The 57,281-nt window shown below is 70.7% G+C and carries 52 protein-coding genes and 1 pseudogene (2 of these 53 running past the window's edge); 28 read left to right on the plus strand and 25 right to left on the minus strand.

Going from position 1 to position 57,281, the window contains the following annotated elements; translation table 11 throughout:
• A protein-coding gene (locus AS97_RS15890) for a phosphoribosyltransferase (RefSeq protein ID WP_247204808.1) crosses the window boundary here: on the minus strand, positions 1-1,369 show its 5' portion. It extends 1,292 nt beyond the left edge of the window; only the first 1,369 of its 2,661 coding nucleotides appear in the window; its start codon is at positions 1,367-1,369; the stop codon falls past the left edge of the window.
• Positions 1,370-1,662: 293 nt separating this feature from the next.
• Positions 1,663-2,850 (minus strand): HpcH/HpaI aldolase/citrate lyase family protein, encoded by a 1,188-nt coding sequence (locus tag AS97_RS15895; RefSeq protein ID WP_059146700.1) that lies wholly within the window; start codon positions 2,848-2,850, stop codon positions 1,663-1,665.
• A gap of 234 nt (positions 2,851-3,084) precedes the next feature.
• Here AS97_RS15895 and AS97_RS15900 point away from each other — a divergent pair, with 234 nt between their 5' ends.
• Positions 3,085-4,281 (plus strand): TerD family protein, encoded by a 1,197-nt coding sequence (locus tag AS97_RS15900; protein WP_210565147.1) that lies wholly within the window; start codon positions 3,085-3,087, stop codon positions 4,279-4,281.
• A gap of 43 nt (positions 4,282-4,324) precedes the next feature.
• On the opposite strand, the gene AS97_RS15905 is transcribed toward AS97_RS15900, so the two are convergent.
• The 6 genes from AS97_RS15905 to AS97_RS15930 form a co-directional block, all read right to left on the minus strand.
• The gene (locus AS97_RS15905; protein WP_059146721.1) at positions 4,325-5,053 is read right to left on the minus strand and encodes a Tellurium resistance; all 729 of its coding nucleotides are present in this window, start codon (positions 5,051-5,053) and stop codon (positions 4,325-4,327) included.
• 207 nt (positions 5,054-5,260) lie between these two features.
• Positions 5,261-6,457 carry a DUF475 domain-containing protein gene (locus AS97_RS15910; protein WP_210565148.1) on the minus strand — a complete coding sequence of 399 codons (1,197 nt, stop codon included), beginning with the start codon at positions 6,455-6,457 and terminating at the stop codon, positions 5,261-5,263.
• A 52-nt stretch (positions 6,458-6,509) separates the two neighbouring features.
• Entirely contained in the window at positions 6,510-7,085 is a 576-nt protein-coding gene (locus AS97_RS15915) for a TerD family protein (RefSeq protein ID WP_059146703.1), read from the minus strand.
• 182 nt (positions 7,086-7,267) lie between these two features.
• On the minus strand, positions 7,268-7,843 hold the full coding sequence (locus tag AS97_RS15920) for a TerD family protein (protein WP_009718272.1): 576 nt from the start codon (positions 7,841-7,843) through the stop codon (positions 7,268-7,270).
• 100 nt (positions 7,844-7,943) lie between these two features.
• A complete protein-coding gene (locus AS97_RS15925; RefSeq protein WP_059146704.1) occupies positions 7,944-8,402 on the minus strand; it encodes a peroxiredoxin in 459 nt (152 codons plus the stop codon).
• 128 nt (positions 8,403-8,530) lie between these two features.
• Positions 8,531-8,971: a DUF3052 domain-containing protein gene (locus AS97_RS15930; RefSeq protein WP_014060347.1), complete on the minus strand. Its 441-nt coding sequence runs from the start codon at positions 8,969-8,971 to the stop codon at positions 8,531-8,533.
• A gap of 472 nt (positions 8,972-9,443) precedes the next feature.
• On the opposite strand from AS97_RS15930, the gene aceE reads away from it, so the two are divergent.
• Positions 9,444-12,173, plus strand: coding sequence for a pyruvate dehydrogenase (acetyl-transferring), homodimeric type (gene aceE, locus AS97_RS15935; protein WP_059146705.1), 2,730 nt, complete (start codon positions 9,444-9,446; stop codon positions 12,171-12,173).
• Between the two features lie 703 nt (positions 12,174-12,876).
• Here the strand turns inward: aceE and AS97_RS15940 are convergent.
• The gene (locus tag AS97_RS15940; protein WP_086706985.1) at positions 12,877-13,266 is read right to left on the minus strand and encodes a peptidase inhibitor family I36 protein; all 390 of its coding nucleotides are present in this window, start codon (positions 13,264-13,266) and stop codon (positions 12,877-12,879) included.
• Positions 13,267-13,392: 126 nt separating this feature from the next.
• Positions 13,393-14,994 (minus strand): MFS transporter, encoded by a 1,602-nt coding sequence (locus tag AS97_RS15945; RefSeq protein WP_059146707.1) that lies wholly within the window; start codon positions 14,992-14,994, stop codon positions 13,393-13,395.
• 127 nt (positions 14,995-15,121) lie between these two features.
• On the opposite strand from AS97_RS15945, the gene AS97_RS15950 reads away from it, so the two are divergent.
• The 6 genes from AS97_RS15950 to AS97_RS15975 all read left to right on the plus strand — a co-directional run bounded on the left by AS97_RS15950 (position 15,122) and on the right by AS97_RS15975 (position 21,565).
• Positions 15,122-15,787, plus strand: coding sequence for a TetR family transcriptional regulator (locus tag AS97_RS15950; RefSeq protein WP_210565150.1), 666 nt, complete (start codon positions 15,122-15,124; stop codon positions 15,785-15,787).
• A 100-nt stretch (positions 15,788-15,887) separates the two neighbouring features.
• On the plus strand, positions 15,888-17,093 hold the full coding sequence (locus AS97_RS15955; RefSeq protein ID WP_059146709.1) for an alpha/beta hydrolase: 1,206 nt from the start codon (positions 15,888-15,890) through the stop codon (positions 17,091-17,093).
• Between the two features lie 85 nt (positions 17,094-17,178).
• Positions 17,179-18,177, plus strand: a complete 999-nt coding sequence (locus tag AS97_RS15960; RefSeq protein WP_210565152.1) for a DUF4429 domain-containing protein — start codon at positions 17,179-17,181, stop codon at positions 18,175-18,177.
• Entirely contained in the window at positions 18,178-19,554 is a 1,377-nt protein-coding gene (locus AS97_RS15965; RefSeq protein ID WP_059146711.1) for a sensor histidine kinase, read from the plus strand.
• Entirely contained in the window at positions 19,551-20,228 is a 678-nt protein-coding gene (locus AS97_RS15970; RefSeq protein WP_059146712.1) for a response regulator transcription factor, read from the plus strand. The genes AS97_RS15965 and AS97_RS15970 overlap by 4 nt, the downstream gene beginning before the upstream one ends.
• A 125-nt stretch (positions 20,229-20,353) precedes the next feature.
• Positions 20,354-21,565, plus strand: a complete 1,212-nt coding sequence (locus AS97_RS15975) for an alpha/beta hydrolase (protein ID WP_210565154.1) — start codon at positions 20,354-20,356, stop codon at positions 21,563-21,565.
• A gap of 224 nt (positions 21,566-21,789) precedes the next feature.
• On the opposite strand, the gene AS97_RS15980 is transcribed toward AS97_RS15975, so the two are convergent.
• Both AS97_RS15980 and AS97_RS15985 read right to left on the minus strand, forming a co-directional pair.
• Positions 21,790-22,833: an aldo/keto reductase gene (locus AS97_RS15980; protein WP_086706994.1), complete on the minus strand. Its 1,044-nt coding sequence runs from the start codon at positions 22,831-22,833 to the stop codon at positions 21,790-21,792.
• On the minus strand, positions 22,830-23,291 hold the full coding sequence (locus AS97_RS15985) for a MerR family transcriptional regulator (RefSeq protein WP_059146715.1): 462 nt from the start codon (positions 23,289-23,291) through the stop codon (positions 22,830-22,832). The genes AS97_RS15980 and AS97_RS15985 overlap by 4 nt, the downstream gene beginning before the upstream one ends.
• Positions 23,292-23,439: 148 nt before the next feature.
• On the opposite strand from AS97_RS15985, the gene AS97_RS15990 reads away from it, so the two are divergent.
• Positions 23,440-24,252, plus strand: a complete 813-nt coding sequence (locus AS97_RS15990; RefSeq protein ID WP_059146716.1) for a serine hydrolase domain-containing protein — start codon at positions 23,440-23,442, stop codon at positions 24,250-24,252.
• Between the two features lie 189 nt (positions 24,253-24,441).
• Here AS97_RS15990 and AS97_RS15995 read toward each other — a convergent pair whose 3' ends face one another.
• A complete protein-coding gene (locus tag AS97_RS15995; RefSeq protein WP_125759751.1) occupies positions 24,442-25,110 on the minus strand; it encodes a pirin family protein in 669 nt (222 codons plus the stop codon).
• A 111-nt stretch (positions 25,111-25,221) separates the two neighbouring features.
• On the opposite strand from AS97_RS15995, the gene AS97_RS16000 reads away from it, so the two are divergent.
• The 5 genes from AS97_RS16000 (at position 25,222) to fabF (ending at position 30,169) form a co-directional block, all read left to right on the plus strand.
• Positions 25,222-26,406 (plus strand): helix-turn-helix domain-containing protein, encoded by a 1,185-nt coding sequence (locus AS97_RS16000; protein WP_059147855.1) that lies wholly within the window; start codon positions 25,222-25,224, stop codon positions 26,404-26,406.
• A gap of 89 nt (positions 26,407-26,495) precedes the next feature.
• A complete protein-coding gene (locus AS97_RS16005; RefSeq protein WP_059147854.1) occupies positions 26,496-27,491 on the plus strand; it encodes an ACP S-malonyltransferase in 996 nt (331 codons plus the stop codon).
• Positions 27,488-28,498 (plus strand): ketoacyl-ACP synthase III, encoded by a 1,011-nt coding sequence (locus AS97_RS16010; protein ID WP_059147853.1) that lies wholly within the window; start codon positions 27,488-27,490, stop codon positions 28,496-28,498. Before AS97_RS16005 ends, AS97_RS16010 begins: the two co-directional genes overlap by 4 nt.
• 82 nt (positions 28,499-28,580) lie before the next feature.
• The gene (locus AS97_RS16015) at positions 28,581-28,829 is read left to right on the plus strand and encodes an acyl carrier protein (RefSeq protein WP_020871568.1); all 249 of its coding nucleotides are present in this window, start codon (positions 28,581-28,583) and stop codon (positions 28,827-28,829) included.
• A 74-nt stretch (positions 28,830-28,903) separates the two neighbouring features.
• Positions 28,904-30,169 carry a beta-ketoacyl-ACP synthase II gene (fabF, locus tag AS97_RS16020; protein WP_125759745.1) on the plus strand — a complete coding sequence of 422 codons (1,266 nt, stop codon included), beginning with the start codon at positions 28,904-28,906 and terminating at the stop codon, positions 30,167-30,169.
• A gap of 119 nt (positions 30,170-30,288) precedes the next feature.
• Here fabF and AS97_RS16025 read toward each other — a convergent pair whose 3' ends face one another.
• Together AS97_RS16025 and AS97_RS16030 are read right to left on the minus strand one after the other, a co-directional pair.
• Positions 30,289-31,182 (minus strand): NAD(P)-dependent oxidoreductase, encoded by an 894-nt coding sequence (locus AS97_RS16025; RefSeq protein ID WP_210565156.1) that lies wholly within the window; start codon positions 31,180-31,182, stop codon positions 30,289-30,291.
• Between the two features lie 81 nt (positions 31,183-31,263).
• Positions 31,264-31,758, minus strand: a complete 495-nt coding sequence (locus AS97_RS16030) for a DUF3145 domain-containing protein (RefSeq protein WP_059147850.1) — start codon at positions 31,756-31,758, stop codon at positions 31,264-31,266.
• 327 nt (positions 31,759-32,085) lie between these two features.
• Here AS97_RS16030 and AS97_RS16035 point away from each other — a divergent pair, with 327 nt between their 5' ends.
• A complete protein-coding gene (locus AS97_RS16035; protein WP_086710509.1) occupies positions 32,086-33,084 on the plus strand; it encodes an SGNH/GDSL hydrolase family protein in 999 nt (332 codons plus the stop codon).
• Positions 33,085-33,373: 289 nt separating this feature from the next.
• Here the strand turns inward: AS97_RS16035 and AS97_RS16040 are convergent, their stop codons facing one another.
• Positions 33,374-35,923, minus strand: coding sequence for a glycoside hydrolase family 3 C-terminal domain-containing protein (locus AS97_RS16040; RefSeq protein WP_059147849.1), 2,550 nt, complete (start codon positions 35,921-35,923; stop codon positions 33,374-33,376).
• Positions 35,924-36,045: 122 nt separating this feature from the next.
• On the opposite strand from AS97_RS16040, the gene AS97_RS16045 reads away from it, so the two are divergent.
• Positions 36,046-36,651: a TetR/AcrR family transcriptional regulator gene (locus tag AS97_RS16045; RefSeq protein WP_247204388.1), complete on the plus strand. Its 606-nt coding sequence runs from the start codon at positions 36,046-36,048 to the stop codon at positions 36,649-36,651.
• A gap of 45 nt (positions 36,652-36,696) precedes the next feature.
• Here the strand turns inward: AS97_RS16045 and AS97_RS16050 are convergent, their stop codons facing one another.
• Together AS97_RS16050 and AS97_RS16055 are read right to left on the minus strand one after the other, a co-directional pair.
• On the minus strand, positions 36,697-37,230 hold the full coding sequence (locus AS97_RS16050) for a DUF6299 family protein (RefSeq protein WP_086710748.1): 534 nt from the start codon (positions 37,228-37,230) through the stop codon (positions 36,697-36,699).
• Positions 37,231-37,682: 452 nt separating this feature from the next.
• The gene (locus AS97_RS16055) at positions 37,683-38,912 is read right to left on the minus strand and encodes an MFS transporter (protein WP_125761508.1); all 1,230 of its coding nucleotides are present in this window, start codon (positions 38,910-38,912) and stop codon (positions 37,683-37,685) included.
• Between the two features lie 95 nt (positions 38,913-39,007).
• Between AS97_RS16055 and AS97_RS16060 the strand changes: the two genes are divergently transcribed.
• The 8 genes from AS97_RS16060 (at position 39,008) to AS97_RS16095 (ending at position 48,860) form a co-directional block, all read left to right on the plus strand.
• Positions 39,008-39,979 carry an ArsR family transcriptional regulator gene (locus tag AS97_RS16060; RefSeq protein WP_210565157.1) on the plus strand — a complete coding sequence of 324 codons (972 nt, stop codon included), beginning with the start codon at positions 39,008-39,010 and terminating at the stop codon, positions 39,977-39,979.
• 211 nt (positions 39,980-40,190) lie between these two features.
• On the plus strand, positions 40,191-41,354 hold the full coding sequence (locus AS97_RS16065) for a mandelate racemase/muconate lactonizing enzyme family protein (RefSeq protein ID WP_059147844.1): 1,164 nt from the start codon (positions 40,191-40,193) through the stop codon (positions 41,352-41,354).
• Between the two features lie 151 nt (positions 41,355-41,505).
• The gene (locus AS97_RS16070; protein ID WP_059147843.1) at positions 41,506-42,537 is read left to right on the plus strand and encodes an alcohol dehydrogenase catalytic domain-containing protein; all 1,032 of its coding nucleotides are present in this window, start codon (positions 41,506-41,508) and stop codon (positions 42,535-42,537) included.
• Positions 42,538-42,705: 168 nt separating this feature from the next.
• A complete protein-coding gene (locus AS97_RS16075; RefSeq protein WP_078641213.1) occupies positions 42,706-43,695 on the plus strand; it encodes a hypothetical protein in 990 nt (329 codons plus the stop codon).
• 33 nt (positions 43,696-43,728) lie between these two features.
• Positions 43,729-44,838 (plus strand): multiple monosaccharide ABC transporter substrate-binding protein, encoded by a 1,110-nt coding sequence (gene chvE, locus AS97_RS16080; RefSeq protein ID WP_059147841.1) that lies wholly within the window; start codon positions 43,729-43,731, stop codon positions 44,836-44,838.
• A gap of 14 nt (positions 44,839-44,852) precedes the next feature.
• Complete coding sequence (mmsA, locus tag AS97_RS16085) at positions 44,853-46,415, plus strand: multiple monosaccharide ABC transporter ATP-binding protein (RefSeq protein WP_059147840.1); 1,563 nt, start codon at positions 44,853-44,855, stop codon at positions 46,413-46,415.
• The gene (gene mmsB / locus AS97_RS16090) at positions 46,412-47,644 is read left to right on the plus strand and encodes a multiple monosaccharide ABC transporter permease (protein ID WP_059147839.1); all 1,233 of its coding nucleotides are present in this window, start codon (positions 46,412-46,414) and stop codon (positions 47,642-47,644) included. Before mmsA ends, mmsB begins: the two co-directional genes overlap by 4 nt.
• A gap of 43 nt (positions 47,645-47,687) precedes the next feature.
• Entirely contained in the window at positions 47,688-48,860 is a 1,173-nt protein-coding gene (locus AS97_RS16095) for an aldose epimerase family protein (RefSeq protein WP_185930036.1), read from the plus strand.
• A 180-nt stretch (positions 48,861-49,040) separates the two neighbouring features.
• Here the strand turns inward: AS97_RS16095 and AS97_RS16100 are convergent, their stop codons facing one another.
• The 4 genes from AS97_RS16100 to AS97_RS48575 form a co-directional block, all read right to left on the minus strand.
• On the minus strand, positions 49,041-50,714 hold the full coding sequence (locus tag AS97_RS16100) for an IS200/IS605 family element transposase accessory protein TnpB (protein WP_059147837.1): 1,674 nt from the start codon (positions 50,712-50,714) through the stop codon (positions 49,041-49,043).
• A gap of 654 nt (positions 50,715-51,368) precedes the next feature.
• Entirely contained in the window at positions 51,369-51,584 is a 216-nt protein-coding gene (locus AS97_RS16105; RefSeq protein ID WP_059147836.1) for a hypothetical protein, read from the minus strand.
• The gene (locus AS97_RS16110; protein ID WP_185930037.1) at positions 51,584-51,751 is read right to left on the minus strand and encodes a hypothetical protein; all 168 of its coding nucleotides are present in this window, start codon (positions 51,749-51,751) and stop codon (positions 51,584-51,586) included. The genes AS97_RS16105 and AS97_RS16110 overlap by 1 nt, the downstream gene beginning before the upstream one ends.
• Positions 51,752-51,897: 146 nt before the next feature.
• Complete coding sequence (locus AS97_RS48575; protein ID WP_260613365.1) at positions 51,898-52,026, minus strand: hypothetical protein; 129 nt, start codon at positions 52,024-52,026, stop codon at positions 51,898-51,900.
• A gap of 168 nt (positions 52,027-52,194) precedes the next feature.
• Between AS97_RS48575 and AS97_RS16115 the strand changes: the two genes are divergently transcribed.
• Positions 52,195-52,956, plus strand: a complete 762-nt coding sequence (locus AS97_RS16115; protein ID WP_349017593.1) for a DUF5919 domain-containing protein — start codon at positions 52,195-52,197, stop codon at positions 52,954-52,956.
• A complete protein-coding gene (locus AS97_RS16120) occupies positions 52,949-53,416 on the plus strand; it encodes an NUDIX domain-containing protein (RefSeq protein ID WP_059147835.1) in 468 nt (155 codons plus the stop codon). Before AS97_RS16115 ends, AS97_RS16120 begins: the two co-directional genes overlap by 8 nt.
• Positions 53,417-53,492: 76 nt before the next feature.
• Here AS97_RS16120 and AS97_RS16125 read toward each other — a convergent pair whose 3' ends face one another.
• The 3 genes and pseudogenes from AS97_RS16125 to AS97_RS16135 form a co-directional block, all read right to left on the minus strand.
• Entirely contained in the window at positions 53,493-54,293 is an 801-nt protein-coding gene (locus AS97_RS16125; protein WP_210565159.1) for an EI24 domain-containing protein, read from the minus strand.
• A gap of 19 nt (positions 54,294-54,312) precedes the next feature.
• Positions 54,313-55,128: pseudogene (locus AS97_RS16130) on the minus strand (endonuclease); the annotation flags it as partial.
• 171 nt (positions 55,129-55,299) lie between these two features.
• Positions 55,300-56,433, minus strand: a complete 1,134-nt coding sequence (locus tag AS97_RS16135; protein ID WP_063804992.1) for a pectate lyase — start codon at positions 56,431-56,433, stop codon at positions 55,300-55,302.
• A 246-nt stretch (positions 56,434-56,679) separates the two neighbouring features.
• On the opposite strand from AS97_RS16135, the gene AS97_RS16140 reads away from it, so the two are divergent.
• Both AS97_RS16140 and AS97_RS16145 read left to right on the plus strand, forming a co-directional pair.
• Complete coding sequence (locus AS97_RS16140) at positions 56,680-56,862, plus strand: hypothetical protein (protein WP_338069285.1); 183 nt, start codon at positions 56,680-56,682, stop codon at positions 56,860-56,862.
• Positions 56,863-57,025: 163 nt separating this feature from the next.
• Positions 57,026-57,281: the beginning of a GNAT family N-acetyltransferase gene (locus AS97_RS16145; protein ID WP_210567224.1), read on the plus strand. The gene runs 533 nt beyond the window's last position; only the first 256 of its 789 coding nucleotides appear in the window; it begins with the start codon at positions 57,026-57,028; its stop codon lies beyond the right edge, outside the window.

The following is a 57,281-nucleotide window of genomic DNA, read 5'->3' on the forward strand; positions in this document are numbered from 1 at the left end:
GGGGGCGGTACGCCGGCACGACGGCCAGGACCAGCCGGTCCGTGTGCGCGCTCAGCGCGGCGAGCAGCCCGCCGGGGGCGTGCAGCGCGGGCGTGTCGGCGGTCGAGTCGACGACGGCGACGACGGCGTCGAAGCGGCGGTGCGGATCGGCACCGGGCGCGACGTTGTAGGCGTAGCGCGGCCCGGGGCCGTCGGCGGGCTCGTCGTGCGCGGGGAACGTCAGCCGGGTGCGGATGGCGTACCCCGGGTCGTCGACGGCAAGCACGGGTGAGCGGGTGGTCGTCGAATACCGCACCTCCACGCCGTCGAGGACGTCGTCGAGCGCCTTCGCGATACGCAGCGGCGCGTACATCAGCTCCTCGAAGCCGAGGACGAGGACGCGGCGGGAGGGGTGGGGCGGCCGGGGTGCGTTCCCGGCGGGCGGGGCCTGGCCGTCCGGCGCTTGCGCCAGCGCGTTCGCGAGGCGGGTGGCCATGGCGGGGAGTGCCGCTTCCAGGCGGGCGCGGTGGGCGGGGGCGAAGCCGTGGCGGCCGCCGTCCGGGAGCCCTTCGGGCCAGCCGAGGTCCACGCGGGTCACGGCCGGACCCGCGTCGGGGGTGGCGCCCGCCGGAGGTGCCGCGGAGGCGGCGCCCGCCGGACCCGCGTCGGGGGTGGCGCCCACCGGAGGTGCCACGGAAGCCGCGCCCACCGGAGGTGCCGCGGAGGCGGGCGCGCCCTCGTGGTCCGGGGTGGCCGCCTCGTGTGCGGCCACCAGCTTCGCGCCGCGCTCCAGGACGTCGTCAGGCAGGTGCACCGTTCCGGCCGCGGTGGCGACCAGGTCGACGCGGGCGCCGAGGTCGGCCGCGAAGGCGTCCAGGCGGGCGCGGTCCTCGGGCGAGCGCATGTCCACCAGCGCGACCACCACATAGTGGTCGCGGGGGAAGCGGCGGTGGAGGGCGGCGATGGTGTTCAGGACCGTACGGCCCGTGGAGAACTCGTCGTCCACGAGGACCAGGGGACCCGTCGAGGCCAGGAGCCCCGGGTCCTCGGGAAGCAGCAGATGGGAGGTGGCGTGGCTGTGCTCCTCCTCGAAGCCGCCCACCGTGGCGACGCCCGGGACCGGGCGGCGGGTGGAGTGGAGGTACGGGGCGAGGGCGAGCCCGTCGGCGACGCTGTGACCGAGCCCGGTGGCGGTCTCCGCGTACCCGAGCACCACCGCGCGCGCCGCCGCCTCGTCGCCCAGCAGCTCCCGCACCCGAATGCCGAGCCGCACGCCCGCCTCGTGGACGATGGCGGGGCGCTGCGGGACATGCTTGCCGAGCACGTTGGAGACCAGCAGATGCGCCCGCTTGGGGTTGCGCCGCAGGGCGAGCCCCAGCAGCTCGCGCAGCTCCGCGCCGCCGTCGCCGCCCCGGCCGCTGACGCCGTGCCCGCTGGTGACGCTGTCGCCGTCCTGACTGCTGACGCCACCCCCGCCGCCGTCACCCTCCCCATCCCGGCACACCTCGCCCTCGCGAAGCGCCTCCCCGCCCCGGCGCACCTCGCCGCCCCAGCCGCAGTCCAGCCGTACTCCCAGCCGGTCCGCGACCCACTGTCCCGACCACACGTTGCCCACGCTCACGCCGTTCTGCGCCTCGTTTCCATCGTCGCTCGTCCGGGGTCCGTCCCGGGCCCCGGTTCGCTCTATGTCCGCAGGCTTGCCGCCAGCAGTTCCACGAAGCTCACATCCTCCCGGGCCACCCCGAAGACCTCCGCGCGCTGGAGGGTCCGCTCGGCCCACGCCCGGTGCGGCTTCACCTCGTTCATTTTGTTGGTGTACGAGGAACGCAGCACCCCGCCCCCGCAGCGCTGGGGCTCCAGGATGTCCACCGCGTCGCTGAACTCCTCGTGGCTGACGACGGACAGTGCGTGCACGGGGGCCACATGGGTGGGGTGGATGCAGGTCTTGCCCTGCAGACCATTGGCCCGGTCCAGTTCGATCTCGCGCAGCAGCCCGTCCATGTGGTGCTCGATCAGCGTGGTGCGCAGGGATTCGGCGCGGCCGCTGCTGAAGGGGCTGATCCGCAGTTGCGGTTTGAACATCCGCTCATGGGGTTTGAAGTACTCCCACACCGGCCCGGTGATCGTGAAGCCCGTGCCGTCGGCCCGGCCCAGCATGTTCACCACGTCCGCGATCACGGACGCGATCAGCTGGACGTCGTAGGCGGTCATGTCCGGCGCCCTGCGCAGCCCGTACGCCGAGCACAGATCGGTGACCCCGAGGCGCAGCGCCAGCACCCGCTCGCGGTACTTGTCGACAATCCGGCTGATGCCGCTCAGGGTGTCGGTGCGCGTCTCGCGATGCATCAGCTCGGGCGATTCGAGGACCGGCATCGCAAAGAGCCGCCGTCCGCCCAATGCCTCGGTCACCTGGGCGTTTTCGGCCGACATCAGCGCCTCGAGGAAGGCCCCGCCGCGCTCCTCGGTGAACTTCGGCAGTACGAATCCGGACAGCAGCCGCACCCCCGCTCCGAGCCGGGCGAGAAGATCGACGATCTGCTCGGGGGTGCGGACCCGGATGAAGAGCAGCGGCAGCGGGGTGCCGGGGCCGAGCCCGGACAGCTCCGCGAGCTGCCGTATGAGGTTCTCCTCCGCCCCCGGCACCTCGGCGTCGTCGATGGAGTCCTCCAGGCACAGCACCATGGACACCACACCGCGACCTGCCTGTCTGACGATGTCCTCGGCGAGCTTGGGCCGGGTCGCCGGGCAGTACAGGGTCGCGCCGAGCGCGACGGCCAGCGTCCGGGCGGGCGAGTCCACGCTGAATTCAACGGGCTCCCGATGAAAGACGCTCGCCCGCACCTCAGCCGGCAGATGTTCGAAATGCCGCATCTAACTCCTCGTACTGCCGGTACGCCGCCTCGGCCACGCTGGCCCGCGGTTGGCCGATAATCGTACGTGCGGCCCTGGGTCAAAAGTTCCCCAAGGGCGTGAAAATCACGTAACCCATGTGCGTCCGCATGGTGTCCGGCATACTCGCCCTGCCATCCTGTACCACCTCCCCGCCGCCACCCGCCCCGCACCCTGCGTTGTCCCAACACCCAATGGGAAGGCAGGATTGCCGCCATGACGCAGGCGATGCTGAAGGGATCGAACATCCCGCTGGAGGCCACGGCCATACGCGCGGTGTTGCGCTGGACCCCCGGCACGGACGTACCCGACGTGGACGCCTCGGCGCTGCTGCTGGACGCGGACGACCGGGTGCGCTCGGACGAGGACTTCGTCTTCTACAACCAGCCGAACCACCCCTCGGGTCTGGTCCGGCATCTCCCCAAGAAGCCGAACCAGGGCGCGCTGACGGACACCATCGAGGCCGAGTTCACCGGGCTGGAGCCGGCGGTGCGCCGGGTGGTGCTCGCCGCGTCCGCCGACGGCGGCACCTTCGGACAGGTGAGGGATCTGAGCCTGCTGCTCTACGACGCCTCGTCCGGTGCGCCGCGCGAGGCGGACGCCGAGCCGATCGCGATCTTCGCGGTGCTGCCGGAGACCGGTAAGGAGGCCGCGCTGATCTGCGGTGAGCTCTACCGGCGCGGCGACACCTGGAAGTTCCGGGCCCTGGGGCAGGGCTATGAGACGGGGCTGGTCGGGCTGGCCACGCAGTACGGGATCTCGGTGGAGGACGGCGAGGCCGCGAGCGGCTCGGACGGCGACGGAGCCGCGGCCCCGGCCGGGCCGGAAGGCGGCGCCGCTCCGGAGCCCCCGGCCACCCCCGCCCCCGAGCCCCTGACCGCCGGCGCTCCGGAGCCCCTGGCCGCCGCTCCCGAGCCGCTGGCCGCTCCCGAACCACCCGCCACCGCCGCACCCCCGGCCGCCGCCACTCACGCGCCCCCGGCGGCCCCCGGCACGCCGCCCCCGTCGTCGTCCGAAGCTCCCACCCGGCCCCACTCCCCGGCCCCGGCGTACGGCTATCCGCACGCGGCATCGCCCGACCCCTGGGATCCGCACCGCACCCAGCCCATGCAGCCCCCCACGGCGCACGGCGACAGCGGCTTCGGCTATGTGCCGCCGCAGGCCCCGCCCCAGCCGCCGCAGGCCCCGGCCACGGGGTATCCGCAGCCGCCCGGCCGGCCCCCGGCGCAGCCCGGCTACGGCTATCCGCCCCAGCAGCAGACGTACGGCTATCCGCAGCCGCCCGCGTACGGCTATCCGCAGCAGGTGCAGCCGACGGGGCCGGTGGCGCCGCCCCCGCTGCCGATCCCCGTCCAGGTGCCGGACCCTCATTTCGTCCTGCCGCCGCAGGGGCCGCAGTTCCAGAACAGATAGCTCCGGAACGGACGGATGGGGGCGGGGCCGCGGTGCAGGCCGGTCACACCTTCGACTTGTAGCCCCGGCCCCACTGGAGGCCCCATCCGTACAGCCGGTCCAGCTCCGCCTGGAAGCCGTAGACGTACTTCACCTCGCGGCGGACCATCATCTCGCCCTTGACGTTCTCGATCAGCACGACGGCGCAGGAGCGGGCCTGTGGGGCCCGCTCGTCGAGCGCGATCTCCACCCGTGGCCCATTGCTCGGATAGAGCGTGACCAGGCCGTGGGTGCGGTCGAAGGCGGGGGTGCCGTCGTAGATGTAGACGAAGACGAGCAGTCGCTTGATGTCGTCCTTGTGGTCCATGTTGACGTAGACCGTCTCGCCGGATCCGGAGCCGAACCGGTCGTCCCCGCTGAGCTTGACGTACGGCGCCTCGTTGAGATTGCCGAAGAATTCCCCGAGCGGCTGCACGACGCCCTTGGCGCCGCTCTTCAGCTCGTACATCACCGCGAGGTCGAGGTCGACATTGACCATCGCGGGCCCCTGCGCCTGCACCGGCTCGGGCTTGAACATCCGCAGGGGGTGGCGCAGCGAACCGCGCCCCGCCCTGCTGTTGAAGTCCGAGGTGCGCATCTGCCAGGAGAGATTGATCCGCAGATTGCCGCTGGCGGCCCCCTGTTTGGTCAGCGAGATCGTCGATTGCCGCTTGGTCAGCTCGACCACACCGGACGCGTCGCCGCTCTCGAACTCACGCCACGCGGACCGTCCCCAGTTGCTCCAGAACGCCATGGTGCGCACCCCCACCCTTCGTGGCTCCGCTGCCTCAAAGCCGATCAACTGCCGCGGGGCGGCCGGGAAGTCGGAAGACCTCGGCCGCCCCGCTCAGAGCGTTCCTCAAACACCGCCGCGTCACACTCCCGGAGGTCGGACTCCGGAGGTGACTTCGGTCGGACTCGGACTCCGGACTCTCGGACTCCGGACTCTCGGACTCCGGACTCAGACTCCGGACGTGACTTCCGTCTTGGTCTCCGAGCCCTCGCCCTCGGCCGCCAGCCGGCGGTTGCGCACCACCGAGGACCAGTACGAGGCGGCGATCAGCACCACGCCCACCAGGCCGGTGATGACCTCGTTGATCTCGTATTTGATCGTGACCAGCAGGATGACGGCGAGCGCGCCGATCGCGTAGTGCGCGCCGTGCTCCAGGTAGACGTAGTCGTCCAGGGTGCCCTTGCGCACCAGGTAGACGGTCAGCGACCGGATGTACATGGCGCCGATACCCAGACCCAGCGCCATCTCGAAGATGTCGTTGGTGACCGCGAAGGCGCCGATGACCCCGTCGAAGGAGAACGACGCGTCGATGACCTCGAGGTAGAGGAACAGGAAGAACGCGGCCTTGCCGGCGAGGCCGGCCACGGAGGCACCGCTGGAGCCACGCCCGCCGCTGCCGTTGAGCCGGGCGTTCGCGGCGCTCTTGGTCTCCTCGCCGTCCTCGTCCGCGCCCTTGGCCTCCTCGGCCTCGTCGTCGTCTTCCTCCTCCTCCTCTTCGAGCTTGTCCTCGAAGTAGCTGGAGATGCCGCCGACGATCAAGTAGGTGACCAGACCGGCGACCCCGGCCAACAGGACGGTGGAACTCTTGTCACCACCGCCGTGGGCCACGTCGGTGGCCACGGTGGTGGCGGAGATCAGCAGCACGACCAGGGCGACGACGACCGAGAACGTGTCCAGCCTGCCCAGCTTGGCGAGCGGCTTCTCCAGCCACCCCAGCCACCTGATGTCCCGTTCCTCGAAGATGAAGTCGAGGAAGATCATCAGCAGGAAGATCCCACCGAAGGCCGCGATCGCCGGATGCGCCGCCGTGACCAGGTGCTCGTACTTGTCCTTGTCGTTGATCGCGAGATCGACGGCCTCGACGGGACTCAGCTTCGCCGTGATGGCGACGATGATCACCGGGAAGACCAGACGCATGCCGAAGACAGCGATCAGAATGCCGACCGTCAGGAAGATCTTCTGCCAGAAGGCGTTCATCTTGCGGAGAATGCCCGCGTTGATGACCGCATTGTCGAATGAGAGCGAGATCTCCAGGATCGAGAGGATCCCGACGATCGCGAGCCCCTTCCACCCCCAGAGGACGCCGGCCAGGGCCAGACCGATCGCCGTGATGGCGAACGACCAACCAAAGGTTTTGAGGAGCACTGCCTACCCAATCCTTCGTCGTAAGGTCTCCCCCGCGCGTTATTACGCGGCTTTACGAAACGTTGACTCCGAAGTCTAGAGCGATGCCGCGCAGACCCGACGCGTACCCCTGCCCCACGGCCCTGAACTTCCACTCGCCCCCATAGCGATAAACCTCGCCAAAGATCATCGCGGTCTCGCCGGAGGCGTCCTCGGAGAGGTCGTAGCGGGCCAGCTCCTGGCCGTCCGCCTGGTTCACCACGCGGATGAAGGCGTTACTGACCTGCCCGAACGTCTGGCGCCTGGTATCGGCGTCATGGATCGAGACCGGGAAGACGATCTTGTCGACCTCGGCCGGGACCTTGACCAGATCGATCAGCAGGGACTCGTCGTCGCCCTCGCCCTCCCCGGTGAGGTTGTCGCCGGTGTGCTCGACGGAGCCCTCGGGGCTCTTGAGGTTGTTGTAGAAGATGAAGTACTCGTCGCCGAGCACCCGCCCCGACTGGCACAGCAGCGCGCTGGCGTCGAGGTCGAACGGCGCTCCGGTGGTGGAGCGCGCGTCCCAGCCCAGGCCGATGAGCACGTGTGTGAGATTCGGAGCGGCTTTGGAGAGGGAGACATTGCCCCCCTTGGCGAGTGTGACGCCCATGATGCTGATTCCTCCCCGGGGTGGTGCGTGGGTGATGCGCGTCCGGCGCCGCACCCCTGCCTCTGGGGCGCGGGGATGCGGCGCCGGAATGGCCTCGCACGGAGGCCGCATTCGGCCTCGTACGGGCCCCTGAACAGCCTTGGACGGCCGGTGACGGCCCTCGACGGCGCTCGACGGCTCGCTCAGACGTTGACGCCGAAGTCCTGCGCGATGCCGCGCAGACCCGAGGCGTACCCCTGACCGATGGCGCGGAACTTCCACTCCGCCCCGTTCCGGTACAGCTCGCCGAAGACCATGGCGGTCTCGGTCGAGGCGTCCTCGGAGAGGTCGTAGCGGGCCAGCTCATTGCCGTCGGCCTGGTTCACCACGCGGATGAAGGCGTTGCGCACCTGGCCGAAGCTCTGCTGCCGGGTCTCGGCGTCGTAGATCGACACCGGGAAGACGATCTTGGCGACATCGGCGGGGACGCCCGCCAGGTTCACCTTGATCTGCTCGTCGTCGCCCTCGCCCTCACCGGTGATGTTGTCACCGGTGTGCTCCACGGAGCCGTCGGGGCTCTTGAGGTTGTTGAAGAAGACGAAGTTCTGGTCGTTGCCGACCTTGCCCTCGGCGTTGGTCAGCAGGGCGCTGGCGTCGAGGTCGAAGTCCGTGCCCGTGGTGGTGCGGGCGTCCCAGCCCAGACCCACGACGACCGCGGTCAGGTTCGGGGCTTCCTTGGTCAGCGAGACATTGCCGCCCTTGCTGAGGCTGACTCCCACGAGTCCTCCCAAAAAGGTTCGTCAGGAGCACTGTGTGCCCCTTCATCAAAGGTTTCCCATCAGGATCAACGCGTCGATCCTAGTGAGCGGTTCCCCGCTCCTACAGGGTTTCGAGGGCCTTGACGTAGTCGTTCAGGTCCCGGGCGTCGGGCAGACCGTTGACGATCGTCCAGCGCACCACGCCCTCCTTGTCGATCACAAAGGTGCCGCGCACCGCGCAGCCCTTGTCCTCGTCGAAGACGCCGTAGGCGCGGCTGGTCTCGCCGTGCGGCCAGAAGTCCGACAGCAGCGGGTACTCCAGCCCCTCCTGCTCGGCGAAGACCCGCAGGCTGAACGGCGAGTCATTGGAGACCGCCAGCAGCTGGACCTCGTCGTTGACGAACGTCGGCAGCTCGTCACGGAGCGCGCACAGCTCGCCGGTGCAGACGCCGGTGAAGGCGAACGGGTAGAAGAGCAGCACGACGTTCTTCTCGCCCCGGAAGTCGGAGAGCCTGACCGACTCGCCGTGCTGGTTCTTCAGCTGAAAGTCGGGGGCCTTCGCACCGACCTCTATCGCCATGGGGACATCCCTTCGCTCACGTTCGAAAGATCACGTTCGAATGATCATGTGGTGTGCGTCCACCCTACGTGCAGAGCCCCCCTCCGAAAGGGAACGGAGGGGGGCTCTGAGGTGTGGATCCGCCAGCCTCAGCGCTTGCCGCTACGAGCGGCCTTCGGCGTGACCAGACGGCTGCCCGTCCAGTCCTTGCCCGCGTTGAAGCTCTTGGTCTGGGACAGGCCCGCGGTGGTCGCGGCCTCATTGATGTCGCTCGGCTCGACATAGCCGTCACGGCCGGTCTTCGGCGTCAGCAGCCAGACCGGTGCGCCGTCGTCGATCATCTGGATGGCGTCCACCAGCGCGTCCGTCAGATCGCCGTCGTCCTCTCGGAACCACAGCACAACGGCATCGGCCACATCGTCGTACTCCTCGTCGACGAGCTCCTGGCCGGTGATCTCCTCGATGGACTCGCGGAGCTCCTGGTCGACATCGTCGTCGTAGCCGATCTCCTGGACCACCTGTTCGGGCTGAAAACCCAGCCTCGCGGCAGGGTTGGTCCGCTCCTCCGCGTGGTCCGCGGTCGCGCTCACGGATTGCCTCCTGTCATCTTGCATTCACTCTTCGAGTCTGTGGGCCCCGCGCGCGTACGCGAGGACATTGGGCGTAGTCCACACGGGCCGGGCGGATCGCGCAAGTACCCGGTCAGCGATCCCGCCCAAACGTTGACGTGTCGCCGCAACTCCCATCATGGAGGAACGACACGTAACGGCGCGCGGTCGACCGGATTGCCCGAAGATGTCCGGCTTACGTGTGTGTCTAGCCACCTTACGCCGCTCCGGCGCCGAACGGCCGTACGCAGACGACCCCGGTCGTGGGCGTAAGGTTGCGATTCGGCCGTCGCACGCCGAACGGCCGCCGGAGCGCCCGTCTCACCTGGTGATGGTTACCACTCGGTAGAGGTGACGTATCCCGTACCCGAGGTACACGATGGACAACGGCGCTACAGCAGCAGAGCACGAATCCATGTGCGTGCACAGCACGACCGAAAAGCGAAGGAATAGCGTGGCTTCCGGATCCGATCGCAACCCGATCATCATTGGCGGCCTTCCCAGCCAGGTCCCGGACTTCGATCCCGAAGAGACCCAGGAATGGCTCGACTCGCTCGACGCAGCCGTCGATGAGCGAGGCCGGGAACGTGCCCGCTACCTGATGCTTCGCCTGATCGAGCGCGCCCGCGAGAAGCGTGTCGCCGTGCCCGAGATGCGCAGCACGGACTACGTCAACACCATCGCCACCAAGAGCGAGCCGTTCTTCCCCGGCAACGAGGAGATCGAGCGCAAGGTCCTCAACGCGACCCGCTGGAACGCGGCGGTGATGGTCTCCCGGGCGCAGCGTCCGGGGATCGGGGTCGGTGGCCACATCGCCACCTTCGCCTCGTCCGCCTCGCTGTACGACGTGGGCTTCAACCACTTCTTCCGCGGCAAGGACCACGACAGTGGTGACCAGATCTTCTTCCAGGGCCATGCCTCTCCCGGCATCTACGCCCGGGCCTTCCTGCTGGACCGCCTGACCGAGGACCATCTGGACGGGTTCCGTCAGGAGAAGTCCAAGCTCGGTCACGCGCTGTCCAGCTATCCGCACCCGCGGTCGATGCCGGACTTCTGGGAGTTCCCCACGGTCTCCATGGGCCTGGGCCCGCTCGGTGCGATCTTCCAGGCGCGGATGAACCGCTATATGGAGGCGCGCGGCATCGCCGACACCTCCAACTCCCACGTCTGGGCGTTCCTGGGCGACGGCGAGATGGACGAGCCGGAGTCGCTCGGCCAGCTCTCCCTGGCCGCGCGTGAGGGCCTGGACAACCTGACCTTCGTGGTCAACTGCAACCTGCAGCGGCTCGACGGCCCGGTGCGCGGCAACGGCAAGATCATCCAGGAGCTGGAGTCGCAGTTCCGCGGCGCCGGCTGGAATGTGATCAAGCTGGTGTGGGACCGCACCTGGGACCCGCTGCTGGCGCAGGACCGGGACGGGATCCTGGTCAACAAGCTGAACACCACGCCGGACGGTCAGTTCCAGACGTACGCGACCGAGACCGGTGGCTACATCCGCGACCACTTCTTCGGCGAGGACCAGCGGCTGCGCAAGATGGTCGAGGGCATGACCGACGACCAGATCCTGCACCTGGGCCGCGGCGGTCACGACCACAAGAAGATCTACGCGGCGTACGCGGCGGCCAAGGCCCACAAGGGCCAGCCGACGGTGATCCTCGCGCAGACCGTCAAGGGCTGGACGCTCGGCCCGAACTTCGAGGGCCGCAACGCGACCCACCAGATGAAGAAACTGACGGTCGACGACCTCAAGCGCTTCCGCGACCGGCTGCACCTGCCGATCCCGGACCGGGAGCTGGAGTCCGGCCTGCCGCCGTACTACCACCCGGGCCGGGATTCGGAGGAGATCCAGTACATGCACGACCGCCGCAAGGCGCTGGGCGGCTACGCGCCGACCCGTGTCGTGCGCGCCAAGCCGCTGCAGCTGCCGGGCGACAAGACCTACGCCGCGCTCAAGAAGGGCACCGGCCAGCAGTCGATCGCCACCACCATGGCGTTCGTGCGGCTGCTGAAGGACCTGATGCGGGACAAGGAGATCGGCAAGCGGTTCGTGCCGATCGCGCCCGACGAGTACCGCACCTTCGGCATGGACTCGCTCTTCCCCTCGGCGAAGATCTACTCCCCGCTGGGCCAGACGTATGAGTCGGTCGACCGCGAGCTGCTGCTGGCCTACAAGGAGTCGGCGACCGGGCAGATGCTGCACGACGGCATCTCCGAGGCGGGCTGTACGGCGTCGCTGATCGCGGCGGGCTCCGCGTACGCCACGCACGGCGAGCCGCTGATCCCGGTCTACGTCTTCTACTCGATGTTCGGCTTCCAGCGCACCGGTGACCAGTTCTGGCAGATGGCCGACCAGCTGGCGCGCGGGTTCGTCCTGGGCGCGACCGCCGGTCGTACGACCCTGACCGGTGAGGGTCTGCAGCACGCAGACGGCCACTCCCAGCTGCTGGCCTCGACCAACCCCGCGGTCGTCGCGTACGACCCGGCGTACGGCTTCGAGATCGCGCATATCGTCCAGGACGGTCTGCGCCGGATGTACGGCGAGAACAGTGAGGACGTCTTCTACTACCTCACCGTCTACAACGAGCCGATCCAGCACCCGGCCGAGCCGGAGAACGTGGACCGCGAGGGCATCCTCAAGGGCCTCTACCGCTACCGGCAGGGCGAGAAGGGCGCCATCCCGGCGCAGATCCTCGCCTCCGGTGTCGCGGTGCCGTGGGCCATCGAGGCCCAGCGCATCCTGGCCGAGGACTGGAACGTCAAGGCGGACGTCTGGTCGGCCACCTCCTGGAACGAGCTGCGCCGCGACGCCGTCGAGGCGGAGGAGCACAACCTGCTCCACCCCGAGGAGGAGCAGCGCGTTCCGTACGTCACCCGGAAGCTGGCGGACGCGGAGGGCCCGAAGGTGGCCGTCTCCGACTGGATGCGTGCGGTTCCCGACCAGATCGCGCGCTGGGTGCCCGGCACGTACCAGTCCCTGGGCGCGGACGGCTTCGGCTTCGCCGACACCCGCGGCGCGGCCCGGCGCTTCTTCCACATCGACGCCGAGTCGATCGTGCTCGGTGTCCTGACGGAACTGGCCCGCGACGGCAAGATCGACCGCTCGGCCCTGAAGCAGGCGATCGACCGCTACCAGCTCCTGGACGTAGCCGCGGCCGACCCGGGCGCGGCGGGCGGCGACGCGTAGCCGTCTCCGACGGCAGTGACCCGTGACGCGGGGGCGAGCTGGATTCCCAGCCCGCCCCCGCGTTGTCGTACGCCCTGGCCACGGCAGCCAAGCACGGGAACTCAGCGTCCGTCCCCCCACCCGGCGCCGGGGACCCCGCCCCGGACCGAGCCCCCGGGACCCGCTGCGGCCCGAGCCCCGCCCAGCACTCCGCCCGGCGCACCGGGCCCCGCCCCAGTGGATGGACGGCTCCGCCCGGAGCCCGCCGCCGGACCGGCACTGCGCCCCGGACCGGAGAACAGCGGGCCGCGCCGCATCGTGGCCCCGGACCCATGTCCCTCGATGTCGTCCGCCGCCAGACCGTCCAGCGGTTCCCGCGCCGGGAGAACGTCGCGTGAGCGGGGCCCGTCCGTCCGGCGTCCGAGAGCCCGGGGCGTCGGTTCAGGCACTTCGGGCGGGGCCGGGTCCAGGCGGCTGGGTTCGGGTTCACCCGGCGCCTCTCGGCGCGGTCACGCACGCGGCGCCGGGCGGCGGGGTCGCACCGGATCGTGGCCGTCCAGCGGGCGTGGACCGGTCGGACGAGCGTCGGGGTCCAGGGGCGGAGCCCATGGTTCGGGAAGGGGCGGGGTGGGGAACACTCAGCCCCCGATGACCGACCGCCCGGGGGCCGGGCAGAGCCCCGCGCCCCGAGCGGCGGCGGGATCCGGTACGGGCCCCGGCCGGGTCAGCGTTCCCAGATTTTGAAGGCCCGTACCTGGTACGGGGTTTCGGGGGCCCAGGACCCCGTGGGGTAGGTGCGGAATTCGGCCGTCTCCGCGCACTCGCCGCTCTGATACGCCGTCACCGGACGCCCCGTCCGGTTCGCCAGCGAGGCCGCGGTCGTGCCGGACGGCAGGGGGACACAGCTTTCGATGTCGACGCCGGCCAGTTCATGCGTCTGGCGCGCCCCCGTGAAGCCGCCGCTCCGCCACAGGCACAGCTGACCGGCGGCGCAGTTCCCCAGGCGCGGTGGCGCTGCGGCGGCCAGGGCCGTCGCGGCCGGGGCGAGGGTGGCGGCGAGAGTGGCGGTGAGGGCCAGAGCCGAGACCGCGGCGGCCGTAGTGATCTTGCGCATGTCGTTTTCGCTCCCCGTGTGGAAACTGTGGAAAGAACAGAACGGGAGCCAGCGTGTCCGCCGGCTCCCGTTCGCCACCATGGGGTCGATCAAGGTCCACCCTAATAGGGGGTTGACCGCAAGGGGTCAGATGTGAACGCTCCCACCGGCCGCCTCCGCGTTCTCGCCGCGCTTGGTGAAGCCCGCGACCAGCGCCGCGACCACCGAGACGACGGCGGCCACGGTGAAGGCGAGGCCCATCCCTGACACGAAGGTGTCATGCGCGACGGCCGTGATCTTCCCCGCGATCTCCGGCGGAGTGCTCTTGGTGACGGGGGCGATGCCGACCTCGACGGCGTCCGACGCCTTGGACTCCGCGCCCTTGGGCATCGGCGGCAGCCCCGCGTCGGCCCACTTCCGCGGCAGCGTGTTGTCCACCCTGCCCGCCATGACCGCGCCCAGGACGGCCGTGCCGAGGCTGCCGCCGACCTGCATCGCGGCCTGCTGGAGGCCGCCGGCGACACCGGCGTGCTGGATCGGGGCGTTGCCGACGATGACCTCGGTGGCGCCGACCATCACCGGGCCGAGGCCCAGGCCCAGCAGGGCGAACCAGATGGACATCTCGAGGCCGCCGCTGTCCACGTCCAGCCGGGAGAGGCCGAACATCGAGACGGCGGTGATCACCATGGAGGTCACCAGCGGCATCCGCGGCCCGAACTTGGTGATCAGCGCACCGGCCAGCGGCGAGGCGACGATCATCATCGCGGTGAGCGGCAGCAGCCGCAGCCCGCTGTCGACGGGGCTCAGCCCGTGCACGTTCTGCAGATAGAAGGTGACGAAGAACAGCCCGCCCATGAAGCCGAAGGCCATCAGCACCATCAGCACGGTGCCGGCGCTCAGCGCCACCGAACGGAACATGCTGAGCGGCAGCAGCGGCTCCCGCGTCCGGCTCTCCCAGAAGACGAAGACGACGAAGCAGACCACCGACAGGCCCAGGAAGAGCAGCGTGCGCTGGTCGGTCCAGTGCCAGTCGGCGGCGTTGATCAGCGCCCAGATGAGACAGAACATCGCACCGGACAGCAGCACGATGCCGGGGAGGTCGAAGGAGCGCGGGGCCTTCTCGGCGCGGTGGTCGACCAGCAGCAGGAGGCCCAGGACCAGCGCCAGCACGCCGACGGGCGCGTTGATGAAGAAGACCGACTGCCAGTTGACGTGCTCGACGAGCAGTCCGCCGACGATGGGTCCGGCGGCGGTGGAGGCGCCGATCACCGCGCCCCAGATGCCGATCGCCATGTTGAGCTTCTCGGCGGGGAAGGTGGCGCGCAGCAGACCGAGCGCCGCGGGCATCAGCAGCGCGCCGCACAGGCCCTGCAGCACCCGGAACACCACGACGAGGGAGACCTCGCCGGAGAAGCCGATGGCGGCCGAGGAGATGGCGAAGCCGATGACGCCGATCAGGAAGGTCTGGCGGTGGCCGAAGCGGTCACCCAGCTTGCCCGCCGTGATCAGCGCGACGGCGAGGGCCAGCAGATAGCCGTTGGTGATCCACTGCACATCGGCGAGCGAGGCGCCGAGGTCCTTCTGGATGGCCGGGTTGGCGATCGCGACGATCGTGCCGTCGAGGGCGACCATCGTCACGCCGAGGGCGACGGTGAGGAGCGTCAGCCATGGATGACCCCGAAGCCCCTTCGGGGGATCGGTTATGGGAGGTTCCGGCGCCGAATCGGCGACGGTGGTCGAAGAGGTCATGACCGGAGGCTAATGTCAGCCTCTGACAATTGACAAACCTATTCATCCGCCGGTAACTGACGTTTGCGTCACAGGTATCCTGAGCAGCCGCGACGCGGCCCCGGGCCGGAAGAAAGCGAGCCGATAGGTGACAACGGACGAGGCAGTGGCGGACCCGAAGACGCCACCACCGCCCGGCCTGCGCGAGCGCAAGAAGCAGCGGACGCGGAACGCCCTGGTGCGCTCCGCGCTGGAGTTGTTCACCCGTCAGGGATACGAGCACACGACGGTCGACGAGATCGCCGAGGCGGTCGAGGTCTCCCAGCGCACCTTCTTCCGGTACTTCGCCAACAAGGAGGAGGTCGCCTTCGCCAGCCAGGAGTCGGCCGAGTGCCACTTCCTCGCCGCCCTGTGCGGACGCCCCGCGGACGAGGCGCCGCTGGCCGCGCTGCGCGGTGCGGTGCTCGACGCCTGGGGCACCATCGGGGACGCGATCGAGCGGATGGTGCCGCCCGAGCTCCATATGCGGATGTACCGGGTGATCGAGTCGACGCCGAGCCTGCTCGCCGTGCATCTGCGCCGCACCGCCGAGATGGAGGAGCGGCTGGCGAGCGAGATCGCCCGCCGCGAGGGGCTGGACATCGACGCCGACCCGCGGCCGCGGCTGGTGGTCGCGATGTTCAGCGGAGTGATCCGGGTGTCCGGGAAGCTGTGGGGCGAGGGCGAGGAGGACAGCATGGTCACGTTGCGAGACCTCACCGCGTTCCATCTTGATTACGTGGGCCCCACCCTCGCCGAACGGTGGGAGAAATAGCACCAATTCCGACATAACTTCCAAGGATTCCCGTCGCCAAACGTGAGATGAATCACGGCATTTGGCACCTGGCACCAGGCTTCTCCTAGGGTGTGCCGCGGTGACTTCCTTCTCGGAGCTCGGCTCCCCCTCCCCCGGTTCCACCGCTTGGCGCGCCCTGCTCGCGCTGGCGGTGGTGTTCGTTCTCCTCGCCACCACCGGGTGGACGGCCGTACGGAGCCACCGAGGAGCCCCGGACGCGCTCTCCGCGTCGATCAGCGCCTGGCGCAACGGATCGCTCGGCGGCCGTGCGCTGCCCGATCCGTACGGCTCGCCGCGCGCCCTCGGCCGCTGGTTCGACTCGCTCACCAAGGCCCAGACGAACCGCCTGGTGCGGCGCTATCCGCTGGCCGTGGGCAATCTCAACGGCGCGCCGGTGGCCCTGCGGTTCCGCGCCAACCGCGTCGCCCTGACCCAGGCGCGCGCCGATGAGCGCAAGCGGTTGCACGACCCCCAGCTCACCCCGATGGGCCGCTCCGACGCGACCCGCCGGATGGACCGCTACCAGGACCTGCTGGGCGCCGGGCGGCAGATCCTCTCCTTCGATCCGTCGGGCGGCGGACGGGCCGCCGAGGTCTTCGGCGACCTCGCCCACGCCAACCGGGTCTCGATCGTGGTGCCGGGCGTGGACACCGACATCCTGACCTTCCAGAAGTCCGGGCGCCCGTACACCGCCACGGTCGGGATGGCCCACGCGCTCTACGAGAACGAGCGGGCCGACGCCCCGGACACCAAGACCGCCGTCATCGCCTGGGCCGACTACACCTCCCCCGCCGGAATCGGCATGGACGCGGCCACCGGCAAGCTGGCCGCCCAGGGCGCGGTGCGGCTGCGCGCGCTGGTCGACGCGCTGCCCGCGCTCTCCCGGGTCTCGCTGATGTGCCACAGCTACGGCTCGGTAGTGTGCGGGGTCGCCGCCCGCGATCTGCCGCCCAAGGTCACCGATATCGCGGTGGCCGGCAGCCCCGGGATGCGCGCTGACCACGTCTCCGACCTGGGCACCAGCGCCCGGGTGTGGGCGATGCGGGACTCCGGCGACTGGATCGGGGACATTCCGCATCTGGAGGTCGGCGGGCTCGGCCATGGCGCGGACCCGGTCTCCTCGGACTTCGGCGCCCGGCTGCTGTCCGCGGACGGGGCGGATGGACACGCCGGATACTTCGAACCGGGCACGACCAGCCTGGACAACTTCGCGCGGGTGGGAATCGGTGCTGTCCAGTCCGTGAGCTGCGGCGACGGCGACGACTGCACCGCGGGGCTACGCTGACGACCGGCGCAAACACCGGAAACTCTAGTGACGCGCGTAGTCTCAAAGGGGGACGGGCGGGCCACCGCCGCATACGATGAGCCGCATGGGTGATGTACTGGCCGGTTTTCAGACCGTCTGGGAGTTCGACACCGACTCCATGCTCATCCGCTTCGAACGGGGGATCCGCACGCCGAAGCTGCTCCAGGCGCTCGGCGAACGCCGCATCCCCTTCGAGGCGCTGTCCGGAGTGGAGCTCGCTGTCGGCAAACGGGGAACGGTGGTGCTGCGCGCCGTGCCCAGACCAGGCGCCGACCCCCTGATGGACGCCGCGGACGGCCAGCTCAAGGAGGCGTACGACCCGTACCGCCTGGTGCTGCCCGCCGAGCGGGAAACGCTCGCGGACTACTACGCCGAGCGGATACGCGAGTCCCTCTGCCCGGACGCGGACGTTCCCGCCGAGGCGCATCTGGTGACCGTGCCCCCGGCGCCGCTGTCCTTCAAGGCGTACGACGGCAAGGCGTCCTTCGACGGCAAGGCGATCTCCTTCCGCTGGTTCTGGACCGGCGCCTCCTCGGAGAAGTGGAAGGTCGGGGACCAGCACTTCCGGATCGACGAGCTGACCGGCGTGGAGTGGCGGTCCCCGGAGAGCCGGGGCTCGGCGGGCACCGCCCCCAAGGAGGGCTCCGCCAAAGGCGCGGCGGCCAAAGGCGGTGCCGCCAAGGACGGCACGGCCGGGAACGGCACCGGCAAAGCCGCCCCCAAGGGCGGTGGCCACGGCTATCTGCGGCTGCTGCGGCGCTCCGCCGAGGACGAGCCCCCCGGCCGCCCCGACCAGGACCCGGCGGCCGTCGTGTTCGGGATGGGCTACGGCCTCGTCCACCAGTCGCTGCCGTTCGCCGCGGCCGTCCTGGAGGCGGTACGGGCCTCCTCCCCGGTGCCGTGCGCCGAGGGCGCCCCGTCCTCGAACCGGGCCGGGACCCCGCGCCGCGACCCCGCGGACATCGCCGAGCGCATCCGTCATCTGGGCGAGCTGCACACGGCCGGGCTGCTGACCGACGACGAGTTCAGCGCGAAGAAGGCCGAGCTGCTGGCGGAGCTGTAAGTGCCCGGTCCCTCCTCCGCACCGGCCGGCGCGGCCGCCGGCCCGGCGTCCACCGCCGCATCCTCCACCGCGCACGAGAGCCTGCCCAAGGCCGCCCGGCGGCAGGCGGGCGCCCTCGCCCGGGCCCTGGTCACCCCCAGCTATCCGGCGACACCGCTGTTCGCCCAGTCGCCCCGGCGCTGGCTGCGCCGGGTGCCGTACGGCGTGGCGATGATCCTCACCACGATCCTGGTCCCCACCTCCGCCCAGGTCCTCTCCCACGACTACGGGGTGGGCGGCGGCGTGGCCACGCTGATCGGCATCGTCCAGAGCACCCCGCTGCTGCTGTCCGTCACCCGTCCGCTACAGGCGTGGTGGATCGTCTTCCTCTCCGACATCGTCTGCGCCCTCGTGGTGCTCGGCACCGCCGACCACCTCGAGAACCGGGTGTGGCCCTGGCTGCCGGGCCCCATCATCGGCTATCTCTTCCTGCTGCTCGCCCTCGCGCTGCGCGAACCGCGTCGCACCCTGGTGGCGGTGTGGCTGGTCACCGGCACCGCCGGACTCTCGCTCGGCATGGGCTTCCCGGACAAGAGCAACGGCAGCAATGTGGTGCTGTTCGTGCTCAGCGGAGTGGTGCTGCTGGTGGCCGGGGCACTGCGGGAGCGCGGCGACGCCCAGCGGCGGCTGGCCGAGCAGGAGACGATCAGCGAGGCCGAACGGGCCCATCGCACCCTGCTGGAGGAGCGCACCCGGATCGCCCGCGAGCTGCACGATGTGGTCGCCCACCACATGTCCGTGATCACCGTGCAGGCCGACAGCGCTCCGTACCGGATCGGCGGGCTGCCGTCCGAGGCGGAGCGGGAGTTCTCCACCATCGCCGCCACCGCCCGGGAGTCCCTCGCCGAAATGCGGCGGCTGCTGGGCGTGTTGCGCAGCGAGGAGACCCGCGGTGAGCGGGCGCCGCAGCCGGGGCTGCGGCAGGTGCCGCAACTGGTCGAGGCGACGGTACGGGCCGGCATACCGACCACGCTGACCATCGCGGACGAGGTGGCCGAGCTCGAACCGCTGCCGCAGGCCGTGGGGTTGTCCGCGTACCGCATCGTGCAGGAGGCGCTGGCCAATGTGGTGCGGCACGCCCCTGGCGCCGCCACCCGGGTGGCCGTCTCGGCGGCCGAGGACCGCTCGGCGCTGACCCTGCTGGTGGTCAACGGCCCGCCGCTCAGCGCGCCCACCAAGCCCCTGGAGACCAGCGGCACCGGCCACGGCCTCGTCGGCATGGTCGAGCGCGTACGGCTCGTCGGCGGCATGCTCGACACCGGCCCGCTCCCCGACGGCGGCTTCCGCGTCGCGGCCCGGCTCCCCCTGTTGGACCTCGAAGAGACGGACCCGTCATGACCATCAAGGTGATCATCGTCGACGACCAGGCGATGGTGCGGGCCGGGTTCGCCGCCCTGCTCGCCGCGCAGAGCGATATCGACGTCGTCGGCGAGGCGCCCGACGGGCGGGAGGGCGTGGCGGTCAGCCGGCGCACCCACCCCGATGTGGTGCTGATGGACGTCCGGATGCCCGAGATGGACGGGCTCGAGGCGGCCCGGCAGCTCCTGGACCCACCGCGCGGGGTCATCCACCGGCCCAAGGTCCTGATGCTCACCACCTTCGACGTGGACGACTACGTCTACGAGGCGCTGCGCGCCGGGGCCAGCGGCTTTCTGCTGAAGGACGCCCCACCGGCCGATCTGATCTCCGCGGTCCGGGTGGTCGCGGCGGGCGAGGCGCTGCTCGCCCCGTCCGTCACCCGCCGGCTGATCGCCGACTTCGCCCGCCAGCGCCCCGCTCCGCGCCGCGACGGCCCGGCCGCGCGGCGCGGTGGGCTGACGCCGCGTGAGACCGAGGTGCTGGAGCTGATCGCGCGGGGCCTGTCCAACCAGGAGATCGCCGAGTCGCTGGTGCTCGCGGAGCAGACGGTGAAGACGCATATCGGCCGGGTGCTGGCCAAGCTGGGGCTGCGCGACCGCGCCCAAGCGGTGATCTTCGCCTATGAATCGGGCCTGGTGACGCCGGGTCATTGACCCGGACCGGGCCGCGACCCCCTACTGGGGTATGACATCCCACTTGGCACCGGGGGGTGACGTACCGCCACCCGACGGCTCTCTACCTTGCCCTCCGTCACCGACGGAAGAGGGAAGCCCCGGCCATGTCCCAGACGCTACGCACCAGGCACTACGCGCGACGCCTGATCACCGCGGCGCTCACCGTCACCGTCATGGCGGGGACGGCCGGCTGGACCGTGGCCCACGAGGAGCAGGCCATCACCGGGCCGCCGCCCGGCACCGCCGCATGGCTGTCGGACCATTCGCTGAGCGGGGCCGGGCGCGAGCTGCCCGATCCGGCCGCCACCTCGCCCGCCGGGATCGCCCGGTTCTTCGGCCGGCTCACCGACGTCCAGCGCAAGGCGCTGGTCATCCGGCATCCCCAGGTGGTGGGCAATCTGGACGGCGCACCGCTGAGCCTGCGGTACGAGGCCAACTCCCGGGCGATCCGGGCCGCCTGGCACAAGGAGTGGACGGCCGACCCGAAGAGCCCGCTCGCCGAGCGGTACGCGGCGCTGCTCGCACCCGGCCGCCAGATCCTCGCCTTCGATCCGCGCGGACGCGGCCAAGTGGCGGAGGTGTACGGGGAGTTGGCGGCGGCCCGGCGCACGGCCGTGATCGTGCCCGGTTCGGACATCGACCTGGACGACTTCGACCGTACGGGCGATCCGTACGGCACCCCGGCCGGGATGGCCCGGTCGCTGCGGGCGCGGATGGCCGAGGACGCGCCCGCCACCCCGACCGCCGTCATCGCCTGGGTGGGCTATACGACCCCGGTCGGGCTGGGCCCGGACGCCGCCACCAGCCGGCTGGCCGAGGCGGGAGCGCCCCGCCTGGACCGGTTCCTGGCCGGGCTCGCCGTGACCACCGCGGCCACCGCCGACGCCCCGCCCGCCGTCTTCTGCCACAGCTACGGCTCGGTGGTCTGCGGACTCGCCGCCTCCGCGATGGACCGCGCCCGCGTCTCCGACCTGGTGGTGCTGGGCAGCCCGGGGATGCGCGCGGACAGCGCCGAGGGCCTGGGCACCGGGGCCCGGGTCTGGGCGGCGCGCGACCGCACCGACTGGATCCGGCGGGTGACCGGCTACGACTTCCTGGGCTTGGGCCACGGCGACGACCCGACCGATCCGTCCTTCGGCGCCCGGGTGGTCTCCTCCGAGAGCGCCCAGGGCCACACCGGCTACTTCGCGCCGGGAACCGACTCGCTGCGCAACTTCTCGCGGATCGCGCTCGGGGACTTCGACGCTGTGCGATGCGCCGAGGCGGACGGCGGCGGTCCGGGCACGGGGCCGGACTGCCGCCAGGGCCTCGGCTGACCGCAGCCATCACGCACGGACCGCGCTCGGTGCGGGCCTCTTCGCACACCGGACCGCCCGGACGACGGCGCGGGGGCGAGGCGATGCGCGCGACCCGCCGCGCTGTCGCGACCCGCCGGACCTCAGGCGTACCGCGACGCGCCGCCGCCATGCTCGTCACGCGGTGTGTGACGACCGCGCCGGTGGCGGCTGCCGCCGAGCCCGCGCCGCTGAGCCGAGCGCGGCTACTCCTGGCCCGCGCTCGTCGCGCTCATATCGGCGTAGCGGGCGCCCGCCACCTGTCCGGCGATCGGCTCCAGCGCGGCCAGTTCGTCCGCGCTCAGCTCGATCCGGGTCGCGCCGGTGTTCTGCTCGATCCGGGCGCGGGTGCGGGTGCCGGGGATCGGCACCACGGCGAGCCCGTGGACCTGGGCCCGCTGCTGCACCCAGGCCAGCGCGATCTGGGCGAGGGTGGCCCCGCGCGCCTTGGCGATCTTGCGGATCGGCTCCAGCAGCGCGGCGTTGACGGCCGCGTTGTCGCCGGTGAAGCGGGGCTGCCGGCGGCGGAAGTCGCCCTCGCCCAGCTCCTGCTCGGCCTGGACGAAGGAGCCGGTGAGGAAGCCGCGGCCGAGCGGTGAGTACGGGACGAGGGCGACGCCCAGCTCGGCGGCGGTGGCGGCGACGCTGTTCGCTCCGCCGTCCTCCACATCGCGGCTGAACAGCGACCACTCCGACTGCACCGCCGCGATCGGATGCACCGCGTGCGCCGCGCGCAGCTCCTTGGCCGTGACCTCGCTCAGCCCGAGGTGCTTGACCTTCCCCTCGGCCACCAGCTCGGCCATGGCGCCGACGCTCTCCTCCAGCGGCACCTCGGGGTTGCGCCGGTGCATGTAGTACAGGTCGACATGGTCGACCTCCAGCCGGCGCAGACTGCCCTCGATGGCCCGGCGGAGGTACGGGCGGTCGTTGCGGATCCGCTGGTTGCCGAACGGATCGCTCTCGTCGCGCTCGATGGCGAACTTGGTGGCCAGGGTGATCCGGTCGCGGTGGGCCCGGACGAAGGGGGAGATGAACTCCTCGTTCCGCCCGGAGCCGTAGGCATCGGCGGTGTCGAAGAGCGTGACGCCCAGCTCCAGGGCCCGCTCCAGCGTGGCCCGTGCCTCCGCCTCGTCATGGGTCGGTCCATAGGCCCAGCTCATACCCATGCAGCCCAGGCCCTGGACGCCGACCTCCGGTCCGCCGGCCCCGAGGCCGACGGTCGCGATGGTCTCGTTGGTGCTGTTGCTCATACGGGGTCAAACCTCTCCGACGCCCGTCGGGCGTCAGCGTAGATATCGATCTTGTAGTCGAGGACTTGGAGCGTGCTCTGGAGCTCGGCGATCCGCTCCCGCACATTCGCGCGGTGCGTGGTCAGCAGTTCCTCACGCTCGGCGAAGGTGTGCTCGCCCTCGCGCACCAGCCCGGCGTAGCGGACCATGTCCGCGACCGGCATCCCGGTCAGCCGCAGCTTGCCGACGAGGTCGAGCCAGTCCAGGTCGCGGTCGGTGAAGCGACGCTGGCCGGTGTGCGTACGGTCGACATGCGGCATCAGCCCGATCCGCTCGTACCAGCGCAGCGTGTGTGCCGTCAGCCCGGTATGGGCGGCCACCTCACTGATCGTGTAGCCGTCTCGCCCGCTGGGCCGGGGGTGCCCGCCCCTCCCCGCGCAGGCGCGGACCTTCACCGGGGTGCTCTCCATCAGGGTCATGCCGATTCACCTCTCGCAGGTCGCCGATCCGCACACCTCATCGACGTCTTCAACGCTATGGAGTTGGAGTGCACTCCAAGCAAGCGAAGATTTGGCGGAACCTTGGGTGCCGTGAGTCCGCGCGGCACCCGCCACTAGGCTCTGTGACATGGAGAGCCTGCGGATGATCGAGAACTGGCCGGTCCCGACGGCGGCGGCCGCCGTCGTACGCGCGGACGGCACCCTGGCCGGGTCGTACGGCCCGACCGGCCATCGCTTCCCCCTCGCCTCGGTCACCAAGCCGCTCGCCGCCTACGCCGCGCTGCTCGCCGTCGAGGAGGGCGCGGTGGAGCTGGACGAACCGGCCGGGCCCGAGGGCTCCACAGTGCGCCATCTGCTGGCGCACACCTCGGGGCTCGCCTTCGACGAGCACCGCTCGGTCGCCGCGCCCGGCAACCGCCGGCTCTACTCCAACGCCGGGTTCGAGGTGCTGGGCGATCACATCGCCAAGGCCACGGACATCCCGTTCCCGGAGTATCTGCGCCAGGCGGTGCTGGAGCCGCTCGGCATGACCGGCACCGAGCTGGCCGGCTCGCCCGCCAAGGACGGCGTCTCCACCGTGGACGACCTGGTGCGCTTCGCGGCGGAGCTGCAGGCCCCGCGGCTGCTGGCGGCCGAGACGCTGGCCGAGGCCACCTCCGTGGTCCACCCGGGTCTCACGGGCGTGCTGCCCGGCTACGGCCATCAGCGGCCCAACGACTGGGGGCTCGGCTTCGAGATACGCGACGGCAAGTCGCCGCACTGGACCGGCGCCTCCTCCTCACCCCGCACCTTCGGGCATTTCGGCCAGTCCGGAACGTTCTTGTGGGTCGACCCGGACGCCCGCGCCGCCTGCGTCACCCTGACGGACCGGGTCTTCGGCCCCTGGGCCGTCGAGGTCTGGCCGACGCTCACCGACGCGGTCCTGGCCGAGCTGGGCTGAGCGCTCCGCGGCAGTGCCCTGGCATGCCGTCGATCGTCTGCGGCGCCGTCGTGGCTGGTCGCCCACGCGGCGGAGCCGCACATCCACACAGCCGCGGCGGAGCCGCACATCGACACAGCCCCGCGCCCCTTCAGGGCGCCCTCGAACGCGGCCGACTTCCGCCGATCCGCTGAGCCCCCTCAGCGCCCCTCAGCCATAGACCGGCTCCGCGCGCATTTCCCAGATCAGCAGCTCGGCGGAGCCCTCGGCGCACGCCTCCAGCCCCTCGGCGCCCGATATCCGGGCCGCGTCGCCGGGCCCGAGGGTCTCCCCCTCGACCCGCGCCGCGCCGCGCACCGCATGTGCGTACACCCACGGCGCGTCCGGCAGCGCGGTGCGCTCACCGTCCGCCAGCCGCCGCACATGCAGCACCGCCTCGGTGCGCTCCAGCGCGTACGGGGTACCGTCGGCGATGCCGCGCACCACCTCGTACCCGGGGTCCGTCGCGGAGCCAGGCCCCGGCACCAGCCACATCTGGACGAAGGTGAGGGGACCGGCGCCCGCGTTGCGCTCGGTGTGACGCACTCCGCTCCCGGCGCTGAGCCGCTGCACATCGCCGGGGCGCACCACGGTCCGCGCGCCGGTGGAGTCCTCGTGAGTGAGCTCACCCTCGACGACCCAGGTGACGATCTCCATATCGCGGTGCGGATGCTCGGCGAAGCCCGCACCGGGGGCGAGCCGCTCCTCGTTGCAGGCGACGAGGGATCCGAACCGCACGTTGCCGGGGTCGTAGTGCCCGGAGAAGGAAAAGGCGTGGCGCGTCTCGATGCCCGCGCCCTCCCCACCCGGATACCGTGCACCGGACCGCTGTATCCACATCACCCGGTCCACGGTAGTGCGCCCGGACCCGTCCGCCCCCCGGCCCCGCCCCTACCCCCGCGTAGCCTCCCGCCCCCAGCGTTCACCACCCGATAAGGCAGTCTTGTCCTCGTGCCTGAACCAGCCTCGAACACCCCGCATCCGCACAGTGCCACTCTGCGCCGCCTGGAGAAGTCCTCCGGGAAGCTCGCCGCCAACGCCATCGCGCGCATGGACGAGCAGCTGCCGTGGTACCGCGCGATGCCGCCCGAGAACCGCTCCTGGATCGGGCTGGTGGCGCAAGCGGGCATCGCGGCCTTCACCGAATGGTTTCGCCACCCCGAGGCGCCCCAGGCGATCAGCACCGATGTGTTCGGTACCGCCCCGCGCGAGCTGACCCGGGCGATCACGCTGCGGCAGACCGTGGAGATGGTCCGCACGACCATCGAGGTCATGGAGTCGGCGATCGACGACGTGGCGGCCCCGGGCGATGAGTCGGTGCTGCGCGAGGCGCTGCTGGTGTACGCGCGGGAGATCGCCTTCGCCACCGCCCAGGTCTACGCACAGGCCGCCGAGGCGCGCGGCGCCTGGGACGCCCGGCTGGAGTCTTTGGTGGTCAACGCGGTGCTGTCCGGGGAGGCGGACGAGGGCGCGCTGTCCCGCGCCGCGGCGCTCGGCTGGAACTCCCCCGAGCATGTGTGCGTGGTGCTGGGCACCGCCCCCGACGGGGACAGCGAGCTGACGGTCGAGGCGATCCGGCGGGCCGCCCGCCACGCCAAGCTGCAGGTCCTCACCGGGGTGCTGGGCGACCGGCTGGTGGTGGTCGCGGGCGGCTCGGACAATCCGCTGCAGACGGCGAAGGCGCTGATCGGGCCGTATGCCCCGGGTCCGGTGGTGGCCGGTCCGGTGGTCTCCGATCTGCTGGCCGCGACCCGCTCGGCGGGGGCGGCGGCGGCCGGGCTGAAGGCGTGCACCGCCTGGCCGGACGCACCCCGTCCGGTGCTCGCCGACGATCTGCTGCCCGAGCGCGCGATGGCCGGAGACCCCGCTGCCCGTGAGCAGTTGGTGGAGGAGATCTACAGACCGCTGGAGGAAGCCGGTTCGGCACTGCTCGAGACACTGAGTGTGTACCTCGAACAGGCGAGCAGTCTGGAGGGGGCGGCCCGGATGCTCTTCGTTCACCCGAACACCGTCCGCTACCGGCTACGACGTGTGACGGACGTCACCGGATGGTCACCTTCCGACGTCCGGTCGGCGTTTACTCTGCGCATAGCCCTGATCCTGGGCCGTCTCGCCGACGCGAACATATTGCCCTGACCGTTTGTTGGACCTCCACAATTCCCCTGACGGTTCTTCGTCCTTGTCCTCACGGGCGAGTCGGACCGTCCACAAGAGAGAGTGTGAGAGTGCTCGTACTCGTCGCTCCCGGCCAAGGCGCTCAAAAGCCCGGCTTCCTCACTCCCTGGCTCGACCTGCCCGGCGTCACCGAACGTCTGACGTGGTGGTCGGCCGTGTCCGGGCTGGACCTCATCCACTACGGCACCAAGGCCGACGAGGAGGAGATCCGCGACACCGCGGTGGCCCAGCCGCTGCTGGTGGCCGCCGGTCTGGTCTCCGCCCACGCGCTGTTCGGCGAGGGCATCGAGGGCGCGACCGGTCTCGCGGGGCTGCCGGGCCGTATCGGCGCGGTCGCGGGCCACAGCGTCGGCGAGATCACCGCGGCCGTGGCCGCCGGTGTGCTCACCGACGAGGCGGCCATGGTGCTGGTCCGCCGGCGCGGGCTCGCCATGGCGGAGGCCGCGAGCCGCACCGAGACCGGAATGGCCGCCATACTGGGTGGTGAGCAGGACGATGTCGTCGCCCATCTCGACAAGCACGGACTGACCCCGGCGAACGTCAACGGCGCCGGCCAGATCGTGGCCGCGGGCACCGCCGAGCAGCTGGCGGCGCTGGCCGAGGACAAGCCCGAGGGGGTGCGCCGCGTCGTACCGCTCAAGGTGGCCGGCGCGTTCCACACCGATCACATGGCCCCGGCGGTCGCCGCCCTCGAGGCCCTGGTCGCGGGCGTTCCGGTGGCCGATCCGCGCACCGCTTACGTCTCCAACCGTGACGGCGGGGTCGTGACCTCCGGGGCCGGGGTGATCGAGCGAATGGTCGCCCAGGTGTCCAACCCGGTGCGCTGGGACCTGTGCATGGAGACCTTCCAGGAGCTGGGCGTCACCGCGCTGATCGAGGTGGCCCCGGGCGGCACGCTCACCGGCATCGCCAAGCGTGCGCTGCCGGGCGTCACCAACCTGGCGCTGAAGACTCCGGACGATCTCGACGCGGCCCGTGCGCTGATCGAGGAGCACGCCATTCCCGCCGTCGCCACACCGGCCGAAGAGGAGCTCCGAGAAGCATGACCGCGAAGATCAAGCCCAGTAAGGGCGCCCCGTACGCGCGCATTCTCGGCGTCGGTGGCTACCGTCCGACCCGGGTGGTGCCGAACGAGGAGATCCTCAAGCACATCGACTCCTCGGACGAGTGGATCCGCTCCCGCTCGGGCATCGCCACCCGGCACTGGGCCGGTCCGGATGAGACGGTCGCCGCCATGTCCGTGGAGGCGGGCGGCAAGGCCATCGCCGACGCCGGCCTGCGCCCGGAACAGATCGGCGCCGTGATCGTCTCGACGGTCTCGCACTTCAAGCAGACCCCCGCGATCGCGACCGAGATCGCGCATCTGCTGGGCACCGGCAAGCCGGCCGCCTTCGACATCTCGGCGGGCTGTGCCGGCTTCGGCTACGGGCTGACCCTCGCCAAGGGCATGATCACCGACGGCACCGCGGAGCATGTGCTGGTCATCGGGGTCGAGCGGCTTTCGGACCTGACCGACCTGGAGGACCGCGCGACGGCCTTCCTGTTCGGCGACGGCGCCGGCGCCGTGGTGGTCGGCCCCTCCAAGGAGCCCGCGATCGGCCCCACCGTCTGGGGCTCGGAGGGCGACAAGTCCGACACCATCGCCCAGACGCTGCCCTGGGACGTCTACCGCGACCAGGACGCCGCCGAGGTGCGCTACCCGGCGCTGCGCCAGGAGGGCCAGGCGGTCTTCCGCTGGGCCGTCTACGAGATGGCGAAGGTCGCCCAGCAGGCCCTGGACGAGGCCGGGGTCGCCCCGGCCGACCTCGACGCGTTCATCCCCCACCAGGCCAATATGCGGATCATCGACTCGATGATCAAAACCCTCAAGCTGCCGGAGCACGTCACGGTCGCCCGTGATGTGGAGACCACCGGCAACACCTCGGCCGCCTCCATTCCGCTCGCCATGGAGCGGCTGTTGGCGACGGGGCAGGCGAAGAGCGGCGACACCGCGCTCGTCATCGGATTCGGAGCGGGTCTCGTCTACGCAGCGACGGTCGTTACCCTCCCTTAGGCTCCATAGTCCATATCCACGCAGCTCGGCAGAAGTCGGACGCTGCGCCACCACCGCAACACACCGAAGAAGGAGCGCCGCAATGGCCGCCACTCAGGAAGAGATCCTCGAAGGTCTCGCCGAGATCGTCAACGAGATCGCCGGTATCCCGACCGAGGACGTCCTGCTGGACAAGTCCTTCACCGACGACCTGGACGTCGACTCGCTGTCCATGGTCGAGGTGGTCGTCGCCGCCGAGGAGCGCTTCGACGTGAAGATCCCGGACGACGACGTCAAGAACCTCAAGACCGTCGGCGACGCCGTCGACTACATCCTCAAGCACCAGGGCTGAGCCCCCCTAAGGCCGTTGTCGCCACCCATGCGGTGGCGGGTCCAGCACCTTCTACACGTGGAGTAGGAATTCCTGTGAACTCGACCAATCGCACCGTGGTCGTCACCGGTGTTGGTGCCACGACGCCGCTGGGTGGCGACGCCTCAACGACCTGGGAGGCCCTGCTGGCCGGCCGGTCCGGCGTCAACCTCCTGGAGGAGGAATGGGCGGCCGAGTTGCCGGTCCGCATCGCCGCGAAGATCGCGGTGGAGCCGGGCACCGTCATCCCTCGCCCGCAGGCCCGCAAGCTCGACCGATCGGCGCAGTTCGCCCTGATCGCGGCCCGTGAGGCATGGGCGGACGCGGGCTTCACCGCCAGGGCGGGCGAGGACCCGTCGGTCGACCCCGACCGGCTCGGCGCGGTCGTGGCTTCCGGTATCGGCGGGGTGACCACCCTGCTCGACCAGTACGACGTGCTGCGAGAGAAGGGCGTCCGCAAGGTCTCCCCGCACACCGTGCCGATGCTGATGCCCAACGGCCCGGCGGCCAACGTGGGCCTGGAGGTCGGCGCCCGCGCCGGCGTCCACACGCCGGTCAGCGCGTGCGCGTCCGGCGCGGAGGCCATCGGCTACGCCATCGAGATGATCCGCACCGGCCGCGCCGATGTGGTCGTCGCGGGCGGCACCGAGGCGTCCATCCACCCGCTCCCCATCGTCGCCTTCGGCAACATGATGGCGATGTCCAAGAACAACGACGACCCACAGGGCGCCTCGCGCCCGTTCGACGTCGACCGCAACGGCTTCGTGATGGGCGAGGGCTCGGGCGCCATCGTCCTGGAGTCGGCGGAGCACGCCGCCGCGCGCGGCGCCCGGGTGTACGCGCAGGCGGTCGGCCAGGGCATCTCGGCCGACGCCCACCACATCACCCAGCCGGAGCCGTCCGGCAACGGCATCGCGCACGCGCTGCAGAACCTGGTGCAGAACACCGGCCTGAACGGCTCCGAGGTCGCGCATGTCAACGCGCACGCGACCTCGACGCCGCAGGGCGACGTGGCCGAGATCAAGGCGCTGCGCAAGGTCTTCGGCGACGATGTGGACCAGATGGCGGTCTCCGCCACCAAGTCCATGACGGGGCATCTGCTGGGCGGCGCCGGCGGTGTGGAGACGGTGGCCAGCGTGCTCGCGCTGTACCACCGGATCGCCCCGCCAACGATCAACCTGGTCTCCCCGGACCCGGAGGCGGACGCGGACTTCGTGACCGGCGAGCCCCGGTCGCTGCCGGGTCGGGGCCCGATCGTCGCGCTGAACGACTCGTTCGGCTTCGGCGGCCACAATGTGGTGCTGGCCTTCCGCACGGTCTGACGCGCGGACGGCCCGAGGACCTGATGGCTTGATGGCTTGATGGCTTGATGGCTCTGTGACGCGCTGATACACGGGTGTGGCCCGCCTCCGGCTCCGGCCGGGGGCGGGCCGTTCGTGTGTCAGGGGGCCTCGCCGTCGAAGCTGGCGAAGTACGAGGCCACCATGTCCTCGTCGCCATGACCCGCCTCGATGGCGCGGCGGAACCGCTCCTGGCCCGCGGCCGCCAGGTCCAGCCGCACTCCGGCGCGCTCCCCGGCCTCCACGATCAGCCGGGCGTCCTTCTCGGCGGTCTTGGTCGCGAAGCTGGGCTCGAGGTCGCCCCGGAACAGCTGGCCCGACTTGACCCGCATATAGCCGTTGTCCAGCGGTCCGCCCTCCACTCCGTCCAGGAAGCCCTGGAAGTCCACGCCCAGCCCCTTGGCGAGGGCGACCGCCTCGGCGGTGGCGTGGGTGATGTTGAGGACCCAGCTGTTGAGCACCAGCTTGAGCCGGGTGGCGGCGGCGCCCTCCGCGCTGTCGCCGACCCACACCGTACGGCTGCCGATGGCGTCGAAGACCGGCCAGACGACCGGGCGGGCGGGGTGGGGGCCGGCGGCCAGCACCAGAAGCTGTCCGCTCTCCGCGGGCTGCTTGGTGCCGAGGACGGGCGAGTCGATGAGGACGAGGTCCTTCTCATGGGCGAACGCGGCGAGCGATTCCATCGCCTCCAGCCCCGCCGTGGTGGCCTGCGCCCATACGACCCCGGGGCGCAGCGCGGGGGCGGCCTGCCGCATCGCCTCGAGGGCCGCGGCGCCGTCGTAGAGGATCGTCAGGACGACATCGGCGCCGTCCACGGCCTCGGCCGGGGTGTCGGTGACGCGTACGCCGTCCTGGCCTAGCGGCTCGGCCTTGGACCGGGTGCGGTTCCACGCACGGACGTCGAGCCCGGAGCGGGCGAGGTTGCGGGCCATGCCGGAGCCCATGATGCCGGTGCCGAGGACCGCGACGGACGTTGCCGGGAGTTGTTCGGTCATGCCGCCACGCTAAGACCTGAAGCGTGCTCCAGGACAAAGGGGCGGCGGCGCGTCAGGCACTCGGACGAGCGCGTCAGGCGCTCAGACGACCTGGTGCAGCCAGCGGACGGGGGCGCCCTCACCCGCGTAGCGGAACGGCTCCAGTTCGTCGTCCCAGGGCTTGCCGAGCAGTTTGGCGATCTCCGCCTCGAGGTCGCTCTCGCCGCGGACGGAGCGGGCGAGGGCGGCGCGCAGCCGGTCCTCGGGGATCAGGATGTCGCCGTGCATTCCGGTGACGGCGTGGAAGATGCCCAGTTCGGGGGTGGAGCTGTAGCGCTCGCCCTCGGCGGTGGCGCAGGGCTCGGCGGTCACCTCGAAGCGCAGCAGATGCCAGCCGCGCAGGGCGGACGCCATTTTGGAGGCCGTGCCGACCTCACCCTGCCAGGAGAACTCGGCACGCCAGGTGCCGTTCGCCGCGGGTTGCTTGATCCAGTCGAGGGTGACACGCACGCCGAGGACGCCCGCGATGGCCCATTCGACATGCGGGCACAGCGCGCGCGGAGCGGAGTGCACATACAGAACTCCACGTGTCGTCACCGGGGCCTCCTGTGCGGTTCGAGGTGCGCCTTCCCCAGCGGCCTCGCGCCCGTACCGGTCCCGCCCGGGACATCGGATCACATTCTGCCCTAGTGATCACTTCCACACCAGTCTCGACGTCACCTTCAGTGAAATTTATCGTGCAGAATTCTCTAGAAAGTGGACAGGATGTGACGGGGCGTAATGTGCTGGTACCGCATAGCACGCCTTGTCGCCGGGACGACGCTCATCAGGCCCACAAGAAAAACGTACCGTGCGATCCAGCCGGAGGAGTGACGTACCGTCGGTCCGGACAGATATCACCCAACAGCCGGAGGGGGAACAGCCATGCGGGTCAGCGCGACACGCCGGAAGCGTGCGGAGGCCGCTTCCTCGACCACGCGTACGGTCGTGCGCCCGACCCCGCGCACCGCGTCGCGCACTGGCCGCCGCGCGGCCGGGCGCACGACCGTACGCGCCGGTGTGGTGCTGTTCACCACCGCCGCCGTGCTGAGCTCGGCGGGCTGCTTCGGCAGCTCGGACGACCCCTCCCGGCACGGTCCGACCCGCGCCGGGAAGACCCCCGGCGCCAAGCGGACGATCGCCTGGAACACCCGGCCGAGTTCGATCGCCTCCCTGGGCGACTCCATCACCCGCGGCTTCGACGCCTGTTCGGTGCTCTCCGACTGCCCCGAGGTGTCCTGGTCCACCGGCACCGATGTGCAGAGCCTCGCCCAGCGGCTGCTGCCCGCCACCACCGCCCGCGCGGGCACCCACAGCTGGAACTTCGCCAAGACCGGCGCGGTCGTGGCCGACCTCCCCGGTCAGATCGAGGCGGCCGCGGCCCGCAAGCCGAAGCTGGTCACCGTGATGATCGGCGCCAATGACGCCTGCCGGGACTCGGTCGACGAGATGACCTCCACCGAGCAGTTCCGCTCCACCTTCACCTCGGCGCTCACCCGGCTCCGCCGTGACCTGCCGAAGACCCAGGTGTATGTGGCCAGCGTGCCGGATCTGAAGCGGCTGTGGTCGGAGGGGCGGAAGAACGTCTTCGGCAGGCAGATCTGGAAGCTGGGCATCTGCCCGTCGATGCTGAAGGACTCCGAGCACCTGGACGCCGCCTCCAACGACCGCCGCCAGCGGGTGGCGGACCGGGTGACGGAGTACAACAAGGTGCTGAAGGACGTCTGCGGGCGCGATGTGCTGTGCCGGTACGACCCGGCGGTGCACGAATACCGCTTCACCACCTCCGAGCTGAGCAAGTGGGACTGGTTCCACCCCAGCAAGGCGGGCCAGGCGCAGCTGGCCGACATGGCCTACCGCCGCATCACCGCTTCCGCGCCCTGACCCCGAGCCGCGGCCCGGCTCCCGGCCAGAGGCCAGAGGCCAGGTGCCGGGGGCCAGGGGCCGGGGGCCAGGGGCCGGGAGCCGGGCGCGGGCCCCTCTGGGCCGGGCGAGGTGGGCTACGGGGTGTCCGCCGGATCTTGTATGCGACTCCGCCGCGTGGCAGGGGCTCCGCCCCTGGACTCCGGGGTCTGGTGCCGCAGCCCCAGGTGCGGGAAGGGGCGGGGAGGGGAACAGCCCGCCGCGGCTCCCACGCGGCCCCGGGCCGCAGGGGCGGCGTGCGGTGGGCGGCTCAGGCTGTCGGCCGCACAGGCACTGGGACCGACAGGCGGCGGTCGGCGGCGCTTCGGGCCGCCTCTGCCGCGTAGGTGCCGGTGATCAGGCGCCAGGCGCCCACCGTCTCGTCCCAGATCTCCGCCGCCCGGCGGGGCAGGGGGAGGGACACTTCCGCTGTCTCCCCCGGGCCCGCCGTGACCGAGGCGAAGCCCGCGAGGCGCCGTACCGGCCGCTCCTCGCCGTCGTCCTCGGGCACGGTGAGATAGAGCTGCACGACCTCACGCCCCGCCCGGGGCCCGGTGTTGCGGACCCGCACGGTCACCGTTCCCAGCGCGCCGTCGGCGGGCTCCCCGGCGGCCTCCGCCGGGGTCGCGGGAGCCTTCGCGGGGGTGAAGTCCATCGCCTCGTAGGCCCAGTCGGTGTAGCCGAGGCCATGCCCGAACCAGTACGCCGGAGCGATCCCCTCCCGCCGCTCCCACGCGCGGTAGCCGATGAACACGCCCTCGTCGTAGACCAGTCGGCCCTCGCTCGGCGTCACCGCGCTGACCGGGGCGTCCTCGAGCCGCTCGGGCCAGGTCGTGGGCAGCCGTCCGCCGGGCTCCTCCGCGCCCAGCAGGACATCGGCGAGCGCGGCGCCCGCCTCCTGGCCCGGGAACCAGCTCAGCAGCACCGCGGCGACCTCCTCCCGCCAGTCCATCTCGACGGGGGAGCCCGCGTTGACCACCACCACGGTGGGGGTGCCGGTGGCGGCGACCCGCCGCACCAGCTCGTCCTGACGGCCCGGCAGCCGCAGATGCGCGCGGTCGAACCCCTCGCTCTCGACCCTCTCGGTGGTGGCGACCACCACCACGGCCGCCTCGGCCGCCGAGGCCGCGGCGACGGCCTCCTGGAGCAGCTCCTCGGCGTCCCGCTCCGGGGCCCGGTGCAGCAGGCTGAAGCAGACGGCGTCGAGGAGGGCCTCCTCGGGGCGGGCCACCGCACAGGTGAGGCTGACCTCCACCGGCTCGCCCGCCGTGAGCTCCACCTGACCCCGGGGCACCGGCGAGCCCATGAACGCCTCAAAGGGGTCGCCGACGTCCGGCGGGAGCTGCTCCCCCTCGAAGAGCACCGTGCCGTCCACGACCAGCCGGAGGCCGCCCAGCCCCCGGGTGCCGAAGGAGTGCGCGCCGCTCTCGCGCGGGGTGAAGGTGCCGACGGTCTCGACGGTGTGCAGCTCCTCGTAGCGCACGCCCTCGGGGAAGTCGCTGATCCACTGCACCTGCCCACTGGCCAGCCGGGACTCCCCCAGCACCCGCCCGTCGGCGGCCCGGACCACGGCGCGCAGCGCGAACCCCTGGGCGGCGGGGGTGAGTTCGTCGGTGGGATCGGCGCCCACCGCGTAGCTGAACCGGACCTCCGGCGGCAGGGCGGCCCGCAGTCCGTCGAGCGGTGAGACCACATGGTCGGGGAAGACCACGGCCGAGCCACCGCCCAGCACCCGGGCGTCGCGCGCCGCGGCCCCGATCAGGGCCAGCGACCGCACTCCGCCGGGGGCTCCGGCGTCGAGGGGCAGCACCGCGCCCCGGCCGCCCGCGCCCTCGTTCCGCAGCAGCACGAAGGAGCGCCGGGCGATCTCGCGGGCCAGCGCGTCCCCGTCGATCGGGCCGGGCCGGTCGGCGGGGGCGACGGCCGGGGCCGCGCCGTCCAGGGCGCCGACCCGGGCGGCCAGGGTGAGCAGCCGCCGCACCGCCTCGTCCAGCTCCGCCTCGGTCACCCGGCCGTCGCGCACCGCGGCGGCCAGCGCGTCGCCGTAGACGGTCCGCGGGCCGGGCATCGCGACGTCCAGCCCGCCCTTGAGCCCCCGCACGGTGTCGCGGGCCGCCAGCCAGTCGGAGACGATGAAGCCGTCGAAGCCCCACTCCTCGCGCAGCACTCCCCGCTGCAGCTCGCGGTGCTCGGTCATGGTCGAGCCGTTGACCCCGTTGTAGGCGGCCATGATGCCCCACGGGCGCGCGTTTTTGACGATGGCTTCGAAGGGCGCGAGATACAGCTCGCGCAGCGCCCGCGCACCGATCTCGTTGTCGACGGTGAAGCGCTCGGTCTCCGCGTCATTGGCCACGAAGTGCTTGACGGTGGTGCCCACCCCGCCGTCCTGCACACCCGTCACATAGCCGGTGCCGATCTCGCCGGTGAGATACGGATCCTCGCTGTACGCCTCGAAGTGGCGCCCGCCCAGCGGGGAGCGGTGCAGATTGACCGTGGGCGCGAGCAGCACATGGACGCCCTTGCGCCGCGCCTCCTGCGCGAGCAGCCGGCCCGCCCGCCGGGCCAGCTCCGGGTCCCAGGTGGCGGCGAGCGCGGTGGGGCTGGGCAGGGCGATGGAGGGGTCGTCGGCGGTCCAGTGGACGCCGCGGACGCCGATCGGGCCGTCCGACATCACCAGCGAGCGCAGCCCGATCGCCGGAACGGCGGGCAGGCTCCACATGTCCTGCCCGGACAACAGCCGCGCCTTGGTGTCCAGCTCCAGCAGGCCGAGGGCCTTCTCCACGGCCTCGGCCGTGCCCTCGTCGTCGATCGCGTCCGCCATCGCTCGCCCCTCCCGGTGCGGGTCCTGTCCGGTCCTCGTCCGGGGCCATCCTGGACCCGAGTACCTGTCAGCAGGTAGGTACCGTTATCGACTCGTTATCAAACATGCTCTACGGTACGAGCATGGACAGGGCGATGGAGCGCGGTACGCGACGCGGTGCGGAACGACGGGCGGAGATCGTCCGGTCCGCGCTCGAAGTGATCGCCGAGCGCGGCTACCGGGGCGCGACCCTCGGGGCGGTCGCCGAGCGGGTGGGGCTCACCCAACAGGGGCTGCTCCACTACTTCCCCACCAAGGACTCCCTGCTCATCGCAGTGCTCAAGGAGCGCGACCAGTGGGACACCGGCTCCGGGCGGCGCGACGGCGGGGACGTATGGCCGCTGGACCTGCTCACCTCGCTGGTGGAGTACAACGCGATGCGCCCCGGCATCGTCCAGACCTTCTCCGCGCTCCTCGGCGAGAGCGTCACCGACGAGCACCCCGCGCGCGGCTTCTTCACCGAGCGCTATGAGAAGGTGCGCGCCGACATGGCGGCCACCCTGCGCGGCGAGTTCGGCGACCGGCTCCCCGGCGGGCTCACCCCCGAGGCCGCAGCCCCGCTGGTGGTGGGGGTGATGGACGGACTGCAGTTCCAGTGGCTGCACGACCGGGACGCGGTGGACATGCCCGCCCTCTTCCGGGCCTTCGTCTCCCTGCTGGGACAGGGAGACGAGGAGGCCGAGGGATGACGCGGCGATGCGGACGTCGCGTGCGGACCGTCGCGTGACGGCGGCTCAGCCGTGGCCCGCCACCAGCCTGACGTCCTGCTCGACCCCGACCGCGTTCCTCGGCAGCGGCACGAAGGCGGCGTCGGCCGCGGCGGAGGCGTCGGCGGTGTCGAACCTCAGCAGCGTGCCCTCGGCCTGCGCCGATCCCGGCCCATACGCCCCCACGTCCACCGCGTCGATCACCCAGCGGTGCCGCTGTCCGTCGCAGACCGCGCTGTGGCCGCCGAGACCGTGCCGCTCCCGGCCCTGGGTGAGGGTGACGAGGACGCTGGCCCGCGGGCTCTCCGCCCCCTCCCGGACACACCGGTAGCTGCCGTACAGCGTGACGGCCCCGTCCGGGGTGACGTCCCCGGTGCGGTCGATGACCAGATCGTCGGTCCAGGGCAGGGGCAGACTCGGCCGGTCGAACCGCTCTCCCCGGGTGGCCGGCCCCGAGTCGGGGCGCAGTTCCGGGCGGTCGGGCCCGGCGGGCGCGGCATGGGCGGCCGGAGCCGCCATGAGGAGAACGGTGAGGGCGCCGAGGGCGCGGCGGTTGCGCATGGACGTACATACCTCCTGGGGCGGGGAGCGGATGCCCGCCGCGGACTCCGTCACGTCCTCCCGAGCGGAGTCGCCGGACGGATGCCCGTGAGCGGGTGCTCATACCCCCGTACAGCTACCGGGCCCTCGAACGCGTCCGGGGGAACCTCACCCCCGGGCGGCGTGTCCGGCACCGCCCAACGGGTGGCCACCGGGCGCCCGGTGGCCCCGGCGGCGCCCTTACGGTGCTCGCGAAGCGCCCTTACGGTGCCCATGGCGTGCGGCTTACGGGGCGCGCACGGCGCCCCTTACCGTCCTCCTCACCGCCCTCGGGAGCGCCCTTACCGTCCTCCTCACCGCCCTCGGGAGCGCCCTTACCGTCCCCCTTACCGCCCTCGGGAGCGCCCTTACCGTCCTCCTTACCGCGCTCGGGAGCGCCCTTACCGTCCTCCTCACCGCCCTCGGGAGCGTCCTTACGGTGCTCGTTCCTCCGGGGCCGCCTCCTCGAACCTCCCCGCCGACGCGGCCACTTGGCGCGCCGCCGCCGGATCGCCCCGCAGCCCCGGGGCCAGGGCCAGCGTGACGGCGACCGAGACCGCCGCCATCGTGGCCATCGCCACAGCCGGTGAGGTGGGCTGGGCCAGCGCGCCCGCGAGGGCGGCGGACACGCCCTGCATGGTGAGCATGCCGGAGGAGTGCAGCCCCAGAGCCTGGCCGCTCATCGCGTCCGGGGTCAGGGCCATCAGCCGCTGCTGGAGCGGCAGCGTGGCCGAGAAGCCGATCGAGGCGAGGGCGACGGCGGCCAGCGCGAGGGGCAGCGGCGGATGCAGGGCGAAGACCAGATACGGGGCGGCGAGCAGCAGCCGCAGGGGCGCCGCGAGCCGTTCCCGCCGGTGCGGTGGCAGCAGCCGTCCGGTGAGCAGGTCCCCCATCAGCATGCCGAGGGAGCCGACGGCGAAGAGCAGTCCGGCGTGCCGGGGCGCGTAGGGCACGAAGAGGGATTCACAGCCGACGATCAGCCCGTTGGGCACCCAGAGCGCGTAATAGACGTGGCGGCGGGGCGCGGAGGACCACAGCCGTGCGTTGACGCGCCAGGTCTCGGTGACCGAGGGCCGTCCGCCGGCCCGGGCCGGACGCCCGCTCAGGCCGAACCGGGCGACGCCCGCGGCCACCAGATACAGCGCGGCGGCGACGAGCAGCGTGCCGCGCGCCGAGAGGGCGGTCACGAGGAGGCCACCGGCCGCGTAGCCGCCGATCTGCATCGTGCCGCCCGACATGTTGATCACCGAACGGCCCAGCAGATAGCCCTCCTTGGGCAGGATCTCGGTGAGCAGTCCATAGCGGACGGCGCCGCCGAGGGCGGCCGCGGCGCCCATCCCGAACACGAGGGCGAAGACGGCCGCCACCGGCAGCCCGGGGAGGGCCAACGCGGCGGTCCCCAGGGCGTAGAGCACCGCCAGCCCGGACAGCGCGGCGCGCGGCGGCAGCCGGTCGGCCGCCGACAGCAGCGCCAGCGCGCCCGCCACTTGGGCGAGCGAGGGGCCGAACATGCTGAGCGTCGAGAGCAGCGGTGAGCCGGTCGCCGCGTAGACCAGGGTGCCGAGGGCGAGCCCGCTCGCCGTCGAGGCGGCCACCTGTGTGGCGGAGATCAGGAACAGCGGGGTGAACTCCGGGGTCCGGAACACTTCTCGATAGGTGCGCATGGCCTTCAGGCTCGGGAGTCTCCGCGCGGTGGCGTTAATGTTTCGCGCGAACGCGAAACCACGCGAAACGACACGGTGGCGGCGGGGGTGACCGGATGGGGCTGTGGCTGGTCGACGCGGATACGCTCGCGCGCAGCCGGTTCGTCCGCTCCGCCCTGGCCGAGACCACCGCGGCCCTGGTCACCCTGGAGCGTGCGAGCGCCGCCCACCCGGGCGAGCGGGCCTGGCTGGACGCCCATCTGCCCTCCTACCGGGCGCGGTTGGCCGATGACCCCATCGCCGCGCTGCTCGTCCGCGCCGCACTGGGCCGGACCTGGCTCGCGGACTTCCTCACCCAGACACCGGGCGAGGGCGAGCCGTCCCTCGAGGAGGAGCTGGCCCGGATGCGCGCGACGCCCCCCGCCGCCGCGCGCCGCGACCTCGCGGTCTCCCTCGGCCGCTCCCCGCTCCCCGCCGCGCTGTGCCGCGACGATCTGCCGGGACGGCTCGCGGATCTGCTGGAGTGGGTGTGGACGGAGGCCGTACGGCCCTCCTGGCCGCGCCGCCGCCGGATCATCGAGGCCGATGTGGTGGCGCGCACCGGCCAGGTGAGCCAGGGCGGCTGGGCGGCGACGCTGGACGGCCTGCGGCCGGGTATGCGGTGGCTGGGCGGCAGCCGGCTGCGGATCAACGCCCATGACCACCCGCCCCGCGCGGTCCACGGCGCCCAGTTGCTCCTCGTCCCCGTCACCCCCACCACCGGATGGGTCTCCTGGGACGCGCCGCACCGCTACGCCGTGATCTACCCCTGCGCCGGCGCCCTGACCACCCCCGGCCCTCCCCCGGCCCCCGACTCCCTGGCCCGCCTCCTCGGCCCGGCCCGCGCGAGCGTCCTGGTCCTGCTCGACACCCCGAAGAGCACCACCCACCTGGTGGCCCTGACCGGCCAGACCCTGGGCTCGGTCGGCCGCCATCTGCGCGTCCTGCGCGAGGCCCGCCTGGTGCGGCGGCGACGGGCGGGACGGTCGGTTCTGTACTACCGGACGACGGCGGGCGAGGTGCTGGTCGAGGCCCAGCGAACCGCCTAGTCCTCGGACAAGCACAGCAACGAACATCCCTGGACCCATGTTGTCCAGTGAGATGATCGGTCATGATGGTTCTTGATCGGTCATGATGGTTCGTCACGTTCGAATGTCATTCGACGCACGACCATTGACACCCCTGACGGGGGCTGGCTACGGTCACGCCAAGATTTCGAACGTGTGACGAAATATCGAACATCGTGAAGGGTCGATTGCTGTGCGCATCACCGGTATCAGTACGCATGTCGTCGGCACCCCCTGGCGCAATCTCACCTATGTGCAGGTCCATACGGACGAGGGGATCACCGGCGTCGGCGAGACCCGCATGCTCGGGCGGACCGATGCGCTGCTGGGCTATCTGCGCGAGGCCGAGCGCAATCACCTCGCCGGGTCGGACCCGTTCGCGGTGGAGGACCTGGTCCGGCGGATGAAGTACGGCGACTACGGCCGGGCGGGCGAGATCGTGATGTCCGGGATCGCCTGTGTCGAGATGGCCTGCTGGGACATCAAGGGCAAGGCGCTCGGGGTGCCCGTCTGGCAGCTGCTCGGCGGGAAGGTGACGGACCAGGTCAAGGCGTACGCCAACGGCTGGTACACCGTCGAGCGCACGCCCGAGGCGTTCCACAAGGCGGCCTCCACGGTGGTCGAGCGCGGCTACCGGGCGCTGAAGCTGGACCCCTTCGGCACCGGCCACTTCGAGCTGGACCATGCGGAGACCCTGCATTCGATCTCCCTCGTGGAGGCCGTACGGGACGCGATCGGGCCGGAGGCCGAGCTGCTGGTGGAGATGCACGGGCGGTTCAGCCCGGCGACCGCCGTCCGCATCGCCGGGGAGCTGGAGCGGTTCCATCCGTCGTGGCTGGAGGAGCCGGTGCCGCCGGAGAACCTCAAGGCGCTGGCGAAGGTCGCGGAGAAGACGCGTCTGCCGATCGCGACGGGTGAGCGCATCCACGACCGCATCGAGTTCCGCGAGCTGTTCGAGTCGCAGGCCGCCGACATCATCCAGCCCGACGTCGGCCACATCGGCGGCATCGGCGAGGCGCGCAAGCTGGCCGCCACGGCCGAGACGCACTACGTACTGATCGCCCCGCACAATGTGGGCGGCTCGGTGCTGACCGCCGCGTCGCTGCAGCTCGCCGGCTGCACCCCGAACTTCAAGATCCTGGAGCACTTCAACGACTTCGCCGACGCGGAGATCAAGAAGGTCGTCAAGGGCGCCCCGCAGGTCGTGGACGGCTACTTCCAGCTCTCCCACGAGCCCGGTCTCGGCGTGGAGCTGGACACCGACGCGGCGGCCGAATTCCCCCAGCAGCAGGCCCACTTCGACCTGTGGGCCGAGGGCTGGGAGAAGCGGAATCCCTCCGGGGGGCGAGGCGAATGAGCGCCGTGGAACGTCGCGTCGTCGTCGAGATACGGCCGCCCGTCGCCGGGGCCGCCCGGCTTCGCCCAGTCGGCACGCGCCTCGCTCAGGGGCCTAAGGGCCGACGTCCGAACGGGCTGGAGACGCACGGTGCCGAGGGGAGCGCCTGCATATGAGCCGCACGGAAGACGTCCTGGTACTCGACAAGCCCGGCAGCCACCGGCTGGAGAGCCGGGCGATCGCCGAACCCGGCCCCGGTGACGCCCGGGTGCGCGTCCACGCCTCCGGGATCTGCGGCAGCGACCGCGAGCTGTACCAGGGCAACCGGCCCGAGGGGTACGTCCGCTATCCCGTCACCCCCGGCCATGAGTGGTCCGGGACCGTCGAGGCGGTCGGCGCGGGCGTCCCGGAGGCGCTCGTCGGCCGTAAGGTCGTCGGCGAGGGGTTCCGCAACTGCCAGGTGTGCGACCGCTGTCACGCCGGGGACACCACGTTGTGCACGGCCGGGTACGAGGAGACCGGCTTCACCCAGCCCGGGGCGATGGCCGACACCCTGACCCTGCCGGCCCGGCTGCTGCATCCGCTGTCCGACGACGCCGACCTGGGCGCGGCCGCCCTGCTGGAGCCCGCCGCCTGCATCGCCGCCGCCGCGCTCAAGGCCCGGGCCCGGCCCGGTGAGCGGGTCGCGGTGGTCGGCACCGGCACGCTCGGCATGATCGCCGTACAGTTCCTCGCCGCCGTCTCCCCCGAACGGCTGCTGGTGGTGGGCACCCGCCCGGACCGGGAGCAACTGTCGCTGGACTTCGGCGCCACCGACTTCCGCACCCGGGACCAGCTCTCCGACCAGCTCTCGGGCTATGACGTGGTCATCGAGACCGCCGGATCGGCCTCCGCCGCCCGTAGCTCCGCCTCGCTGTTGCGCCGGGGCGGCCGGCTGGTGCTCACCGGCATCCCGGCGGCGGGCGCCGACGGGCTGGACCCCACCGATCTGGTCGTCCGCCAGATCGAGGTGCAGACCGTCTTCGGCGCCCCGCCCGCCGCCTGGTCGCACGCCGTACGGGTCTTCGACGCGGGGCTGCTGACCCTGCGGCCGCTGATCACCCATGAGCTGCCGCTCACCGACTTCGCCTCGGCGATCGAGCTGGTCGGCAGCGGCGATCCGGCCGTCGGCAAGGTGCTGCTGCGTCCGCAGGGCCTCGGCTAGCAAGGGCCTCGACCAGCACCTGTGGCACGCCTCCCGCACCCGTCTCCCGTCATCCCACCAGCCTCCCGGACCGTCTCTAGTCATCCACCCAGCCCCACCCGGACAACGATGTTCCGGGCAGCACCAGCCGGACGCCGAACCACCGGCCATCACTCCACAGGGAGCACCGTGACCGCCGCCTCACCCACCACTCCCGGCCCCCGCCGCCCCGCCGACGCGGCCCTCGCCTCGCTCGGCCACGCCACGCCCGCCCCCGACCCCGCCGACGCCTCCGCGCACACCTTCCCCGACGGCGGCACCTGGCGCACCGAGATCCCGTCCGTCGAGGGTCCGGAGGCGCTGGCCACCGTGTTCAAGGAGGCCGGGCGGCTCGATGTGCCGATCCACCGGATCAGCCAGGGCAGCGGCGTCTGGATGCTCACCGATGCCGAGATCACCGAGATGGTGGAGTCCTGCGCCGAGCGGAACGCCGAGCTGTGCCTGTTCACCGGCCCCCGCGGCACCTGGGACATCGGCGCCGCCACCCGCTCCGACTCCGGCGGCGGGGGCCTGCGTGCCCGTGGCCATGACGCGGTGGCCGGATGTGTGGAGGACGCGCTGCGCGCCGTCTCGCTGGGCGTGAAGTGCCTGCTGGTCGCCGACGAGGGGGTGCTGTGGCTGCTGAACCGGCTGCGGGAGCGCGGTGAGCTGCCCGCGGACACCACCTTCAAGCTGTCCGCGCTGGTCGGCCCGGTCAACCCGGCCTCGTTCGCGGTGTACGAGCAGCTCGGGGCCGACTCCATCAACATCCCCTCGGACCTCACGCTGGAGCACCTCACCGAGATCCGCCGGGTCTCCCGCGCCCCGATGGACTTCTATGTCGAGGCTCCGGACGACCTCGGTGGCTATGTCCGGCTCTATGACGCGGCGGAGCTGATCCGGCGCGGTGCCCCCATCTATCTGAAGTTCGGGCTCAGCAAATCCCCGGGGATCTACCCGTACGGCGCCCAGCTGCGGGACGTGGCGCTGGGCAGCGCCCGTGAGCGGGTGCGCCGCGGGCGGCTCGTGCTCGACCTGCTGGGCCGACTGGGCGCGGACGGCGGGATGTCCCCGCTCGGCTCCCGGCTGCCGGGTCCGCTGCGGCGTTTCACCGCCGACGCGGCCCCCTTGAATTCCTGACGCAACGACGCCCCAGGGAAGGACCCCAACACCATGCGCACGGTAAGAGGAGCACGAGCCGCGGCGATAGGCGCCGGCCTCCTCGCGCTCTCGCTGACGGCCACGGCCTGCGGCCAGGAGGCGGTCGGCGGCAGCCGGTACAAGAGCAAGGAAAAGGGAGGCACGATCGGCATCGCGATGCCGACCAAGTCCTCCGAACGGTGGATCACCGACGGCCGCAATGTGGCCAAGCAGTTCCAGGCGGCGGGCTACAAGACGGACTTGCAGTTCGGCGAGGACGACGTCCGCACCCAGGTGGCCCAGCTCGAAAACATGATCACCAAGGGCCACCGGCTGCTGGTGATCGCGCCGATCAACGGCGGGGCGCTCAACGACGTCCTGAAGCAGGCCCATGACGCCAACATTCCGGTGATCTCCTACGACCGGCTGCTGCTGGGCACGCCGAACGTCGACTACTACGCGACGTTCGACAACGAGAAGGTCGGCAGGCTCCAGGGCCAGTACATCGTCAACAAGCTGGGGCTGGCCAAGGGCCGCAAGGGCCCGTTCTCCATCGAGCTGTTCGCCGGCTCGTCGGACGACAACAACACCGGGTACTTCTACAACGGCGCGATGAGCGTGCTCAAGCCGTACATGGACAAGGGTGAGCTGATCGTCCGCTCCAAGCAGACGAGCCTCAACCAGCTCTACACCGAGAAGTGGAGCGGCAGCGCGGCGCAGGACCGCATGGAGGACCTGCTCAACAAGTCGTACAGCACCGAGGACGTCGACGCCGTCCTCTCGCCGTACGACGGCATGTCCATCGGCATCCTCTCGGCGCTCAAGAGCGCCGGCTACGGCACGAAGGCCAAGCCGTTCCCGGTGGTCACCGGCCAGGACGCGGAGCTGGCCTCCGTGAAGTCCATCATCCGGGGCCAGCAGACGCAGACCATCTACAAGGACCTGCGCAAGCTGGCGAAGGCGACCGTGCAGATAGCCAAGGCGGAGCTGACCGGCGGCAAGGCCCCGATCAACGACACCACGTCGTACGACAACGGCAAGAAGGTCGTGCCGACCTATCTGCTCAATCCGGTCAGCATCGACAAATCCAACACCCAGGTGCTGGTGGACCAGGGTTACTACACCGCGTCGCAGCTCAAGTAGGGCGGTACCGGGCCATGAGCACCATTCTCGAATTGCGTTCCATCACCAAGACGTTCCCTGGTGTCAAGGCGCTCTCCGACGTCAATCTCCAGATCCGCCAGGGCGAGATCCACGCCCTCTGCGGGGAGAACGGCGCGGGAAAGTCCACCCTGATGAAGGTGGTCAGCGGGGTCCATCCGCACGGCAGCTACGAGGGCGAGATCCTCTTCGACGGCGAGGCGTGCGCCTTCAAGGACATCCGCGCCAGCGAGCAGCACGGCATCGTCATCATCCATCAGGAACTGGCGCTGATCCCCTATCTGTCCATCGCCGAGAACATCTTCCTCGGCAATGAACACTCCCGGCGCGGCCTGATCAGCTGGAACGAAACCCTCAGACACGCCACCGCACTGCTCAAGCGGGTCGGTCTGACGGATTCGCCGCAGACCCGCGTCACCGATATCGGCGTGGGCAAACAGCAGCTGGTGGAAATCGCCAAGGCGCTCTCCAAGGAGGTGAAGCTGCTCATTCTGGACGAGCCGACCGCGGCGCTCAACGACGAGGACAGCGGAAAGCTCCTCGATCTGCTGCTGGAATTCAAGGCGCAGGGCATCTCCTGCATCCTGATCTCCCATAAGCTCAATGAGATCCGCCGGGTCGCCGACTCCGTCACCATCCTGCGCGACGGCCAGACCATCGAAACCCTGACCGTCCGGGAGACCCCCGAGGCCAGCCCCGAGATCTCCGAGGACCGCATCATCCGCGGCATGGTCGGCCGCGACCTCGACCACCGCTTCCCCGACCGCACCCCGTACGAGGGCGAGGACGCCTCCGAGGTGGCCCTGGCCGTCGAGGACTGGACCGTCCACCACCCCATCGACCAGCAGCGCAAGGTCGTGGACGGGGTGTCACTGAACGTACGGCGAGGGGAGATCGTCGGCATCGCCGGGCTGATGGGCGCCGGCCGCACCGAACTCGCCATGAGCGTCTTCGGGCGGGCGTACGGGCGGTACGCGGGCGGCCGGGTGTTCCGGGACGGCCAGGAGGTCCGCACCCGCACCGTGCCGGAGGCCATCGACCACGGCATCGCGTACGTCACCGAGGACCGCAAGCACTACGGGCTGAACCTCGATGACACCATCAGCCGCAACATCTCGCTCTCCTCGCTCGGCAAGGTGGCGCGCCGCGGTCTGGTCAACGAGCACGAGGAGTCCCGGGTCGCCGAGCGCTTCCGCAACACGATGAACATCAAGGCACCCACGGTCTTCGAGCGGGTCGGCCGGCTCAGCGGCGGCAACCAGCAGAAGGTCGTCCTCAGCAAGTGGATCTTCGCGGGTCCCGAAGTGCTCATCCTCGACGAGCCGACCCGTGGCATCGACGTCGGGGCCAAGTACGAGATCTACACGGTCATCAACGATCTGGCGGCGCAGGGCAAGGCCGTCATCTTCATCTCCTCCGAGCTGGGCGAGCTGCTGGGGATGTGCGACCGGATCTACACGATGGCGGCCGGGCGGCTGACCGGGGAGGTTCCCCGGGCCGAGGCGACGCAGGAAGTTCTGATGCGCCACATGACGAGGGACAGAGGAGACGAAGGATGAGCACGGCCACCCAGAAGACCGAGAGCCCGGCCCCACCGCCGGCCGAGGGCTCGCCCAGCATCGGGACGTTGCTGCTCCAGGGCCTGCGGTCCAATATGCGGCAGTACGGAATGCTGGTCGCGCTCGCCCTGATCATCGTCATCTTCCAGATCTGGTCCGACGACATCCTGCTGCGGCCCGGCAACGTCACCAGCCTGGTGCAGCAGAACGGCTACATCCTCATCCTCGCGATCGGCATGATGATCGTGATCATCGCGGGGCACATCGACCTGTCGGTCGGATCGCTCGTCGCCTTCGTCGGCGCGGCCGCCGGCGCGATGATGATCAAACACGATATGCCGTGGGGCCTCGCGGTCGTCCTCTGTCTGCTGCTCGGCGCGGTGGCCGGGGCCTGGCAGGGGTTCTGGATCGCGTACATAGGCATTCCGTCCTTCATCGTCACCCTGGCCGGAATGCTGGCCTTCCGCGGCGGCACCCAGATCCTGCTGGACGGCCAGTCCCTGTCGCCGTTCCCTGACGGCTTCGAGAAGCTGAGCACCGGCTTCATCCCGGAGATGGGCCCGTACACGCAGTACCACAACCCCACCATGGTGATCGGCCTCATCGTCTGCGCCGCCGCCGTCTGGCAGGAGTGGCGGGGCAGGCAGCAGCGGGCGGCCTATGAGCTGGACGTGGCGCCGATCGGGCTGTTCTTCGTCAAGTGCGCCGCGATCGTCGCCGCCGTGATGGCCTTCACCATGACGCTGTCCAGCTGGCACGGCGCGCCGTACGGGCTGCTGATCCTCGCCGGTCTCTTCGTGATCTTCAGCTTCGTGATGCGCAACACCGTCATCGGGCGCCATGTGTACGCCCTCGGCGGCAACCAGCCGGCGGCCAAGCTGTCGGGTGTCCGGGACAAGCGCGTCACCTTCCTGGTCTTCGTCAACATGGGTGTGCTGGCCGCCCTCGCCGGTCTGGTCTTCGCCGCCCGGCTGGGCTCCGCCACCCCCAGTGCGGGCCTCAACTTCGAGCTCGAGGCCATCGCCGCCGCGTTCATCGGCGGCGCCTCGGCCAGCGGCGGTGTGGGCACGGTGCTCGGCGCGATCATCGGTGGTCTGGTGCTCGGCGTGCTCAACAACGGTATGTCGCTGGTCGGCATCGGTACCGACTACCAGCAGGTGATCAAGGGTCTGGTACTGCTGGCCGCGGTCGGCTTCGATGTCTGGAACAAGCGCAAGGTCGGGTCGTAACCCATCAGCTGTCCCTCATGGATCTAGTCTCATGGAGCCGCATATGACCACGAGCAGACGCACGGTGATCACGGCTGCGGCGGCGGCCGGACTGGTGGCTTCGGCCGCCACGACCGGCACCGCCCACGCGAAGAGCGGAGGGGACTCCGCGAGCAAGGGAGGCGCGGTGAAGGAGCACTTCGGTACGCTCGCGGACGGCACGCGGATCGACCGCTGGACGATCGAGAACGGCCGCACCCGGCTGCGCGTGCTCAGCTACGGCGGCATCGTCCAGGCCCTGGAGATCCCCGACCGCCACGGCCGCCGCGCCAATGTGTCGCTCGGCTTCGACGACCTGGACTCCTATGTGGCGGACAGCCCGTACTTCGGCGCCCTCATCGGCCGCTACGGCAACCGCATCGCACGCGGCACCTTCACGCTGGACGGCAAGAAGTACCAGCTGCCGATCAACGACGGACCGAACAGCCTGCACGGCGGCGACAAGGGCTTCGACAAGCACGTCTGGTCCGTGGAGGCGTTCCGCAAGGGCGCGGATGTGGGGCTCACCCTGCGCCGGGTGAGCCCCGACGGCGAGATGGGCTACCCCGGCGCGCTCACCGTGCGCGTGGACTACACGCTCACGGCGGCGGGCGACTTCCGCATCGACTACGAGGCCACGACCGACAAGGCGACGGTCGTGAACCTCACCAACCACACGTACTACAACCTGGCCGGGGAGGGCGGCGGCTCCGTCTACGACCACCGTCTTGAGATCGCCGCCAGCCGCTACACCCCGGTCGACAAGACCCTCATCCCCACCGGGGAGCTGGCCAAGGTGGCCGGGACCCCGTTCGACTTCCGCCGCGCCAAGGAGATCGGCCGGGACATCCGGGAGGCGCACCAGCAGGTGCTCTACGGGCAGGGGATCGACCACAACTTCGTGCTGGACAAGGGCATCACCAGCCGTCCGGAGCACTTCCTGACGGTGACCGAGCCGGAGTCCGGCCGGGTGATGCGGATCGCCACGACCGAGCCCGGTGTGCAGTTCTACACCGGCAACTTCCTGACCGGCACGTTCGCGGGCACCTCGGGGCGGGTCTACCGGCAGGGCGACGCCTTCGCCCTGGAGACCCAGCACTTCCCGGACTCGCCGAACCAGCCGTCGTTCCCCTCGACGGTGCTGCGGCCGGGGCAGACGTACCGGTCGACGACGGTGCACTCGTTCTCGACGCGCTGAGGCGTACGGCCCCGCTTCTCCCCGCCCGCCCTGCGCTCCCAGGAGCGCAGGGCGGGCCCCGTCGTGTTCCGCCCATGCCCACTCGAAGGGATCCCGTGTGAGACCGATACACACCCTCAGCGCCGTAGTCGCCGCTTCCGTGGCCTGACGACTCCGGCGACCGCTTACGTCTTCACCGCTTCAATCCATTCCAGCTGGACGCCGACGTCCGCCGCTCCAACCGTTCCTAGAGACTGAGCGGGGTGAGTCCTGATGACAGAACTCGTGCTCAGCCGTGTGCCCCGAACGGTTGTGGGCACACTGGTCCCCCGCTTTCGCTCCGCGTCCGGCGCCGATGGATCGTGTCCGTGGTCCGGGAATGCGGGGGCGGGTTTCCTCACGCTCCGGGATACCCGATGCGGCCTGGACGGTCCGATGCCCCACCACATCACTCCGGTGAGGTGGGGGCGGTTGCGTCCGTCGCCGGATCGGGCGTCCCAGAGCGCGCCGTCCGATTGCCACGGCGGCAGCGTCGTGGCGCGTGGTCTTGCGGGTCTTCGTGGTCAGGGGCCGCTGCCAGTGCTGGGCGCCCCAGCGACTGGTGTAAGCGGGATCGACGGCCACGACGGTGATGCCGAGCTCGGCCGCCATGGACACCAGCCTGCCGCGCAGCCTGCCCACGGGCATACCGGAGACCAGCTGGCGGAACCGCTTCCGCCGCCCGTGCTTCTCCCGGGTCTTCTCCGCCTGGAAGTCCAGGTCCTCGATCGCGATGGCCAGCCGATGGCGTTTGGCCCAGTGCAGCAGGCGGATGAGGGCATGTCGCACCTGCGCGTCCCGGTACGGTGCGCGGCCGGAGAGGTCGTAGTCGAACCTGCGGGGCTCACCGACGGGATTGCCGTGGGCATCCAGGCGCCAGGCGGCCAGGTGATCGGCGTTGGTGTCCACACCGATCAGCCCGCCGGACCGGGCCGCCTCCAATGGCACCGTCCTCACCGGCGGGATCTGCCAGGAGGCAGTCAGATACCAGCGGCCACGCTCCACGTCGAAGTGAATGCGGTACGCCACGGCACGGTTGGCCGCGATACGGTCGGCCCACTGCTGGCCCCGGTGCCGGAAGCCGACTCGGCAGGCCAGCACATACCGGCCATGGGGTGCGTTCGCCAGCCCGGCCAGCGGCGCAGGAAGCCTGATACTCACCTCACCATCCGGACTGACACGCATGGTCTCGTTCCCGTATCGCTTCCCCGATTCGCCGTCGGCCTGGAGGAACCAGCGCTCAGCCTCCCACCGCACACGCCACTGGGCCTCGGTCAGCCGGGTGGCTTGGAGGTTGTGCCGGTTGCGCAGCAGCTTCCTTCCACCGCGCACCACCCGCACGCGTCCGGCATCGCGATCGGCCCGCTCCCGCCCCAGCCGGTCTTGGAGTAGGCGCAGGCGCCGGGACTTGGCAAACCACTCCTTCCGCGATCGGTAGCCACCCGGCGAGCCCTTGGAACCCTTCGCCCCGACCGGCAGCGACAGCCGACGAGCGATCATGTCGATGCCCGCCTGAAGGTACTGGATGTAGGCAAGCTGACCGCGCTGAGCCAACGCGCACTGGTCATGCGTGGCCTTGGTGATGCTGCCCGCCCAGCGCGAGGAGGACTGGTCGGTCAAAGCCCGCTTGCGCCGCGCCCACTGGTCACTGCCGCGATCCAGCCCGGCGGCACAGCGGGCTTTCAGGTCCCGGGACGCCAGGGAGCCCAGCAAACCGCCGGTTAGACGCAAGACCTTCTCATCCTGCCCGGTCAGACCCTTGAGGCTGCTGCGGATGGCCACCCCGGCGGGGCCATCCGCAACGAACGGCGTCGCCACCTCGCGCAGCCCAGCCATCCCCCCACCCCCCGCTACACGGTCCGAAAGTTCCATCACCCCACCCAACGAGCACCTCGTGCAAAGGTCACGCATTCGACCCAAGAACTCACGTTCCCCTCAAAGGCTCGTCGTGCGGCCATCGATGCACACTCGTGCACACCAAAACGCACCCGAGTGCTGTCAACCGACAGCAGGTCCCCCCTCCCGGCGCGGCCGCTCTCACGCTGGACGGCACGACGATCCGTACGGACGACCGCACCGGCGCGCGTCGAGACCGCCGTCTTCCCGGTCCGATAGGTGGACTTCGCGGACGGCACGGTCGAGCGCACCCTGCTGCCCAGATTCCGCTCGGGCCCGCGCCGGGTGTCCGCGTTCATGACGGTGAGCCAGGGCCTGGCGGGCCAGCTTCGACGTCGAGCGATCTGGCGACCAGAATGGCTCAGGCCGAACCTGTCGGTCGGCTTCGCGGCGTCGTCGAGGGGTGAGCCCCTGAGGCCCGGTCGGCGCACATCTTGCCCAGTCAGCGCCGCTCAGCCGTCAGCGTGGCGATCAAACGTCCCAGGTGTTCGTCTATGTGGGCGAGTGCGGCACACTGCGCGCGACCGGGGCCGGGGCCGTCCACCCCGGTCCGCCCACGAGAGTCGGGGGCAAGGGGCGGGACGGACGGCGGTCTCAGGACCGCTTGAAGCGGTCAGGGTTGTTGTGGTCGCGGTGGCGGGGACACTGGCACGGCGGCCACGCCTGCCCCAACGCGTAGGCGTCGCTTTTGTCCCCGGCGAGGACAGCCACGATCGCGCGCCGGGTGACGCGGATCCCGTCGTGCGCCATGGTGTAGACGCGCATCGTCATCTTCGGCCGCTCGTCCCGGTCCGGCTGACGGTCGGCCATCAGCGGCCCCCTCTCTCGACCGGTGCGAGGAGCTGGAGCACGGTGCGCAGACTCCGCTTCACCGCGCCGAGATGGTAGGCCAATTCTTCCGGCGCTGCGTCGGCCAGGCTCAGCGCCTCGGCGGCGGCAAGACTCTGCCCGGCGACGATGACGACGGCCTGCTCCAAGCCGTCACGGGTGGGCTTTCCGGCCGCGATACACGCTGGGCACAGGCCCAGACGCGGCTCGGAGGTGTTGTGGGGCCCGAAGTCGCCCGGGGCGGCACACAGAGCGCACCCAGGGGACGGGACGAGTGTGGTCCGGTCACCGACTGTCACTGGGCCACCACCGTCCCGTGCGACGCACGCACCAGCCGCGCTCGCAGGCGGCTCTCACGCCGTCGCTCGTGGGCCACGGCGTAGGGCCGCACCAAGCCGAAGATCCACGCGATAGCGTGGGCCATGTCGTCAACCTCCAAGGGGTTGAGGGCCATGCCCCCGGACCGTCGCCACGGTCGCGGCGGTCTCTACTTCTTCACCTTTTCGCCCCTGGCAGTGCGTTTCCACTGCGTTCCGCGACCGTTAGGCACGGAGCAGGGTTACCGCGCGAAGTGTGCCTAACGTCCCAGGGGGTGCCGGTGAACGAAGCACTACGCCGTGCCATGCTTCAAGCTCACATGACAGACCGGCAGTTGGCGGAGAGCTGTGGCGTCGATATCAAGACTGTCGGCCGATGGATCATCGAGACGGGACGGGTTCCCCGCGCCCGTCACCGATGGGCCGTCTGCGAAGCACTCGGAGAGGATGAGGCGGTGTTATGGCCAGCAGCCGCAAAGAAAGCGATCAAGGTTGGTCCGGACCGTGAGGTCGTTTCCGTCTATCCGTACCGGTCCGGCTGTCCGGCCTCCCTCTGGCGATCGCTGATCACCAAGGCTGAGCGAGAGCTGACCTTTGCGGGTTACACCAACTACTTCCTATGGCTCGAACAAGCCCGGTTCGGTACCGCGATGCGACGCAAAGCCGTCCAAGGATGCCGAGTGCGCTTCCTGCTCGGTGACCCTGACAGTGATCTCACCCGGTCGCGCGAGCAGGATGAAGACGTCGCGCTCACGCTGTCCACGCGCATCCGCGTGACGCTGGCCGAACTGGAGAAGATCAGAAGCCAGCCGGGCATCGATGCGAGGTACAGCGAAGGGCACGCGTACTTATCCGTGTTCCGCTTCGATGACGACATGATCGTTACGCCTCTGCTGACTCACCGTGTGGGACACGATGCCCCCACGCTGCACCTGCGCCGTTATCAGGACGACGGCATGTTTGATCGCTTCGCTTCCCACGTCGAGGAACTGTGGAGACGAGGCAGGCCGGTATGGGAAGGGGAAGGTGATGGGTAGGCGGGACTACGAGGACGACCCGAATGCCCCAGCCGCGAACAGCCTGGTTCCCGCTGCTTCCGCCGTCGTCGTTGATGATGCCGGGCGCATCCTGCTTCAGCGTCGGCGGGACAACGGTATGTGGGCGCTTCCTGGTGGTGTTATGCACATCGGAGAGTCGTTGCCGGACTGCGCGATTCGGGAGACGCGCGAAGAGACCGGGGTTGATGTTGAGATCATCAGCATCGTCGGCACCTACACCAACCCCCGTCACGTCTTTGCCTACGACGATGGCGAGGTACGCCAAGAGTTCTCCGTCTGCTTCGTGGCACGTCCGGTGGCCGGGCAACTGGCGGTCTCCGAGGAGTCCACCGACGTCCGCTGGTTCGAGCCCGCAGAGATTGACGCGCTCCCCATGGTCCCCAGCATCCGGAAGCGTGTGAACGACTGGCGCGACGGCAACATGCCCGCGGCCCGATAGTCGGCACGCGACACGCGGTTGGCCCACCGGGGCATCGCCCAGTGGACCAACCGGGCCGTCACTCGGAGATCTGTCGCTACGAGCCGTTGAAGGCGCCCGCCGGGCCCGCCGCCGTCTCGCCCCGCGGCGCCGCGTCCTCGTTCTCGCCCGTGAGGTCGCGGACCAGCAGCGTCGCGCCCGCGACCGCGCCCGGCATCAGGAAGACCGCGACCAGCGGGATCAGGAACAGGACGGACAGCGGGACGCCGAAGCCCAGGGAGAGCAGACGGCGGGAGCGGAGCATTCGGCGGCGGTCCTTCAGCAGGATTCCGCGGCGCAGCAGGGCGATCGAGGTCAGCTCCTCGGTGAGGAAGAAGCCGGTCACGCAGAAGGCCAGCGCGGGGATCACGGTCTGGCCGACGGCCGGGATGAAGCCGAGCGCGAAGAAGAGCACGCTCCAGAGGGTGACGCGGATGAGCAGGGCGATGGCCTCGCGCAGCCCTATCCACAGCTCTGACCAGCTCGACAGGCCGGAGTCGGGGACCGCGCCGCCCTCGGAGCGGTCGACCTGCTCGGAGAGCGACTCGTAGAAGGGCTGGCCGACCAGGAGTGTGACCGCCGTGAAGGTGAGGACGGCGAGGAAGAGGCAGGTGGCGGCGAAGAGGATCGTGAGCGCGCCACGGAAGACGCCGAGCCAGGGTGAGGACCAGTCGTCGGCGAAGGGCGTGGCCCATGCGATGACGTCATCGGTCCAGAAGAAGAGGGCGACGATGGCCGCCGCGTAGCCGACGAGGGTGATCAGGGCGGGAATCATCCCGAACCCCCACCATCTCCCGTGCCGGGCCGCCCAGCGTTGCCCCTTCATCAGATAACCGAAGCCACTCACAAGATCACGCATGGGCCGAAGCCTACTGCTGCCAGGTGAAGTCGACCGTGTGCGGATAGTGGTCGGAGAGCGGCTCGCCGTCGGCGTCGAGGAAGGCCGTGTGCGCGTTGTGGTAGCGGGTGGCGGTGAGGGAGAGCCGCGGGCCGGAGCGGTAGAGGACCTTGTCCACGACCTCGCAGGTGTCGGTGACGTTGTCCGGGTCGCATACGAGGGCGTCGGAACCGGCGGGCGGGGCCGAGCCGCCGCGCACCAGGTCCACCCAGGCGTCGGTGAGGCCGTTGCGGGTGGCGAGGTCGCGGATGTTGTCGGCGGTGCGGGTGTAGCGGGTGTTGGTGTCGCCCATGACGAGCACCGCGTTGCCGTCGGAGTGGGCGGCGATGTAGTCGGAGAGCTGGGTGATGTTGGCGCGGCGGGCGGCGAGGTCGGCGTCCGTCGTCCCCGCGTTGGGGTGCAGGTTGTACAGGTCGAGGTAGGTGCCCTCGGCCAGCCTCACCCGGGCGAAGGTGAAGCCCTTCGGGGTGAGGCAGTCGGTGCCGTTGCACCTCTTCCACCTCACCCGCTCGAAGCCGTCGTACGGCAGGTCGGAGAGGGTGTTCAGACCGTCGCCGAAAACGGCGGGACCGCTGGTGGGGGTGCGGTACGGGTGGTCGTCGCCGGCGTAGAGCGCGGCGTGGTAGTTGAAGTCCTCCTGGACGCCCACGATGTCGTACGCGCCGAGCCGGGGGGAGATCAGCGGGGTGTTCTTGGCGGGGTGGCTGGAGGACAGGCCCTCGGGGAGCCCCGCCACGTTGTAGGTCAGGACGTTGAATGTGCCCGAGGTGGCCTGATGCGTCCCGGTGTCCGCCACCGCGGGCGAGGCGCCGCCGTACGGGGTGGCGGTCGCGCAGAGGGTGAGCGCCGCAGCGGCGGCGACGGCCAAGCGTGTGATGGCTGAGAGTGCGCGGACTGGGCGGGTGACGGCTGAGCGTCCGATGCGTCTCAAGGGAGTGTCCTTTCGGCTGTTGGCCGGTGGCGATGGTCAGAGCTTGCCCGCGCCCGCCTGGGCGGTGACGCTCGCCACGACGGAGGACGCCGGTTCCGCGGTGTACGCGTACGGCGGGGTGGTGAAGCCGCCGGTCTGGGACACCTCCGTGGCCGCCCCGCCCAGGTCGTTGCCGCGCAGCACCGCATAGCCGTCGATGTCGCTGTTCCGGCTGGTGGTCACGGCCACTTCGGTGTCGCGGAAGACGTTGTTCTCCACCAGCGTCCGCGCGCCCATCCGGGAGTGCACACCGGTTTCCGCGCCCTGGACGTAGTTGTCGTAGAAGTGGCCGGTGCCGAAGCGCAGGCTGGGGATGCGGGAGTAGACGTTCGCGAACCAGTTGTGGTGGTACGTCACCCTGAGGTGGCCGGTGTCCTCGCTCGCGTTGTTGTCGCTGTGGCCGACCAGGCTGCCCTTGAAGTGGTCGGCGAACCTGTTCCAGGAGACGGTGATGTTGTCGGAGCCGTGGCTGATGTCCAGCAGACCGTCGTAGTAGTCCTTGTCGTGGTCGCGGTCGGCCGAGAGGGTGTTGTGGTCGATCCACACCTTCGTGGACTTCTGCACGGTGATGGCGTCGGACGGCTTCCGGGGCTTGCTGAGGTTGAGGTTGCGGACGATGACGTTGGTCGCCTCCTTCAGCCGCAGTCCACCGCCGGTGAAGCCGGAGCCCGACCCCACGCCCAGCACGGTGGTATTGGAGCCGATGTCCACCTGGCCGGTGAGGGAGAACAGCCCGGAGACCTTGACCACCTTGGCCTTGTCGCCGGTGACGGCGGCCTTGAAGGCGTCCAGGGAGGTCACGGTGGTGGCGGTGGCGTTTCCCCCGCCCGTGGTGCCGGCGCCGAAGCCGATGGGGGTGGTCTCGGCGGTGGGGTGGGCGGCGGTGGCGGAGCCTGTGGCGGCGGTGGTGTGTGGGCTCTCGGAGCGTGCGGAGTCGGCCGAGTCCGCGTCATGGGCGGAGACCGTGGAGAGGCCACCGAGGGCGAGCGCCGCGGCGACGCCCGCGGCGACCGCCGTCAGCCGACGTCGGTTGCGGGCGGTGACGGGAGTGCTCAAGGCGCTGGTGACACCGGTGGCGCCGGTGACATCACCGAAGTCGTGCGTGGTGCCGTGGTCGTGTGTCGAGCGCATAGGGGGAGTCCTCTCATTCGGAGGGTCTCCACACGGGAGGGGTAATCGCTTGCGGGGTAAGCGCGAATGAACGGGCAAGCACGCTGATCACAAAGGCCGGTGGAGATCACCAAAGGTGCGGCTCTGACGGGTGCGGGGCCCTGACGCCGGGCGGTGCGGTCAGGACCGCCCCGGCGGACAGCAGCCATCCCGAAAGAAGCTAGTAAGCGCTTGCGGCACTGTCAACACCCCTTTGCGGCATGGGAGTTGGCCATAAACCAAGCTCTCCCCGTACTCCACCAACACCGTCCCCCGCCCCCCCTGTCCGCCGACGGCACCTACGGCAACGGCGGCACCGCCGCCGGGCTGCTCGCCGTGACGGCGCTGGGCAGCGCCCCGTCCGCCGGTCACCGCGGCACGCTCACGGTCGGCGTCGACCCGGACGCCTGACCCGCGCACAGGAGCTACCGAGCTGAGTTCCAGGCCCAGAGAGGCGCTCGCCCGGGCAAGCCCGGCCGAGCGCCTCTCACGTTCCACAGGATCGCTCACGTCGGCGGGGAACGGGAGAAAAATCCAGTGGTGCGGTTGCCCTCCCCATGCTGAAGTGAGCCGGATGAACCATGAAGAAGTACGTGCCCTGTTCGACCGCCAGCTGAGGCGCGACGCGCGGGCCGACGGCCGAGGAACCCGTGTCGAGCGTGACGGCAACGTCGTGCGGCAGGTCGGCGCGGATCACGACTGGAACGGCATCCTCTGGTCGGACCTCGACCAGAACACGGCGGATGCGGCGATCAGAGCCCAGATACGGTACTTCGCCACGCTTGGGCGCGAGTTCGAATGGAAGGCATACGCCCACGACCGACCCGGTG

It is taken from the genome of Streptomyces sp. AgN23, assembly GCF_001598115.1.
GTDB lineage: Bacteria > Actinomycetota > Actinomycetes > Streptomycetales > Streptomycetaceae > Streptomyces > Streptomyces antimycoticus.

Coding starts and splice junctions, on each gene's coding strand:
- AS97_RS15895 (WP_059146700.1), bottom strand. CDS start 2,850: ATGCGGCATTTCGAACATCTGCCGGCTGAGGTGCGGGCGAGCGTCTTT.
- AS97_RS15900 (WP_210565147.1), top strand. CDS start 3,085: ATGACGCAGGCGATGCTGAAGGGATCGAACATCCCGCTGGAGGCCACG.
- AS97_RS15905 (WP_059146721.1), bottom strand. CDS start 5,053: ATGGCGTTCTGGAGCAACTGGGGACGGTCCGCGTGGCGTGAGTTCGAG.
- AS97_RS15915 (WP_059146703.1), bottom strand. CDS start 7,085: ATGGGCGTCACACTCGCCAAGGGGGGCAATGTCTCCCTCTCCAAAGCC.
- AS97_RS15925 (WP_059146704.1), bottom strand. CDS start 8,402: ATGGCGATAGAGGTCGGTGCGAAGGCCCCCGACTTTCAGCTGAAGAAC.
- AS97_RS15940 (WP_086706985.1), bottom strand. CDS start 13,266: ATGCGCAAGATCACTACGGCCGCCGCGGTCTCGGCTCTGGCCCTCACC.
- AS97_RS15945 (WP_059146707.1), bottom strand. CDS start 14,994: ATGACCTCTTCGACCACCGTCGCCGATTCGGCGCCGGAACCTCCCATA.
- AS97_RS15960 (WP_210565152.1), top strand. CDS start 17,179: ATGGGTGATGTACTGGCCGGTTTTCAGACCGTCTGGGAGTTCGACACC.
- AS97_RS15970 (WP_059146712.1), top strand. CDS start 19,551: ATGACCATCAAGGTGATCATCGTCGACGACCAGGCGATGGTGCGGGCC.
- AS97_RS15975 (WP_210565154.1), top strand. CDS start 20,354: ATGTCCCAGACGCTACGCACCAGGCACTACGCGCGACGCCTGATCACC.
- AS97_RS15980 (WP_086706994.1), bottom strand. CDS start 22,833: ATGAGCAACAGCACCAACGAGACCATCGCGACCGTCGGCCTCGGGGCC.
- AS97_RS15985 (WP_059146715.1), bottom strand. CDS start 23,291: ATGACCCTGATGGAGAGCACCCCGGTGAAGGTCCGCGCCTGCGCGGGG.
- AS97_RS15990 (WP_059146716.1), top strand. CDS start 23,440: ATGGAGAGCCTGCGGATGATCGAGAACTGGCCGGTCCCGACGGCGGCG.
- AS97_RS15995 (WP_125759751.1), bottom strand. CDS start 25,110: ATGTGGATACAGCGGTCCGGTGCACGGTATCCGGGTGGGGAGGGCGCG.
- AS97_RS16010 (WP_059147853.1), top strand. CDS start 27,488: ATGACCGCGAAGATCAAGCCCAGTAAGGGCGCCCCGTACGCGCGCATT.
- AS97_RS16015 (WP_020871568.1), top strand. CDS start 28,581: ATGGCCGCCACTCAGGAAGAGATCCTCGAAGGTCTCGCCGAGATCGTC.
- AS97_RS16025 (WP_210565156.1), bottom strand. CDS start 31,182: ATGACCGAACAACTCCCGGCAACGTCCGTCGCGGTCCTCGGCACCGGC.
- AS97_RS16035 (WP_086710509.1), top strand. CDS start 32,086: ATGCGGGTCAGCGCGACACGCCGGAAGCGTGCGGAGGCCGCTTCCTCG.
- AS97_RS16040 (WP_059147849.1), bottom strand. CDS start 35,923: ATGGCGGACGCGATCGACGACGAGGGCACGGCCGAGGCCGTGGAGAAG.
- AS97_RS16045 (WP_247204388.1), top strand. CDS start 36,046: ATGGACAGGGCGATGGAGCGCGGTACGCGACGCGGTGCGGAACGACGG.
- AS97_RS16050 (WP_086710748.1), bottom strand. CDS start 37,230: ATGCGCAACCGCCGCGCCCTCGGCGCCCTCACCGTTCTCCTCATGGCG.
- AS97_RS16055 (WP_125761508.1), bottom strand. CDS start 38,912: ATGCGCACCTATCGAGAAGTGTTCCGGACCCCGGAGTTCACCCCGCTG.
- AS97_RS16060 (WP_210565157.1), top strand. CDS start 39,008: ATGGGGCTGTGGCTGGTCGACGCGGATACGCTCGCGCGCAGCCGGTTC.
- AS97_RS16070 (WP_059147843.1), top strand. CDS start 41,506: ATGAGCCGCACGGAAGACGTCCTGGTACTCGACAAGCCCGGCAGCCAC.
- chvE (WP_059147841.1), top strand. CDS start 43,729: ATGCGCACGGTAAGAGGAGCACGAGCCGCGGCGATAGGCGCCGGCCTC.
- mmsA (WP_059147840.1), top strand. CDS start 44,853: ATGAGCACCATTCTCGAATTGCGTTCCATCACCAAGACGTTCCCTGGT.
- mmsB (WP_059147839.1), top strand. CDS start 46,412: ATGAGCACGGCCACCCAGAAGACCGAGAGCCCGGCCCCACCGCCGGCC.
- AS97_RS16095 (WP_185930036.1), top strand. CDS start 47,688: ATGACCACGAGCAGACGCACGGTGATCACGGCTGCGGCGGCGGCCGGA.
- AS97_RS16100 (WP_059147837.1), bottom strand. CDS start 50,714: ATGGCTGGGCTGCGCGAGGTGGCGACGCCGTTCGTTGCGGATGGCCCC.
- AS97_RS16105 (WP_059147836.1), bottom strand. CDS start 51,584: ATGGCCGACCGTCAGCCGGACCGGGACGAGCGGCCGAAGATGACGATG.
- AS97_RS48575 (WP_260613365.1), bottom strand. CDS start 52,026: ATGGCCCACGCTATCGCGTGGATCTTCGGCTTGGTGCGGCCCTACGCC.
- AS97_RS16120 (WP_059147835.1), top strand. CDS start 52,949: ATGGGTAGGCGGGACTACGAGGACGACCCGAATGCCCCAGCCGCGAAC.
- AS97_RS16125 (WP_210565159.1), bottom strand. CDS start 54,293: ATGCGTGATCTTGTGAGTGGCTTCGGTTATCTGATGAAGGGGCAACGC.
- AS97_RS16135 (WP_063804992.1), bottom strand. CDS start 56,433: ATGCGCTCGACACACGACCACGGCACCACGCACGACTTCGGTGATGTC.